The organism is Amycolatopsis sp. CA-126428, assembly GCF_002904335.1.
In the GTDB taxonomy this organism is placed as follows: Bacteria; Actinomycetota; Actinomycetes; order Mycobacteriales; family Pseudonocardiaceae; genus Amycolatopsis.
Genome location: NZ_PPHF01000048.1, coordinates 111256 through 166888 on the forward strand (window position 1 = coordinate 111256; position 55633 = coordinate 166888).

The window sequence follows — 55633 nt, forward strand, 5'->3', positions numbered from 1 at the left end:
AGGCGTACGCGAACGACCTCACCGACCCGCAGCTGATCGCCGTGACCGACAACGTCAACCAGGAGAAGGGCGACAAGTCGCCCGACGCGTGGAAGCCGCCGCTCGTCGGTTACTGGTGCACCTACGCGAAGATGTGGGTCGCGGTGAAGTACAAGTTCAAGCTGACGATCAACTCCGCCGAAAAGACCGCCCTGACGGACATGCTCAACCGCTGCTGACGCCGGTACGCTCGGGCGGTGCGGATCCTGTTCACGTGCCGCCCGGCGTACGGCCACCTCTTTCCCCTACTCCCCCTGGCGAACGCGGCGCGCGCGGCCGGGCACGAGGTCGTGTTCGGCACCGGCGAGGCGTTCGTGCCGAAAGTGCGTGAGCTCGGGTTCGTGACCCACCGCGCGGGCCTCGGCATCTCCGAGGCGGAAGCCGAAGCCAAGCGGCGGCACGGCGAGGACGCCGGGTTCGTGGACCTCGCCCTCACGACGTTCGGCGAGCTGCTGCCGCGCTCGCTGCTCGCCGACCTGACACCGCTGCTCCCGGACCTGCGGCCCGGGCTGGTGGTCTACGAGATGAGCGACGTCGGCGCCGGGGTCGCGGCCCGCCGCGCCGGCATCCCCGTCGTCTCGGTCGCGATCGCGCGGTCGATGCCGCCGGAGGTCCTGGCCATCGCCACCGAACGGCTGCGGCCGCTGTGGGGCACGCTGCCCGCGGACGCCCTGTTCGGTGACGCCTGCGTCGATAGCTGGCCCGACAGCCTCCGCGACCCGGGCACGGCGGCCGTGCCGAAGGTGTTCCGGATGCGCCCGACGCCGTACGACCCCGATGTCCCGCTGCCGCCACTGCCCGAAGACGGCTTCGTGTACCTGACCCTGGGCACGGTGGTCTTCGGCGCGACGCAGGTGCTGCGCCGGGCGATCCACGCGCTGGCCCGCCTGGGCGTGGACGTGCTCGTCGCGCTCGGACCGGGTGATCCGTCGGCACTGGGCCCGGTGCCGGAAAACGTGCGGGTCGCGGGGTTCGTGCCGCAGGCCGAGGTGCTGGCACACGCGGGCCTGGTGGTGCACCACGGCGGCACGGGCACGGTGCTGGGGTCGCTCGCCGCCGGCCTGCCGCAGCTGGTCCTGCCCCAGGGCGCCGACCAGTTCGCCAACGCGGACAGCCTCTCCGCGCTGGGTGCCGCGAAGTCCTTGGCGGGCGACGAGATCACGATGCCCGCCATCGAAGCCGCCGCCCGGGAACTCCTGGCCGACCCCGCCACACGGGCCGTCGCCCGCGGCATCGCGGCCGAGATCGCCGCAATGCCCGCACCCGAGGCGGTCCTGGACGAGCTGGTCACCTGGGCCTCGTGAGTGGTAAGGCGGGTTCTAACCCGCGTTACCACTCACGAGCGCCAGGATCTCCCGCGCCACCGCGTCGTTCTGGCGGAAGGACAACGCGTTCGTCCGCGGCCGTGTGAACGCCGCCGCCGAGCGGGCGCTCGTGTGCGGGCCCACCGCGAACCGGTGCGGGTGGGGGCGTCCGGTCCCGTCGAGCAACCGGGAGTCGGACACGCGCGTGTGGATGCGGCCCGACGGCAGCGAAGTGCCCGTCACCGGGTCCGCCACCGTCTCTTCCGCCAGTTCGCCCGCGTCGCGCAGCTGCCGGAGCAGGCCGTCGGCGGCACGGGTCACGCTCGGGCCCGGCAGCCGCGCTTCGATCAGCGTGCGGGCCTCGACCGTCTCCGGGTGGCTCGCCGACGACGCCACGAAGACGCCGCGCTCCGCCGTCACCCGCATTTCCGCGCCCGCGAAGGAAACGACCCCCGCTTCGTGCAGCGCCAGCAGCTCCTCGAGGCGGCGCGGCGGCGGACCGCTGGCGTAGTAGGAGAAGAACCCGTGGAACCAGCCGTCCATATCGGACACCTGTGAGGCCGCGCCCAGACGTCCTTTTTGGACCAGCGCGGGCAGCTGGCCGTACACCGACAGCAGCGCCATGAAGGCGCCGAGGTCGGCGCTGAACTCCTGGTCCGCCCGGCGCGCCAGGTCGGCCTCGACGTACTTGCGCAGCTCCTTGCCGAACTCCTCCGCCGTGCCGAAGGTCCGGTCCGCCATCGGCCGGTCCAGCCGGTCGAGGTCGAGGCGGTCGGCGTCGGCGGGCACCGCGCGCCCGATGAGCTCCCGCATGGCGGGCGAATCCCAGGCCAGGTCGGCGAAGGCGTCGGCGAACACGGCGAAGTCCATCCGGACGCGGCCGGGGTGCCCGGTGAACAGCTCGCTGTAGTAGCCCCAGGCCAGTTCCTTCGCGATCAGCGGCCAGACGTCCGCGCGGAAGTCGAGGGCGGCCCCGGCCAGCCCGTCCATGGCGTAGGCGTCGAAGAACCTGGGCAGCCGCAGCGGTTTCCCGCGCAGCCGGTAGCCGATCTTGGCGTGGTAGGGCACCCCGCGCCGCGAGCCGACGTGCAGCACCGGCTCGGCGCCGCTCGGGTCGTAGCGCAGGCCGCCGCACGGGAGGTCCTCGAACCGGCCGCCGCGGCCCTCGGTCAGCAGTAGCATCAGGTCGACGAACGCCAGCCCGAACCCGCGCACGAGCACGGTTTCGCCCGGTTCGACGCCCGCGTAGTCGACGTCGGCGGTGTAGCCGGCCGGGTAGTAGGACAGCCCGTGCCGCGCGGCGAACGCCACCAGCTCGCGCTCCCGCTCGTCCGGTTCCGCGTCGAGGTGGCCGACGGTGAAGACGACGGCGTCCGCCACGATCGCCGATCCGTCGGACAGGGTGACGGTGCGGCCGTCGACCCCGGTCGCGCGGGCCGCGTGCTCGAGGACGTCGACGTCTTCGGGCAGGTCCTCGACGACCTTCCGGTAGACCCAGGTCAGGTAGGCGCTCTGCAGGCGCCGGGTGGGGAAGTGGAAGGGGTCGAGCGCCGTCAGCTCGGCGACGACGTCGGGCGGCACGTCGGCGTCGAGGCCGCCGTCACGCACCTTCCGCGCCCACTCCAGCAGCGACGGCCCCGGCCGCACCGGGCCCGCCATCTTCACCGACTCGTCGGTGAACATCGTGACGTCCTCGGGCATGGAGTTCATCCGCAGCAGCGGTGACTGGTCGTAGCGCCAGACCCGGCCGGGCCCCGGCGGGAACGGGTCGATCAGGTGCACCTCGAGCCGCCGGCCGCCGAGCAGTTCCGCGGCGTTCGCGCCGAGCCGTTCGAGGACGCCGACCCCGCGGGGTCCGGCGCCCACGACGGCGAGGGTGAACGGCGGGAAGTCGGCCACGAATCCGAAGCTACGCCGGGGTTCCGGCGCCGGACGTCCGTCCCACAGGGCGGAATCGCGGCCCGGACCCATCCGCTCCCGGCCGCGGCTCCGAATACCCCGGCACACCGGTGAAAGGAGCGAACTTGTCCTTCGTCCACCCAGGCGCCCGGGCCTCGATCACCCGCCCCCCACCTGCGAATACTTGACCGATGAGCTCGGTTCGCCGCACCGCGTCCACACCGCGCAGGACGTGGTCGGCACCCTCCTCCGGGGGAACTGGGCGATCTTCGCCCACGAATGGGCCGACCCCGACGGGATCGACCCCGAGCACTGGCGGGACGTCGTCGAGGCCGCCGCGGAGGCGGCCGGGGTCGACGTCGAGTTCGTCGTCATCCCGCGCCGGTCCCTGACCGTCGTGTTCAACCGGGCGATACCCCCCACCTTCGAGCAGGTCCGCGCGTCCGTCGAGGTCATCGAACGCGCGCGGGGCCGCGGCTGACCTCCCGTTTCCCTCGCGGCCACCGCGCGCACGCGAGGTGGCTACTTTTGCCCCTGGCGACCGACCAAGGGGTACGGAATGATCCATTCGTGACTCCTGGGCGACCGGTCAGACACTGCGGGCTATCGTCTGACCCGTTCGGGAAAGCTCCGTGACACCTTGGATACCAGCGAAAGAACCTAGAGATTTACCAACAGTCACGGGACACTGGCTGGGGTAACTCACGTACCGTGACTGCCTCATGACCGCCTGGTCGTCTTGTCACCGGAGGCCACGGGACGGACGCGGTCTGTAGAAGAGGTCGGGAGAAAACGCATGGCAGCACCGCCGGATCGCGTCACGTTCCGCGAGGTGTTCGGGATCGCCGAGTTCCGGGCGCTGTGGTTCGGCGAGCTGCTCTCGATCGCCGGCGACCAGCTGGCCAGGGTCGCGCTGTCCATCCTCGTGTTCACCGGGACGAACTCCGCCACGCTCACCGGCCTGACCTACGCGCTGACGTACGCGCCTTCGCTGCTGGGCGGCATCTTCCTGACCGGCTTCGCCGACCGCTTCCCGCGCCGCAGCGTGATGGTGCTCGTCGACCTGCTGCGGGCCGTCCTGATCCTGCTGGTCGCCCTGCCCGGGATGCCGTTCTGGCTGATGTGCGTGCTGGTCGGCGGCGTCTCCCTGGTCAACCCGCCGTTCAAGGCGTCCCAGCTGGCGCTGCTGCCGCAGGTGCTCGAAGGCGACCGGTTCGTCGTCGGGATGGGCATCCGGAGCATGACCGTGCAGACCGCCCAGCTGCTCGGCTTCGCCGGCGGCGGCGCGCTGCTGCTCGCCCTCGACCCGCACGTGGCGCTGGTCGTCGACGCCGCCACGTTCGTGCTGTCGGCGTTCTTCGTGCGCTTCGGGGTCCGCGCCCGGCCGGCCGCGGCCTCCGGTGAGCAGCGCAAGTCCTTCTTCGCGACGCTCGGCGGCGGTGGCCGCACGGCGTTCGCGAGCTCGTCGCTGCGGACGCTGGTGCTGTTCACCTGGCTGATGGGGCTGCTACCGGTCTACGAGGGCATCGCCGCGCCGTACGTCACCGCGGCGGGCGGCGGCCCCGAATCGATCGGCCTGCTGCTCGCGGCCGACCCGATCGGCAGCGTCATCGCGACCTTCGCCTACACGCGCTGGGTGCCCGCGCGGCTGCGGCCGAAGCTGATCGGCCCGCTCTCGGCGCTGTGCGCCGTGCCGCTGGTGCTCTGCTTCCTGAACCCCGGCCCGATCTCGTCGATCGTCCTGTTCATCGTCTCCGGCGGCCTGGGCACGGTCTGCCTGCTGCAGGCGACCGCGTCACTGACCCTGGCGGTGCCCGACGAGCAGCGGGCGCAGGTGATGGGCCTGTCCAACACGGGCCTGACCACGATGATGGGCATCAGCCCGCTGATCGGCGGCGTGCTCGCGGATCAGCTGACCCCGCACGGGACGGTCGGGATCTTCGGCATCGCCGGGATCGTGCTCACCCTGCCGCTGGCGGTGCTGTGGAGCCGGGCGCTGTCGGGCGAGCCCGGACGATGGATCGACAAAGAAGCCGCACGCGCCGAACATGCATGACATGCCCCGCGCGTGGGCCCGACCTGCGCGACCTTGCGGTGCGCTGTGCGGTCACTGTTCTTTGCCGCGCATCGCTGGCCACCTCTCGTTCCGGTGTCAAAGAAAAAGTACACACCGAAAGCCCTTGTGGACAGCAGGCGAACGGTCTGAAACTGTCTGTGAGTACTTTGTCACCGTACATTTGCGCAAGGGTCTGGGGGAAAAATGGTCACATCGGGGGAACAGCGCGGCCAAGACTTGATTTCTCGGGCGCGGGGCTGGGCACTGTGGACCCGCCCCCGCGACTGGATCATCGCGACGCTGACCGCCATCACGGTCATGCTGAGCTGGACGGCCGTCTCGCTGTTGACCGTACCGGTCACCGTCGCCCAGCTGGGCACGTTTTCACTGCTCACGGCCCTGGCCGTGGCGCAGACCGAGGTCAGCAGGCGGCTGGAGCGGCAGCGCCGCATCCTCAGCAGCGGGCCCTACATCTCGATGACTTCGGTCTGGCTGCTGCCCGCCGGCCTGCTGCTGCCGGCCCAGCTGATCGCCGCACTCGGGGTCGTGCTCTACGTCTACCTCGCGTTCCGTAGTTGGTCCGGCACCCGTCCGGGTGAATTTCACCGCGTGGCCGCGAACGCCACGACGATGATCCTCTCGGCCTTCTCCGCGGGTGTCGTCGGTCACATGACCATCGGCAGCGGCGTCGCGACGGTGACGCTGGCCGCGCTGGCCTTCTTCACGGTCAACACCGCGCTGACCGGCCTCGGCCTGTACCTGGCCGACCCGAAGAACGCGACCCCGGTGTCGTGCCTCGGCAACATGGACGACAACCTGCTCGAGCTGTCCACCTTGTGCGTCGGCGCGCTGCTGGTGATGGTGCTCAACGAGGAGCCGCTGCTCTCGGTGCTGGTCATCCTGCCGCTCTACGTGCTGCAGCGGTCCGTGCTGATCAAGCGGCTGGAAGAGCTGGCCACGACCGACCAGAAGACGCAGCTGCTCAACGCCACCACCTGGCAGGACGGCGCGCAGCGCGAGATCTCGCGGGCGGAGCGGGAGAACGGCAGCTTCGGCGCCATGATGATCGACCTCGACCACTTCAAGCGGATCAACGACACCTACGGGCACCTCGCGGGGGACGACGTGCTCAAGGCGGTCGCCGCCGTGGTCCGGCAGGAGACCCGGGCGCACGACCTGGTCGGCCGGTTCGGCGGTGAAGAGTTCGTCGCGTTGCTGCCCTCGACGTCCAAAGAAGACGCGATCGTCACTGCGGAGCGGATCCGGCAACGGGTCAGCGAGCTGATCATCAGCACCACGACCAACGCGGGCGCCGCCGTCGACATCGAACGGCAGACGGCGTCGATCGGCGTCGCCGCGTACCCACTGGACGGCTCGTCCATCGAGGAAGTGATGGCGTCCGCCGACGCGGCCGTGTACGCGGCCAAACACGGCGGGCGCAACCGGGTGGTGGGGTCGGAGGCGGCGGCCTTGGCCGCGGCTTAGCGCCCTAACGCAACCGATCGATGACGTCGCTCGCCTTGGTCTGCAGGCGGGCGACGCCACCCACGGTGAACTCAGTGAGCAGGTCGATCAGGGCGTCCTGGTCCGGCGGCTCGCCGTCCCAGGTGGCCTGGACCAGTGACTCGGTCATCGCGAAGAAGAGCGTGACGAGCGCGCGGTCCGCCCGGCCCGAGTCGATGCCGTGGGCGGCCCACCGCTTGCGGCTGGCCTCGGCGTAGACGACGGCCAGCCGCTCCCTCAGCCGGGTGAGAGCGGGGTCGCCCGCCCGCTCGGCCGCGCGGAGCACGCCGTAGCCCTCGGGGTGGTCGGCGACGAAGGTGACCATGTTGGCGTAGTTGGCCCGCGCCCAGGCCCGCAGGCCGGGCTGCTCGTCGGCCACCGACGGCCCCGCGATGGCGGTGAAAGCCCTCTCTTCGGTGTCCGCCACGACCTCGGCGAACAGCGTCGCCCGGTCGCCGAACTGCTCGTAGACGGCTTGGCGCGAGACGCCGGCCTCACGCGCGATCTGCTCGATCGTCGCGCCCTGCATCCCGTGCTGCCCGACCACCCTCGCCGTCGCGTTCAGCACGCGGGCGCGCTGCTCCGAAACCGGGAGCTTGCGCGGCCGCCCACGCGGAGCCGGGCTTGACATGGTGGTCCACCTCACGTGATTCTTTTTCCGACACCTCTGTCTAAAAAGGTGTTTCCCCGCGCACCCGCCCTGCTCAACGAGGAGCAAGCATGCGTATCTTCCTCCGCCGCGCCCTCTCCGCGGCCGTCGCCACGATTTCCGTTCTCGCGCTGGCGACGCTGGGCCCGCCCCAGGCCTCCGCCGCGTCCTTCTACGATCCGCCGTCCCCCCTGCCCGCCGGCCGCAACGGTGACCTCATCCGGCACGAGACGTCGACGTTCTACATCGATCCGGTCCAGCTGATCAAGGCCGACGCGAACGTGCAGCGGATCATGTACCGCAGCACCGACACGCACGGCTCGCCGATCGCCGTCACCGGCACGGTGCTGACCCCGCGGTCGGCGTGGCACGGCACCGGGGTGCGCCCGATCGTTTCCTACGCCGTCGGCACCCAGGGCGAGGGCGACGACTGCGCGCCGTCGAAAGCGCTTGCCGCGGGCTTCGAGTACGAAGGGCCGTTCATCGCGGGGCTGCTGGCGCGGGGGTACGGGGTCGTCGTCACCGACTACGAAGGGCTGGGCACGCCCGGGGACCACACGTACGTCAACCGCGCGTCCGAGGGCCACGCCGTGCTCGACGCGATCCGCGCGGCGCAGCGGCTGCCGGAGGCCGGGCTCCCGGACGACGGCCCGGTCGCGATCGCGGGCTACTCCCAGGGCGGCGGCGCGTCGGCCGCGGCGGCGGAGCTGCAGCCGAGCTACGCACCCGAGCTGAACTTGAAGGGCGCGTACGCGGGGGCGGTGCCGGCGGACCTCGCCGAGGTCGCCAAGAACCTCGACGGCCACTACGCGGTCGGCTTCCTCGGCTTCGCGCTGGTGAGCATGAACTACGCCTACCCCGAGCTGAACATCCCGGCGCTGCTCAACGCGCGCGGGAAGCAGCTGTTCGAGCAGGTCCGCACCGAGTGCACGGTGGAAGCGATCGCCGCGCACGCCTTCACGCAGTCCTCGACGCTGACCACCGACGGCCGCTCGCTCACCGCGTACCTCGGCGAGGAGCCGTACGCCTCCCGCGTGGCCGAGCAGAAGATCGGGACGCTGAAGCCGACGGCGCCGGTGCTGATCGTGCACAGCGCGCTCGACGACATCGTCCCCTACGCGCAGGACCGCGACCTGGGCCGGACGTGGTGCGGCAAGGGCGTGCGGGTGCAGTTCAGCACGACGCTGATCCCGACGCACGTGCTCGGTGCGGTGCGGGCGTTCCCGGAGGCGTTCGCCTGGCTCGAAGGCCGCTTCGCCGGCCTCCCGGCGCCAGTCAACTGTGGCTGGTTCTGAGGTCTCCCGCAGCCGGTCGTGAGTGGTAAGGCGGGTTAGAACCCGCCTTACCACTCACGACCGGGGGGGTCACTTCAGGCCGGTGGCTTCCGCGGCGGCGGGGTCGGAGTCGGCGAGGAACGTCCGGCAGCGCTCGAACTCCTCGGTCTCGCCGATCTTCCCGGCGGCCTTGCCCAGGACGGCGAGGGCGCGGAGGAACCCCTGGTTGGGGCGGTGCGCCCAGGGCACCGGGCCGAAGCCCTTCCAGCCCGCGCGGCGCAACTGGTCGAGACCCCGGTGGTAGCCGGTGCGGGCGTACGCGTACGCGGCAACGGTCTCGCCCGCGTCGAAGGCCTTCTCGGCCAGCGAAGCCCAGGCCTCGCTGTAGTCGGGGTGTTCGGCCGCGACGGTGGCCGGGTCGGTCCCGGCGTCGAGCGCGGCCTGGGCGGCGGTGTGCTCGGGCAGCAGCGTCGGCTCGGGGCCGAGCAGGTTGTGCGTCATGGGGCCATTGTGCCCATGCCCCCGGATCAGAAGAACAAGCCCGCGAGAATCCCGCCGCCGGCCAGCACCAGCGCGGCGACGAGCACCGCCGCGACAACTCGTTTCGGCATCATGGCGCGACACCATGCCAAGCCGGGGCGGCCCGGAGCAAGTCCGCCACCCGTAGGGGTGAACCCCGGGCGCGAAGCGCCTCCGTTGAGGGTGGTGGCGGGGAAGAAGGTCGGGGGAACCCCGATTTTCGCGTCCTTTGCCACGGTCTTGGCCCACTCGTGACCATGACCGGCCATGATGTCCGGCATGGCCAAGGCAGTCGACGTCCCGGTGGACGTCATTCCGCGCAGTCCCGTCGGCAAGACGCGGCTGTTCTTCACGCGGCACTGGCACCGCGGTGCCCCCGGGCAGCCGACCCCGGACTGGGTGCTCCGGTTCTGCTACGGGATGTGGCTGGCGGCGTTCGCGTTCAAGCTGGTCGGCTCGTCGTGGGACATGTCGTGGCACTTCAGGTGGCTGCGCGACGACCTGGCGCCGCCGCACCTGATCAACACCGTGGGCACGGTGATCATCGTGGTGCTGGTGGCGATCCACAGCTACACGGGTCTCGGCGCCGACAAGACGTCGCTGCGGCTGATGCAGGCCGGCCTGCTGACGTTCCTGGTGGCGGCCCCGCTGGACGTCATCAACCACCGCGTCAACGGCCTCGACCTGACCGCGTGGAGCCCGTCGCACATGATGCTCTACCTGGGCACGGGCATCATGCAGGCCGGCGTCCTGCTCGGCTGGCTCCGGCTGTCCCCGCCGGGCCGCTTCCGGACCGGCGTGCTGCTCGCGCTGTGGGCGTTCTTCCTGGAGAACACGTTCTTCCCGAACGGCCAGCAGGAGTACGGCATCCTCGGCCTGCGCGCCTGGGAGCGCGGCGAGCCGGAGGCGGAGAAGTCGCTGCTGGACTTCGCGGCCAACCAGATCGGGCACCCGGTCGACCGGACGGCGGTGCTGCACTTCACGATGCCGATCCCGGAGTGGGTGTACCCGCTGTGGGGCATCGGCGTGATGGCGTTGATCCTGGTGCTGGCCCGGAAGACCTTGGGATTCCGCTGGGCGGCTACTTCGGTCGCGCTGGCGTACGTCGCTTATCGGTCGGTGATGTGGCCGCTGCTGCTGGGGCTGGGATTCCCGGTGTCGACGGTGCCGTTCTACCTGCTCTTCGTGGGTCTGGCGGTGGACCTGGCGTTCGCGATGAGCCACGGCGTCGTCCGCGCGGCCGCGGGGGCGTTGCTGGTGACGGCGTTCGGGTACGGCGCGTTCTGGCTGCAGTCGCAGTTCCGCCCGTGGGTGCTCGGGGACGCGCACACGGAGTCGGCCCCACCGGCGGCGTACTGGACGGCCGCGGTGGTGCTGGCCGGGGTGTTCGCCCTGTGGGCCGGCGCGGAACCGCTGACCCGGAGGTGGGCAGCGCGGCGCCCGGTCGCCGAATCGGCCTGAACACGACGAAGGGCCGCCACGAGAAGTGGCGGCCCTTTGTCGTGTCCGGAACTACTTGAGCTTCGTGCCCGTCGAGCCGAGCGCCTGGCAGGCCTCGACCACGCGCTGCGCCATCCCGGCCTCGGCGGCCTTCAGGTACGACCGCGGGTCGTAGACCTTCTTGTTGCCGACCTCGCCGTCGATCTTCAGGACGCCGTCGTAGTTCTTGAAGAAGTGGTCCACGATCGGGCGGGTGAACGCGTACTGCGTGTCCGTGTCGACGTTCATCTTCACCACGCCGTACGACACCGCCTCGCGGATCTCCTCCGGCAGCGAACCCGAGCCGCCGTGGAAGACCAGGTCGAACGGCTTCGAGCCCTCGGGCAGGCCCAGCTTCTTCGCCGCCGCCTCCTGGCCGCCCTTCAGGACGTCCGGGCGCAGCTTGACGTTGCCCGGCTTGTACACGCCGTGGACGTTGCCGAACGTCGCCGCCAGCAGGTAGCGGCCCTTCTCGCCGGCTCCCAGGACGTCGATCGTCTTCAGGAAGTCGCCCTCGGCGGTGTACAGCTTCTCGTTGATGTCGTGCGCGACGCCGTCTTCCTCGCCGCCGACGACGCCGATCTCGACCTCGAGGATGATCTTCGCCGCCGCGGCCTTGGCCAACAGCTCCGCGGCGATCTCGAGGTTCTCGTCGAGGTCGATCGCCGAGCCGTCCCACATGTGGGACTGGAACAGCGGGTTCTGGCCGTTCTTGACCCGCTCGGTCGAGATCTCGAGCAGCGGGCGGACGAAGCCGTCCAGCTTGTCCTTCGGGCAGTGGTCGGTGTGCAGCGCGACGTTGATGTCGTACTTCGCCGCGACGACCTGGGCGAACTCCGCCAGCGCGGTCGCGCCGGTCACCATGTCCTTGACCTTCTGGCCGGACGCGAACTCCGCACCGCCGGTGGAGAACTGGATGATGCCGTCGCTCTCCGCCTCGGCGAAGCCGCGGAGGGCGGCGTTCACGGTTTCGGACGAGGTCACGTTGATGGCCGGGTAGGCGAACTCGTTCGCCTTGGCCCGGTCGAGCATCTCCGCGTAGACCTCGGGGGTGGCGATGGGCATCGTTACTCCTCCTTGGCACAGGGTGGTCCCGACCGCATCGTACGAGGTGTACCGCCGCCGCACACCGGTCCCCGCACAGAAACTTCTCCGCACGTCGGATCGGTTCAGAAGGGAGTGCCCGGCCGCCGGGCGAGCCGGCGGCCGGACGGAGATCACAGCAGTTCGGAAGCCAGCGCGCGGTACGCGGGCCACGGGTCCTCGTTCAGGACCTGGATGTTCACGTGGTCCGCGCCGGCTTCGAAGTGCTCGCGCAGGCCCGCCGCGATCGTCTCTGCGTCACCGTGCAGGGCCAGCGCGTCGACCAGGCGGTCACTGCCCTCACCCGCGAGGTCGTCGTCGGTGAAGCCGAGTTTCCGCAGGTTGGCGACGTAGTTCGACAGCCCGAGGTAGAACTTGACGGTGTTGCGGCCGATCGCCCTGGCCTCGGCCGCGTCGGTCCCGAGGACCACCTTGTGCTCCGGTGCCAGCAGCTTGCCGTCACCGAGGATTTCCCGCGCCTCGCGCGTGTGCTGCGGCGTCACCAGGTACGGGTGCGCGCCCGCCGTGCGGTCGCCGGACAGCCGGACCACCTTCGGGCCCAGCGCGGCCAGCGCGCGGCCAGCCACCGGCACGCCCGCCGCGTCCAGGCCGTCCAGGTATTCGACGATCGCCGCGTAGGGCTTCTTGAACTCCTGCGTGTGCTCGGGGTGGCCTGCGCCGATGCCGAGCAGGAAGCGGTCCGGGTACTTCCCGGCGATGCGCTCGTACGCCTTCGCGATCGAGGCCGGTTCGTCCTGCCAGATGTTCACGATGCCGGTCGCGACGACCAGGGAGTCCGTCGCGCCGAGCAGGTCGTCGACGTATTCGAGATCCCCGCCGGGTGAACCGCCCAGCCAGATCGCGCCGTAGCCGAGCTTCTCCGCCTCCCCCGCGAAGTCCGCGTCGACGCTCGAGTAGTGCCGCCAGATTCCGAGCTTGCCCAGTTCGATAGCCATGGAACACTCCAACGCGTGAGACGCCGGTTTTCCTCCCGGAACCGGCAACTAATCTCGGAACCATGACCAAGCTCGGCAACACCGACCTCGACGTGTACGGACTCAACCTCGGGTGCAACGTCTTCGGCTGGACGGCCGACGAACCGCGGTCGTTCACCGTGCTGGACGCCTACACCGCGGCGGGCGGCAACTTCCTGGACAGCGCCGACCTCTACGGAGGCGGCGGTGGCTCCGAGACGATCATCGGCAACTGGCTGGCCGCCCGCGGCCGGCGGGCCGACGTCGTCGTGGCGACCAAGGTCGGGCTGTGGGACGCCCGGCCGGGCCTTTCGGCGAAGAACATCCAGGCCGCGGCGGAGGATTCGCTGCGCCGCCTGCAGACCGACCACATCGATCTCTACTACGCCCACCGCGACGACCCGGACACCCCGCTCGAAGAGACCTTGGCGGCGTTCGACGCCCTGGTCCGCTCGGGCAAGGTCCGCTACCTGGGCGCGTCCAACTACACCGCCGCGCGGCTCGCCGAAGCACTGTCCATTTCGGACGAAAACGGCTTCGCGCGGTTCGCCGTGCTGCAGCCGCACTACAACCTCGTCGAGCGGGACTACGAACGCGACCTCGCGCCGCTCGTCGAGCGCGAAGGCCTTGCGACCCTGCCCTACTTCGCCCTCGCGAAGGGCTTTCTCACCGGCAAGTACCGCACGAAGGACCAAACCGGGGACAGCCCGCGCGCCGCGCGCGCCATGTCCTATTTGGACGCCGATGGTGAACGCGTCCTCGCCGCACTGGACGAAGTCGCCCAGGCGCACGGGGTTTCGGTGGCCACGGTGTCGCTCGCGTGGCTGCGGCAGCAGCCGACGGTCGCCGCCCCGATCGCCAGCGCGCGGACGACCGAGCAGCTCACCGACCTCCTCGCCTCGGTCTCGCTCGAGCTGACCGACGCCGAGGTCGCCACCCTGAGCGCGGCCACCGCCTGAACATACTCATGGGTAGCTTACTGCGGGTAAGTTGAGGTACGGTGCCCTCCGAGAGCGACGTTCGACGTCCAGGAGGGCACCGTGGCCAACCCGTTTTCGCTGCTGAGCGGCACCAAGAAGGTCGACGGCAAGGTGGTGCTGATCACCGGCGCGGCCCGTGGCATCGGCGCCGGCCTCGCCGAACGGCTGGCCGCTCGCGGCGCCAAGGTCGCCCTCGTCGGCCTCGAAGCCGACGAGCAGAAGAAGGTCGCCGACCGGATCGGCCCGGACGCGCGGTCCTGGGAAGCCGACGTCACCAGCTGGGACGCGCTCGAGCGCGCGACGGCGAGCGTCGTCGAGCACTTCGGCGGGATCGACATCGTGATCGCGAACGCCGGCATCGCGACCGCGGGCTTCGTCCGCTCGGTCGACCGGGCCGCGTTCGAGAAGGTCATCGAGGTCGACCTGCTCGGCGTCTGGCGCACGTTCCGCGTCACGCTCCCGCACGTCATCGAGCGCAAGGGCTACCTGCTGGCGATTTCGTCGCTCGCCGCGATCACGCACGCGCCGGGGATGGCGAACTACTCCGCCGCCAAGGCCGGCGTCGAAGCGTTCTCCAACAGCCTCCGCGCCGAAGTCGCCCACCTGGGTGTCAAGGTCGGCGTCGCGCACCCGACGTGGATCCGCACCGACCTCGTCGAGAGCGCCGACGCGCACCCGGTGTTCGGCAAGCTCCGCGCGTCGATGCCCGGCCTGATCGGCAAGACGTACCCGCTGGACGTGGCCCTGGACGACCTCGAAGCGGGCATCCTCAAGCGCGCCCGGACCATCCACGTGCCGCGCTGGGTCGGCGGCCTCAAGCTGTTCCGCGCCTTCCTGCCGCCGGTCGTCGAGATCGGCTCCCGCAGCCGGGTACCGTCGGCGGACAAGGCCGCGCTGGCCGACATCGAGGCGCGCGGCGCGTTCGAGTCGGCGGTCACCGGCCACGGCGGGCGGGCCGCCACCAAGGGGTGAAGATGTCCCGTCGCGACCAGATCAGGATGACCGGGGACGAGGTGCGGGAGTTCCTCGCCGAGCAGAAGGTCATCAACGTCGCCAGCATCGGCCCGAACGGCCGGCCGCACCTCGCGCCGCTCTGGTACTTCCCGCACGAGGACGGCGTCGCGACCTGGACGTACGGCACGTCGCAGAAGGCGAAGAACCTCCGGCGGCTGCCGGAGGCGACCGTGCTGGTCGAGGACGGCGACAGCTACGAGAAGCTGCGTGGCGTCTCGTTCGAGGCCGACGTCGAGCTCGTCGAGGACATCGACGAGGTCACGCGGATGGGGACCGCGCTCATGCAGCGGTACTCGGGCGCCAAGCCCGAGGACCCCGCTTCGACCGAGATGAGCGCTTTCATCGCAGGTCAGGCTGCGAAACGCGTCGGGCTGGTCTTCCGGCCGACCAAGGTCGTCAGCTGGAACCACGGCAAGCTCGGCGGGACGTACTGATCAGTAGCCGGTACTTCCAAGTAACTGTTACCTGAGGTAACGTCATCTGCGCAGGATCCCCGACGCAGCGGAGGCCGACAGATGACCGAGCGGTTCAAGGTCGTGATCGTGGGCACCGGGTTTTCCGGGCTCGGCCAGGCGATCCAGCTCGAGAAGGCCGGTATCCGGGACTACGTGATCCTGGAGAAGGCCGCCGAGGTGGGCGGTACCTGGCGCGACAACTCCTACCCGGGGTGCGCGTGCGACGTGCAGTCGCACATGTACTCGTTCTCGTACGAGCAGAACCCGGGCTGGTCGCGGTCGTTCTCGCCGCAGCCGGAGATCTTCGACTACCTCAAGAGCGTCGCGGACAAGTACCGGCTGCGCGAGAAGATCCGCTTCGGCGTCGAGCTGACCGGCGCCCACTGGGACGAGCGGGAGCGCCGCTGGACGGCGACGACCAGGGACGGCCGCGAGTTCGTCGCGCAGTTCCTCGTCTCCGGCGTCGGCGGCCTGCACATCCCGCAGATCCCCGGCCTTCCCGGGATCGCGGACTTCAAGGGCCAGACCTGGCACTCCGCGCGCTGGAACCACGAGTACGACCTGCGCGGCAAGAAGGTCGCCGTCGTGGGCACGGGCGCCAGCGCCGTCCAGTTCGTCCCGAAGATCGCCCCCGACGTCGCCGAGCTGACGCTGTTCCAGCGGACGCCGCCGTGGATCATGCCCAAGCCCGACCACGCCATGCCGTCGTGGGCGCGGACGCTGTTCGAACGCGTCCCCGGCACCCAGCGGCTCTACCGCAACGCGCTGTACTGGCTGCTCGAGGCGCGGGCCATCGGCTTCAACGGCCACCCGGCGATCATGAAGGCCGGCGAGCTGATCGCGAAGCGGAACATCGCGAAGGGGATCAAGGACCGCGCGCTGCGCAAGAAGGTCACGCCGGACTACACGATGGGCTGCAAGCGCGTCCTGATCTCCAACGACTACTACCCGGCGCTGGCCCGGCCGAACGTCGACGTGAACACGGCCGGGATCAAGGAGGTCAAGGCGCACTCGATCGTCGACTCCGCCGGGGTCGAGCACGAGGTCGACGCGATCATCTACGGCACCGGCTTCAAGGTGACCGACGCACTGGAGTACCTCGACATCACCGGCGTCGACGGCCGCAACCTCGCCAAGGAGTGGGCGAGCGAGGGCATGCGGACGCACAAGGGCATCACCGTGTCCGGCTACCCGAACCTGTTCTTCCTGCTCGGCCCGAACACCGCGCTCGGCCACAACTCCGTCGTGTTCATGATCGAGTCGCAGGCGCGGTACGTCGTCGACGCCATCAAGCTCGCCGATTCGCGCGGTGCCGCCGCACTCGACGTCCGGCCGGGCGTGCAGGACGAGTTCCAGCGGGAGATCCAGGACAAGCTGGTCAAGGGCGTCTGGACGCAGGGCGGCTGCAAGAGCTGGTACCTCGACGCCCAGGGCGTGAACCGGACGATCTGGCCGGGCTTCACCTGGCGCTACTGGCTGGAGACCCGCAAGGTCGACCCGGCCGACTACGAACTGTCCGGCCGGGCGTCGTGACGTCCGGGGACGAACAGCTCGTCCTGCCCGCCCGGAACGTGCGGTTCGGCTAGGCGCTGCCGCTGATCCGCGACGAGCGGCTCCGGGCGGACGTCCTCGGCTTCGTCGGCCAGGAGGCGGTGCACACCGAGGCCCATGACGGCGCGGCGGCGCACCTCGAAGCGGCGGGCGTGCGCGTGCGGCCGTTCGTGGCGCAGATGGAGTGGCTGTTCCGGAAGCTGCTGGGTGACCGCGACCTGACCGGCCGCCGAAGAGTGGCTGGTCGAGCGGCTGGGGATCATCGCCGCGATCGAGCACTACACCGCGTTCCTCGGCCAGTGGGTGCTCGACGCGCGCCCACCCGGCTCGACGGCAGCGAGCGCACCGACCACCTGATGTCCACTTTGGTCGGCGTGGTGGGCGTTTACCGCCGGTTGTCCCGATTCAGCGGGAAACGGCGGCCGCCCGTGCGCACGGTGGACCGGAACCTTTCGCTGGCCGTCGAAACGATCCGGCCCGAAGCCGACGGCGTCGTCAGCCTGCGGCTCGCCAACGGCACCCCACTGCCGGCCTGGCGGCCCGGCGCGCACCTCGACCTGGTGCTGCCGTCCGGGCTGACCAGGCAATACTCGCTGTGCGGCGACCGCCCGGGGCCCGCGGACGACGTTCCCGCTCGTCGGCGCCGGGCCGTTCCTGTTCGTCGCCGGCCGCATCGGGATCACGCCGATCCTGCCGATGGTCCGCCGCTGCGTGGCTTGCGCCGTTCCGGCTGACTTTGCGCAGGTCAGGCCGGCGTCGACCGCGGCAGCGCCGTGCTCGACCTATGACGGCAGCCAGGCGCCGATCACCGGCTTGAACTCGCGGATGGACCGCTGCGCGATGGCCCCTTCCAGGAAGTACGGGTCCTGGTCGATCGTCTCCTTGAGGTGCGCCTCGTCGTCGGCCCGGTACAGCGTGACGCCGCCGGTGCCGTCGCCGAGCGGCCCGGCGACCGCGACGCGGCCCTCGTCGGCCAGCTTGCTCAGGAACTCCCGGTGGCGCGGCCGGACGTCCGGCATCTTCTCCTGGACGTAGGTGATTTCGACGAGGAACCAGGCCATGTGGATCTCCGGGGTCGGCGCGGGCGGGACACTGCCGACGCTACCCGTGTCACGGTTCTGTACCAGCATCCGATCTGTGGCACCGGCATCCGAACCCGATAGGCTGGGCGTGCGTCAGTACCTGTGTGAGCGCTGTGAATACCGTGAACCTGCTGACGCGGCACACCGTGCAAGCCGGGGTCGAGAACAGGCAGGGGTTCATGCTCGAGGGCAATGCGGAACGCAGCGTCGAGGCGACCCTCGGCCACCTGCGGGTCATGGACGGTCCGGCCCCGGCGCAGGCGCCGACACCGCTGACCCTCGAAGACCTCTACCGCCAGCACCGCATGCGGCTGGTCCGGCTGGCGATTCTGCTGGTGGACGAGCCCGCGACGGCGGAAGACGTGGTCCAGGAGGCCTTCACCGGCCTGCACCGCAACTGGGGCAGGCTCCGGGACGCCGCGGCCGCGGTCGGCTACCTGCGCACCGCGGTGGTCAACGGGTCGCGCAGCGTGCTGCGCCGCCGCAAGACGGCCCGCGAATACGTGCCCCCGCACGCGGTGAACGCGCGCTCCGCGGAGAGCCTCGCGATGCTCTCCAGCGAGCACCAGGCCGTGGTCAGCGCGCTGTCGAAGCTGCCGCCCCGCCAGCGCGAAGTGCTGGTGCTGCGGTACTACGGCGGGCTGAGCGAGGCCGAGATCTCTGAGGCCGCAGGTATCTCCAAGGGTACCGTTAAATCGACCGCCAGCCGGGCGCTCGAGGCACTCCAGAAGGCCATGCAAGCCCCACAGTGACCCGGGTGGACCATTCCGATCACTGAGTCGTATCACCATGCTTGGTCCAGACCAATATATGCTGGGGTGCGTGAGAGGCGCCGGAGATTTCGTGATCATGGGCGGCCGGGTCGCCGCCCCGGACCGTTTACTCGACGACGGCTGGGTGGCCGTGTCCGACGGGCGGATCGCCGGTGTGGGTTCCGGGACCCCGCCGTCCGGCGAACACGTGGACGTCGGCGGGGCGTTGGTCGTGCCCGGGTTCGTCGACACCCACTGCCACGGCGGGGGAGGTGGCTCGTTCACCTCCCTCGATCCCGAGGAACTCCTGACGGCGGTGCGAGCGCACCGCCGTCACGGCACCACGACCATGCTCGCCAGCCTGGTCTCGGACCCGGTGGACATCCTGCGTGAGCAGGTCGCGGCGCTGCGTGAGCTCGTCCAGGACGGCGAGGTCGCGGGCATCCACCTGGAGGGCCCGTTCATCTCGAAGGCCCGCTGCGGCGCGCACGACCCGGAGACGCTGCTCGAACCGGACACCGGCACGGTCGAGAAGCTCCTGCGCGCGGGCCAGGGCGCGATCCGGATGGTCACCATCGCCCCCGAGCTGCACGGCGGCGTGAAAGCCGTCCGCCAGCTGGCCGAGTCCGGCGTGATCGCCGCCATCGGGCACACCGACGGCGTCGAGGAGCAGCTGCTGCCGGCGATCGACGCGGGCGCCACGGTGGCGACCCACCTGTTCAACGGCATGCGGCCGCTGCACCACCGCGAGCCCGGCCCGGTCGGCGCGCTGCTGGACGACGAGCGCATCACGATCGAGCTGATCTGCGACCTGGTCCACCTGCATCCGACGGTGGTCCGCCTGGCGGCCAAGCACGCCGGCCGCAACCGGACGGTCCTCATCACGGACGCGATGTCGGCGACGGACGCGGCGGACGGCCGCTACACGCTGGGCCGCCTCGAGGTCGACGTCCACGACGGCGTCGCCACCCTCGCCGACAACGGTTCGCTGGCCGGCAGCACCCTGACGATGGACACCGCCTTCCGCAATCTGGTCCGGGGTGCGAAACTCGGCATCCTCGACGCGGTGCACGCGACGTCCCAGCGGCCCGCGGAGCTGCTCGGCATCGCGGACCGGACCGGGATGCTGTGCTCCGGTTACCAGGCCGACGTCGTGGTCCTCGACCAGGACCTGCGGCCGGCGAAGGTGTTGCGCCGGGGAGAATGGGTCGCCGAGGTGGGTACGGCTACCTTGAGCACGTAGGTGTTGCGAGCGGACGGGCGGAGATGAGCGAGCCGAAGGACCCCGAGCAGCTGCTGGCGGACGCCCTTCGCGCGCAAGCCGTCTTCGCACCGCAGGTGTCGCCGCCCCCCAAGGCGTCCGACACGTCTTCGTCGTCCCCGGCCGCTTCTTCGACGTCTTCAGGGTCTTCGGCGTCGGCAGTCCGCGGGGCCGAGCCGGCCACCGACGCGGTCCCGACCAGCGCGATCAACGAGCTGCCCTCGGCGTACGGGCTGCTCTCCGGGGCGAGCGCGGACTCGCTGGAGCGCGAGCGCGCGGCCCTGGAGGCCGAGGCGCCGACGACGTTCACCCCGCGTCCGCCGGAGCCGGCCCCGGTGCGGACGTCGGCGCAGCTGCCCGCGTACTGGATCTTGTTGCTGGCGGTGCTGCTGGGGCTCGCCGCGGGGTCCGTGGTCGGCCTGCTCACGCTGGTCTGACCGGGTCTCAGCCACGACTCAGGGTGACCCTGTACCGTTTTCCAGGTGATTCTCGCCCAGAGCACGGTCAACACGATGTCGCTGCTGCCCTCATGGCTGGACCCGCAGCACCTGCTGAGCGGGCTGACGACACCGGTCATCGCGGTGCTGTGCCTGATCATCTTCATCGAGAGCAGCATCTTCCCGGTCCTCCCGGGTGATTCGCTGCTGTTCACGGCGGGCCTGTTCATCGCGAACGGAACGCTGAACGCCCCGTTGTGGCTGGTCTGCGTCCTGGTGACGGCCTCGGCCCTGCTCGGCAACGTGGCCGGTTACTACATCGGCTACTTCGCCGGCCCGAAGCTGTTCAACCGGCCGGACTCGAAGTTCTTCAAGCGCGAGTACGTGGACAAGACGCACGAGTTCCTGGAGAAGCACGGCCCCAAGGCGGTCGTACTGGCCCGGTTCGTCCCGTTCGTCCGCACGTTCATCACGTGGATCGCGGGCATCGGCCGCATGGACCCGAAGCGCTACTTCACGTACACGGTCCTCGGCGGCATCCTGTGGGCCGCGGGCATCACGATCCTGGGTTCGCTGCTGGGCAACATCGGCTTCATCCGCGACAACGTCGACGCGATCTTCGTGCTGATCGTGCTCGTTTCGGTGGTGCCGATCGGGCTGGAGTACCTGAAGTCGCGGCGCGAGAAGAAGGCTTTGGCCGAGGCGGACCCCGAGGTCACGCAGCGGATCCCGCGCATCAAGGAGTGAGTGCCGGTTCGCTCGCCGGGCACCACGGCTCGCCGGGCACCGGAGCGAGGTCGCAGTTCGGCGCACGTGTGGCCGGCCAAAACTGTCGGACCCTCGCGGTAACGTGAAAACAGGGGTCCCCCGGGCGGGGACCCCTGCGGGAGCTACTCGAGCCCGAGCCCTCAGGTCATCGAGAACATCGAGCCCGGGTTGAACAGGTTCTCCGGGTCCAGCGCCCGCTTGATCTCCTGGTGCACCCGCAGCCCCACCGGCCCGATCTCCCGGGCCAGCCACTCGCGCTTGATCTTCCCCACCCCGTGCTCGCCGGTCACCGTGCCGCCCAGGGCCAGCCCGACCTCGAGGATCTCGTCGAACGCGCGCTGGGCCCGCTCGAACTCGTCCGGGTCGTCCGGCTGGTAGACGATCGTCGGGTGCATGTTGCCGTCGCCGGCGTGGCCGACCACCGCGATGCGCAGGCCCACCTCGGAACTGATCTTCTCGCAGCCGCGGATCAGCTCCGCGATCCGCGTCCGCGGCACGCAGACGTCGTCGGTCAGCCACAGCCCGTACGTCTCCAAGGCCGTGAGCACCACCCGGCGGGCGTGCAGGAGCATCCGGCCCTCCTCCAGGTCCTCCGTCGTGTACGCCAGGTCCGCGCCGCAGTCCAGGCAGATCTGCTCCAGCGCCGCCAGCTCGCGGCGGGCCACCTCACCGCCCGCGTCCGACTGGCCGATCAACAGCGCCTGGCAGTCCGACCCCGCGCCCAGGTCGGTCTTCAGGTACGCCTCCGACGCCTTGATCGAGGACGCGTCCATGATCTCCAGCAACGACGGCACGAGACCTTCGCGCACCACCCGGGCGACGGCCTCCCCCGCCGCCTCGGTGGTGCCGAAGCCCGCGACCAGCGTCGCGGGGGCCTGGGGCAGGGGCTTGAGCTGGACCGTGGCCTGGGTGATCACGCCGAGGGTGCCCTCGCTGCCCACGAACAGCCGCGCGAGGTCGTAGCCGGCGACGCCCTTCACCGTGCGGCGGCCGGTCTTCAGCAGCGATCCGTCGGCCAGGACGACCTCCAGGCCGAGCACCGAGTCCGTCGTCACGCCGTACTTCACGCAGCAGAGGCCGCCGGCGTTGGTGGACAGGTTGCCGCCGATCGTGCACCAGTCGTAGCTGGACGGGTCCGGCGGGTAGAACAGCCCGTGCTTCTCCACGGCGTTGCGGAAGTCCAGGTTGACCACGCCCGGCTGCACGACCGCGAGCCGGTTGCCCGCGTCGATCTCGACGATCTCGTTGAGCTTGGTCAGCGACAGCGTGACGCAGCCGTCGATCGCGTTCGCGGCGCCGGACAGGCCGCTGCCCGCGCCGCGCGGCACGATCGGCACCTTGGCCTCGGCGCACGCCTTCACGACGGCCTGCACCTCCGCCGCGTTCGCGGGCAGGACGACGGCGAGCGGCGTGCCCGAGGGCGCCAGCGGCATCATGTCGCGCGCATATGAAGCCGTGACGTCGGTATCGGTGAGCACGGCGCCCTTGCCGAGCAGGTCCCGGAGCCGGGTGACCAAAGCTTCGTTGCTCATGGCCTCATCGTAAGCCCGGACAGTCCGCAGTGCGGAAATCTTCTTTCGAAACCAGCCGAAACGGAGCAGCGGGTCAGCGGACCAGGCCCAGCAGCTTCTCGACGTGGACGGTCAGCAGCACCCGCTGGTCGGCGACCATGGCCGCGCGGTACTCGGCCCAGTCCGGGTGCTCGCCCGCCGCGCGCCGGTAGTAGTCGACCAGCGCTTCCACCGTGTCGTCATCGGGTGCGGCGGCCGGTGCCGTGAGCGAGGCGCGCCCCTCGACGACGACGTAGCTCCAGCCGTCCTCGCTCCCCACATGGAACGTCACCCGCGGGTCCCGGCGCATGTTCTTCGTCTTCGCCCGGGTCTCGGTGATCGACGCGATCACCGTCGCCGATGCCGGGTCGTGGAGGTAGGTGATGGTGGACAGCTGCGGCCGGCCGTCGCGGCGGATCGTGGCGAGGACGCCGTGGCGGTGGGCGGCGAGAAAGTCCTGCAACGCTGTGTCGTCGGTCATACCCTTCTCAACCCGCGGCGGGCGGCGTTGTTCCGGCGGCAACCCGGGAGAAATCTGCTTGCATACGACAACTAAAGTGTGTTCTGCCACATCACGAGGTACTCCGCTTGCATAACCGCTAGTGAAGGCACATCCTTGCCTGAGGCAACTAGTTGCAGCCGCCAACCAACGCCGTGAAGGATGACCATGGCACCGAACAACTCCGCCACCCGGCCCACGGCCGAGCTGGACCTCGCCGACCAGCTCGGGCACGAGCTCGTGCGCCTGGTCCGGCTGATCAACAAGGCGAAGTCGCAGGTCTCCAAGCAGGGTCCGGACGGCATCGAACGGGCGGCGTACGCGATCCTCTTCACCCTCATCCACGAGGGCCCGCAGCGCACCAGCAAGCTGGCCGAGTCGCTCCACTCCGAGATCTCCACGATCAGCCGGCAGTCGAGCTCGCTCGTACAACACGGGCTGGTCGAGCGCCAGGCCGACCCGGAAGACGGGCGTGCCTGCCTGCTCGCGCCGACGACCGAGGGCATGCGGGTGTTCGAAGAGAACCGCAAGAACCGCAACCAATGGCTGGCCGAGGTGCTCGGGGACTGGACCGACGGGGAGATCCAGACCCTGAACCGCCTGTTCGGCCGGCTCAACACAGGTATCGAGAACCACTCTCCACAGCTGGCCGACGCGCACGCGTCCGCCGGTGCACCGGCCAAGGGGGCCAACGCATGAGCACCACCGTCGAACAACAAGTCGTGGCGAAGGAACCACCACGGCTGAGCCACCGCCAGATCGTCACGATCCTGAGCGGCCTGATGTGCGGCATGTTCCTCGCCGCGCTCGACCAGACGATCGTCGGCACGTCGATCGTCAAGATCGCCAACGACCTGCACGGCTTCGACCTGCAGGCCTGGGCGACCACGGCGTACCTGATCACCTCGACGATCGTCACGCCGATCTACGGCAAGCTGTCGGACATCTACGGCCGCAAGCCGTTCTACCTGGCCGCGATCACGATCTTCGTCGCCGGTTCGCTGGCCTCGGCCTTCGCACAGTCGATGTACCAGCTGGCCGCGTTCCGCGCCGTGCAGGGCCTCGGCGCCGGCGGTCTGATGTCGCTGGCCATGACCATCCTCGGCGACATCGTGCCGCCCCGGGAACGGGCCAAGTACCAGGGCTACATCCTCGCGGTGTTCGGCCTGTCCACCGTGCTGGGCCCGGTGCTGGGCGGCTTCTTCGCCGGCATCGAGCACGCCGGCAGCATCTTCGGCTACGACATCCACGGCTGGCGCTGGGTCTTCTTGATCAACGTCCCGATCGGCATCCTCGCGCTGTTCGTCGTCGCCCGGGTGCTCAACGTGCCGCACATCCCGCAGAAGCACAAGATCGACTGGTGGGGCGCCCTCGCTCTGGTCGTCGCGGTCGTGCCGTTCCTGATCGTCGCCGAGCAGGGCCAGAAGTGGGGCTGGGGCGACGGCAAGTCGATCCTCTGCTACGTCGTCGGCGGCGTCGGCGTGATCGCGTTCATCGCGGTCGAACGGTGGATGAAGGACGCCGCGCTGATCCCGCTGCGGCTGTTCAAGAACTCGACGTTCACCGTGGCGATCATCGGCGGTGTCATCGTCGGTGTCGCGATGTTCGGTGCGATCACCATGATCCCGCAGTTCATGCAGGTCGTGCAGGGCTACACGCCGACCGAGTCCGGGCTGCTGATGCTGCCGCTGATGGCGGGCATCATGACCAGCTCGATCGTCTCCGGGCGGATCACCGGCAAGACCGGTCGCTACAAGGTCTTCCCGATCGTGGGCACCCTGATGATCGCCGCCGGTGCGTTCTTCTTCGCGCAGGTCGAATACGACTCGCCGGTGTGGCACCCGCTGGTCGCGGCCGCCATCATCGGCCTCGGCCTCGGCCAGTGCATGCAGACGCTGATCATCGCGGTGCAGAACGCGGGCCCGCGCAGTGACATGGGCGTCTCGACCGCGTCGGCGACGTTCTTCCGCCAGATCGGTGGTACCGCCGGTGTCGCGATCTTCCTGACCGTCCTGTTCAACACGCTGATGCCGAACATCACGAAGGCGTTCGGGGGGCAGCTGCCGGCCGGCGCCGGTGCGAGCGTCGGCAACCTGTCCGAGAACACCAGCGTGATCCAGTCCCTGCCGGAGGCGATCAAGACGCCGATCCTGATCGGCTTCACCGAGTCGATCACCACGGTGTTCTACATCGCCGGTGCGGTGGCCCTGCTGGCCACGGTGGTCCTCCTGTTCATGAAGGAGATCCCGCTGACCAACGCGGCCCCGGCCGCGGCGGCCATGGAGGGCGGCGAGGCGCTGCTCGAGGAGGACGACTTCGCGGACGCGCCGACCGAGATCGTCGAGCCGGTCAAGCCGGTCGACCGCGAGCCGGCTCTCGTGGGCGGCGGGAAGCACGCGCTGAGCACCAACGGGCACGGTGACTACCAGGCCGTTTCCGGCGCGCTGCCGATGCCGATCACGAACTCCGTCGCGGACTCCGAGGTCGACACCCCGGTCGGCGCGGGTGGCCTGCCGGTGACCGGCCACGTCCGGCGCCAGGACGGCAGCCACGTCTCCGGCGCGGCGCTGACCCTGATCGACCAGCGCGGCCGCCAGGTCGCGCGGGCCACCGGGGCCCCCGACGGCAGCTACTCGGTGCCCAGCCAGGGCCCGGGCGCGTACGTGCTCATCGTGTCGGCGCACGGCCACCAGCCGCAGGCCTCCAGCGTCGTGATCAGCAACGGGCCGGCGACGGTCGACGTCACGCTCACCGGGTCCGGCGAGCTGACCGGCACCGTGCGGGCGGCCGCGACCGGCCAGCCGCTGCCGAACGTGACGGTGACGCTGACCGACGGCCGCGGCGAGGTGAACGGCGCGTTCATCACGACCGCGGACGGCACCTACGCCTTCGTCGGGGTCGGCGCCGGGGCGTACACCCTGGTCGCCAGCGGCGCGGGCTACCGGCCCTTCGCGGTGACGCTGACCGTGCCCGACAGCGGCGTCCTGCGCCACGACGTCGAGCTCGCCAGCTCGGTGCTGCTCGCCGGCACCGCGCGGACCGAGGGCGACCGGGTGGTCCCGGACGCGCGGATCACCGTGCTCGACGCCGAAGGCAACGTGGCGGCGGTCGCGCGGACCGACGGCGAAGGCCGGTACGTGGTCAGCGACCTGCCCGCGGGCGCGTACACCGTGGTCGCGAGCGGCTACCCGCCGGCGACCAGCCAGGTGGAGCTGACCGGCGGCGAAGCGGACCACGACGTCCGGCTGAGCTACGACCAGGCCCTCGACGAGCTGGTCGACCGCTCATGACCGGCTTGCGCGCGACCTTCCGCACGGCCGAGGGCTGGGCGGTGGAGCACGCGGTGCTCACCGTCACCGACCCGGCCGGGCGGCAGGTCGCCCGGCAGGCGGCCGACGTCCGCGGGGAAGTCGTCACCGACGCGCTGGCGCCGGGTGTGTACACGGCCGTCGTCACGGGGGCCGGGTACACCCCGGTCGCCCGGACGGCCCAGATCGCCTCGGACGGCAGCGGCTCGCTCGGTGACGTCGTGCTGGCCCCGGTCGCCGAGGCGATCGAGCTGCCGCCCGCCGGGCCGTGGGTGATCGACCCGATGCACACGTCGGTGGTCGCGACCGCGCGGCACCTGGGCATCGCGAGCATCAAGGCGCGGTTCCCGGACGTCTCCGGCCGGATCGAGATCGGCCGCCCGGCCGAGCGGTCGTCGGTGCACGCCGAGATCAAGGCGGCGAGCATCGACACCGGCATCCGGATGCGGGACGACCACCTGCGCTCGCCGGACTTCCTCGACGTCGACGTGCACCCGGTGATCACCTTCACCAGCACGGGACTGCGCCAGCGCGGCGCGGACTCGTGGACGCTGCTGGGCGAGCTGACGCTGCACGGCGAGCGCCGCGAGGTCGAGCTCGAGCTGACCTACGGCGGCTGGGGCCCGGACCCGTGGGGCGGCGTGCGCGTCGCGTTCCACGCCGAGACGACGCTGCACCGGAACGACTTCGCGATCAACTACAGCGCGATGGTGCGGGCCGGTGTCGCGGCGGTCGGCACGACGGTGAAGATCGAGCTGGACGTCGAAGCGGTGCAGGGCGAAACCTTGCCGCAGTTCTGAAGCACGCTCCTCCGGAGGCCCTCTCACCGCTGGTGAGGGGGCCTTCACCGTTGGTGAGAGCTGAATCTTCGGGCAAGTTCGATTTGCCCGTTCGCCGTGGCCCGTTCACCCGGGCCACGTAGGCTCGCGGTGTGAACGTCGTGAGCATCGAGGCCGCGGGCGTCGGCGTGAGCTGGCTGGACACCGCCGGACCGCTGCTCGTCTGGGTGATCGTGCTGAGCTTCGTGCTGGTCGAGTGCGCGCTGATCGTCGGGCTGTTCCTGCCCGGCGACTCGCTCCTGTTCGGGGCGGGCGTGGTGCTCGCGCAGCACGGTTCGGACGCCAACGCGTGGTTCCTGTCGGGGGCCGCGCTGATCGTCGCTGTCCTCGGCAACCAGATCGGCTACTACATCGGCCGCAAGAGCGGGACGAAGCTGATCGCCCGCCGCGACGGCAAGGTGCTGAACCGCCACAACCTCGAGCGCGCGCAACGGTTCCTGGACCGGCGGGGGTTCTTCGCGATCGTGGCGGCCCGCTGGATCCCGTGGATCCGCACGCTGGCCCCGCTGATCGCGGGCGCCGCCCGGATGGACAAGCGCCGGTTCCTGGTGGCGACGACGCTGGGCGGGCTGCTCTGGGTGCCGACGCTGGTGCTGCTCGGCTACTACGGCGCCGGCCTGCTCGACGCGCTGCCGTGGCTGAAGACGGCGGCGCTGTGGGTCAGCATCGCGTTCTTCGTGTTCGGCACCGGGTACGGCGTGCTGCGCTACCGCCAGGAGATGCGCCGCCCGGTGGACGCGCCGGACGACAGCAACGCGCGCGCCTGAGCAGTCTTGCGGGGGTCCGGGTGGCGGAGCCCCCGGCCCGGGGCGAAGCCCCGGATGTCACAGTCGTCAGAGCTGCGGATCGGTCCAGATTTCGAGCTGGATGCCGTCGGGATCGCGGAACACGATCACGCGCGAGCCCTCGAAGGTGCGCGACGGCGCGACCGGCGTGTACGAGACGCCGAACTCCTGCAGCCGGCTCTCCCATTCGGCCAGCTCGGCGGCCGAGTGCACCCGGAAGGCGACGTGGTCCAGGCCGGTCCGGCGTTCGTCGAACCCGCGGCGCCCGGTGTCCGCGTGCTGCACCAGGACCACGGAGAACTCGTCCCCGGCGGACCGCAGCACGACCTTGCGCAGCCCCGTGTCCGGTTCTTCGCGCCGGGTGACCTCTTCGAGGTCGAGAACGCGCACGTACCACGGCACGCTGCGGTCCACGTCGGTCACGGTGAGCGCCAGGTGGTGCACGGACATGAGTTTGGCCATGGCTTCCGAAGCCGTCCTTTCCGGTGGCGGCTTCCCCAGAGTTGCACAGCGTTCGATCGCCGAAACCGAGGTGACCAAGTTCCCGGTCCGATCGTGATCTCGCCGTCTCCGGCCGTCTCAGCAGGCGGACGGGACCTACCGGCGGTCACACCCGTCTTACGGATGGTGACCGCCGGTGACACTCACTGGCTGAGCAGCCGCATCCGGTCCTCCTCGTGGATGCGCTTGGTCGTCACCCGGTCCGGGTAGCAGCGGGTGAACATGTTCGTGAAGTGCGTGCCGTAGTGGATGCCCTCGTCGCCGCCGGCCAGCGGGCGGACGGTGACGCCGAACGACGGCTCGTGGAAGTACGCCAGCGTGTACCGCTCCCGGTCCGCGAGCCGCACCTTGTGCGGCGTCGACAGGAGCCGGCCGCCGGTGAGGAACTGCATGATGTCGCCGGGGAAGACGGTGAACACCGCCGGTTCGGGTTCGACGAAGTGCCACGGCTCGTCGTCCTGGTACATCCCGGCCGTGCTTTCTTCCGGAAGCCAGTTGCGGCGACGCGGTTCCCCGGGCACCGGCGGCCGGATGAAGAGCCCGCCGACGTCGTCCTGCGCGGCGATCACGAGCAGGCCGTAGTCGGTGTGCGCGCCGATCCCGCGTTCGGTGGTCGTGGACCGGGCCGGGAACCGCAGCACTCGCATGTGGTGCCAGCCGTCCCGGGTGAGCCGGGTCAGCGTGTCGATCTCCACGCCCAGCCCGAGCGCGACGAGTTTCAGGAGCTTCTCGCCGATTTCGCCGACCTCGCGGAGGTGGGCCTTCATCGCCGTCCGGTAGCCCTCGTCCGGCCACGGCACCGGGCCGTGGCACGGCCAGCCTCCGGTGACGCGGGTGTCGGTGAGCGGGATGTCCGGGCACACCGTGAAGATCTCGGAATAGTCGGCCTCGCCCGCGGTCACTTCTTCACCGGAGGCGATGTAGCCGCTGTAGGTCAGGTCGCTGACGAGTTTTGCTTTCTCCGGCAGGGATCTCGCGAAGAACCGCCGGCTCGCGGCGAGTGCTTCGCCGGTGATGCGGTCCTGCTCGGCGGTGGCGGCGACCTGGAAGATCCCGTCGTCCTCCCAGGTCCGGACCAGTTGCTTACCCAGTATCCGATCGACTGTCGTCCCACCCACCGAAACGGGCAGCTCGAATGTTCGCATTGTTGTTCACCTTTCGCGCGGTTCCGGGAACGCTCACCACACGAAAGCCGGGAAATGCCGGTTCACAAGGATCAACGGCCGCCGCCGACCTCCAAAACCGCACCGGTCGTGAACGATGACGCCTCCGACAGCAGGAACACCACCGCCTCGGCGATTTCCGTCGGCCGACCGGGCCGGCCCAGCGGAATCTGCGGCGCGTACTTGGCCATCCGGTCCGGCAGGCCCGCGGCCGCGTGCAGGCCCGTGTCGATCATGCCGGGCCGGACGGCGTTGACCCGGATGCCGTCCGCCGCAACCTCCTGCGCCAGCCCGAAAGTAAGCGTGTCCACGGCGGCCTTCGATGCCGCGTAGTGCACCCACTCGCCGGCCGAGCCGGTGCGGGCCGCCGTCGAGGAGATGTTGACGATCGCGCCGCCGTCGCCACCGTGGCGGGCCGACATCCGGCGGACCGCCTCGCGGCAGCACAGGAACACTCCGGTCACGTTGACGTCGAGGGTGCGCCGGACGACGCCGACCGCGTAGTCCTCGAGCCGCCCCGGGGTGTTGCCGACGATCGCCGCGTTGTTGACCAGGCCGGTCACCGGGCCCAGCTCGGCCGCCGCGGCGAACAGCGCGCGGACGTCGTCCTCGTCGGAGACGTCCGCGCGGAACGGCAGCGCTTGCCGTCCCGCGGCACGCACCTGCTCGGCGACGGCTTCGGCGGGCGCCGGGTCGCCGGAGTAGTTCACGACGACGTCGTGGCCCCGCGCGGCGGCCAGCGCGCAGATCGCCGCGCCGATCCCGCGGCTGCCGCCGGTGACGACGAGGGTCAAATCGCGAAGTTCGCCAGCGGCAGGTTCTCCAGCACCAGGTCGGCGCGGTCGCGCGTCTGCGAGATGAGGTCGGCGTTGCGCTGGTCCGAGCCGAGCGCGCGCTGCCGGGCCTCCACCAGCGAACGGCCGTAGCGGCGGTGGCGCGACACGAGCCGTTCGATGCGCTCGGGCTCGTCCGGTGCGAGGAACCAGGCCTCGGTGAGCAGCGGGCGGATCGCGCTCCACGGGTCATCCGGGAGCAGCAGGTAGTTGCCCTCGGTGATGACGAGCTGGACCTCCGGCGGCACCGCGACGGCCCCGGCGATCGGTTCCTCGATCTCGCGGCGGAACTCCGGCGCGTACACCGTTTCGCGGCCTTCGGCCAGGCGGCGGATCAGGTGGTAGTAGCCCGCGGCGTCGAACGTGTCCGGGGCGCCCTTGCGCTCGGTGCGGCCGAGCCGGCGCAGCTCGACCTGCGCGAGGTGGAAGCCGTCCATGCCGACCACCGCCGCGCGCGAACCGAGCGCGTTGGCCAGCGCCCAGGCGAGCGTGGTCTTGCCGGACGCGGGCGAGCCGATGATGCCGAGCACGTTGCGCTGCCCGCGCACGGTCAGCCCCTCGGCCCTGGCCAGCAGGTCGTCGAACGCCGTCATGTCCTGTTCCTTCCTGCGATCGCGGTCGTCCACGACCGCGGTCCCACATGCCGCACCCGTTCGGCGGCCACCTCGTTGGCGAAGCGGATCCGGTCCGTCACCGTCCGTTCGCGCGTCACGGCCACGGCGAGCGCGCCGTGCCAGACGTCGCCCGCCCCTAGTGTGTCCCGCGCTTCGGCCGCGGGAACAGGCACCTCACCCGAGCCGCCGTCCGCTGTGGACCAGCGCACCGGGCCGGCGCCCGCGGTGGTGATGACGGTGGGGACGCCGCGTTCGTGCAGGCCGGGCTCCGGCGCGGTGAAGTGCGCGGAGCACGCGGCCACGTCGACCAGCGGGAGGAGCTCGTCGAGGACGGGTTTCCAGCTGCCGGCGTCGAGCACGACCGGGACGTCCCCGGCCGCCCGGGCGACGGACAGCGCGAGGCCCGGGTGGTGGCCGTCGACGAGCACCACGTCCGCGTCGACCGTGCCGCTCCAGGTCGCTTCGGAGCCCGCCGCGTTGCGGGAGACGACCGTCCGCTCGCCGTCGCGGTCGCGGACGGCGACCGCGCTGACCGGCGGCGGCTCGGGGTTTTCGGGGGCCAGGTCGACGACCCGGACGCCGTGGGCTTCGAGGTCGGCGCGGGCGAGCGCCGCCAGCGGGTGCGCACCGAGGACGGTCAGCAGGGTCGCCTCGGCACCGAGCGCGGCCGCCGTCACCGCGGCGTTCGTCGCGGGTCCCCCGGCCGCGACGTCCACCCGCAGTGACTGCACCTTTTCGCCCGGCGCCGGAAGCTCGTCGACCCGCTGGACGACGTCCACCGTGCACAAGCCCGCCAGCAGCACTCTCATTTCAAGCCGGCCACATGCGTCGCCGCGGCGGCCTCTTCCACTTCGCCGTTCTCGTTGAGCCGCAGGGCACCCGTGAGCAGGCCGACGACCTGGTTCATCGAGTGCGTCTTCGGCGAGACGACCGCGACGCGCTTGCCGAGGCGGTGCACGTGGATGCGGTCGGCGATGTCGAACACGTGCGGCATGTTGTGGCTGATCAGCACGACCGGCAGCCCGCGGTCGCGGATCCGGCCGATCAGGTCGAGCACCTTGCCGGATTCGGCGACGCCGAGAGCGGCGGTGGGCTCGTCCATGATCACGGCCTTGGTGCCGAACGCGGCCGCGCGGGCCACGGCGACGCCCTGGCGCTGGCCACCGGAGAGCGTCTCGACGGGCTGGCTGATCGACTTGATGTTGATGCCCAGCTCGTCGAGGATCCGCTGCGCCTCCGACCGCATGGTCGCGGTGTCGAGCTTGCGGAACAGCCCGAGCGGCCCCTTGAGCCGCTTTTCCCGGCCCAGGAACATGTTCGACGCGATGTCGAGCGCGGGCGCGACGGCGAGATCCTGGTACACCGTCTCGATCCCGTAGTGGCGAGCGTCCAAAGGGGACTTGAAGTGGACGGTCCTGCCGTCCACTTTGATCTCGCCCTCGTCGGGGATCACCGCGCCGGACAGGGCTTTGATGAGCGACGACTTCCCGGCGCCGTTGTCGCCGACCACGGCGAGCACCTCGCCGGGCAGGAGGTCGAAGTCGGCGCCGTCGATGGCGGTCACCCGGCCGTAGCGCTTGACCAGTCCGCGAGCCTGGAGGATGGGTTCACTCATGACTGCTGCTGCCTCCTCGCGATGCGGTCCACCACGACGGCGGCGATGAGCAGGGCGCCGGTGGCGAGGTCCTGGTAGTTGCCGTCGACGTTCATCTGCGTCAGCCCCGACCGCAGCACCGCCACGACCAGCGCGCCCATCAGCGTGCCGAGCACCGAGCCGCGGCCGCCGAACAGGCTCGTCCCGCCGAGGACGACGGCGGTGATCGAGTCGAGGTTGCCGAGCTGGAACTGGTTCGGGTCGGCGTTCGGCGTCCGGCCGAGCGCCTGCCAGGCGGCGATGCCGAAGGTCAGCCCGGCGACGATGTACACCGAAAGCACCGTGCGGTTGACCTTGATGCCGGACAGCCGCGCGGACTCCGGCGCGTTGCCGACCGCGTAGACGTGCTTGCCCCACGCCGTTTTCGTGAGCGCGTACCAGACGCCGAGGTACATCAGCAGCGCCAGCGTCATGCCGTAGGTGATCGGGATGCCGCCGAAGAGGTAGCGCTTGGTGCCCAGCCACTGCAGCACCCCGTCGGTCACCGGCACGGCCTGGCCGCCGGCGATCAGCTTCGACACCGCGGTCAGCATGGTGAACGTGCCGAGCGTGATGATGAACGCCGGCAGCTTGATCCGCGTCGCGAGGCCGCCGATGAAGATGCCGACGATGATCGTCAGCACCACTCCGGCGAGCAGCGCGACGAAGCCGTTCGTGCCGGCCGCGGCGAGCTTCGCCATGATCAGCGTCGCGACGACCATCGAGGCCGCGTTGGACAGGTCGATGCCCGCGATGAGGATGACGAGCGTCTGGCCCAGCGCGAGCGTCCCGACGACCAGCGACTGCTGGACCACCGTGGACAGGTTGTCGAGGTCGAAGAACGTGTCCGTGGCCAGCGAGAACACCACGATGGCGACGATCAGCGCGAGCGCCGGGCCGACCGCAGGGGCGCGGAGGAGGAAGTCACCGAGTGATTCACGGTCCTTGGTGTCCCTTGTAGACACCGCGGTCGCTGTTGTCGCGTTTGTAGATGTCACCGTGCGCCTCCCCAGCAGTTCTGCAGGCCCCAGGCCGAGTCGTGGCTCTCGATGCCGGGCAGGGGCTTGTCGGTGATCACGGCGGACCCGGTGTTCACGAACCCGGACGGCTTCTTCCCGGTCCTGGCGTACTCGACGGCGGCGAGCACGCCCTGCTCGGCCATCTTCTTCGGGAACTGCATGACGGTGGCGGCGAACTGGCCGTCCTTGACGTTCTGGACGCCTTCACAGCCGCCGTCGATCGAGCCCATCACGATCTGCCCGGTGAGCCCGCGCCCCTTCAACGCCGCGTACGCGCCGCGGCCCATCGGCTCGTTCATCGAGTAGACGGCGTTGATGTCGGTGCTGCGCTGCAGCAGGTTCTCCATGCCCTGCTGGGCGAGGCTCTGGTCGCCGTTGGCCGCCGTGTGGCCCTTGATCTCCGGCGAGCCGTCGGTCAGCCCGATGCCCTTGAGGAAACCGCCGTGGCGCTGGGTGTCGACCGAGCTGCCCGCGGTCCCGTCGACCATCAGCAGCTTGGCCGGGACGCCCTTGAGCGAGGCCTTGACGTAGGCGCCCTGCTGCTCGCCGGCCGCGAAGTTGTCGGTGGCGAAGGTGGCGTCGACCGCGTCCGGCGGTTCGGTGGCGGTGTCGAGAGCGATCACCAGGACACCGGCGTCGCGGGCATCCTTGATCGCCTTCAGCACGCCGGTGGACGAGCTGGGCGTGATCAGGATCGTGTTCGCGCCCTGCTGGCGGAGGTTCTCGATGGCGCGGACCTGGCCGTCGTTGTCGCCGTCGAACTGGCCGGCGAGCGCGCTGAAGTCGGCGCCGTTGGCCTGCGCGGCCGCTCTGGCGGAGTTGCGGAGTTCCACGAAGTAGGGGTTGGTGTCGGTCTTGGTGACCAGGCCGACCTTCGCCTTGCCGCTCCCGCCCGTGTTGGTGTTGCCACCCCAGTGGCGCTCGACCGTGCACCCGGTCGTCGCGGCGAGGACGGCGGCCAGCGTGAGCGCGGTGAGACTTCGGTGTCTCATGATTCCCAGCCTTTGTTCGTGTCGAGGCTTGCCGATGGTCGGGAAGGTAGACAGACTGCTCCCTGCGCGCAAGCGTTTGCGCAAACGCTTGCCGGAAAGGATGGGCATGCCCCAGTCGAAGTCTTCGCGGCCGACCCAGCGGGACATCGCCGAGCTCGCGGGCGTGTCGATCACGACCGTCTCGCACGTGGTGAACGGGACGCGCGCGGTCGCCGAGGACACCAAGGCGGCGGTGCTGCGGGCGATCGAGACGACCGGCTACACCGGCGACGCCATCGCGCGTTCGCTGGTCACGGGCGGCACGCGGTCGATCGGGATGGCGATCTCCCTGGTGGCCAACCCGTACTTCGCGACGCTGATGCAGGCGATCGAGCGGGAGGCGTCGGCGCACGGGTACACCGTCCTGCTGGCCGACACCCACGACGCGGCGGACACGGAGCGTGACACCGTGCGGGCGCTGCGCTCCCGGCGCGTCGACGGCCTGCTCATCACCCCGGCACCCGGCGACGGGCCGGTGATCGGCGAGCTGGTGTCCCTGGACGTGCCGACCGTGCTCATCGACCGGCTGGCCACCCGCACCGACGTCGACCAGGTCGGCTCGGAGAACATCCAGGCGACGTCGGCGCTGACCGCGCACCTGGCGACGCTCGGGCACCGGCGGATCGGGATGATCAGCGGCGTGCCCGGGCTGTCGACGAGCGAGGAGCGGGTGCTGGGCTACCGGCTGGGCCTCGGCCGGTCCGGGCTCACCTGGTCGTCCGACCTCGTGGCCTGCGGAAACTCCTCACGTGAGGGCGGCGCGCTGGCGTTGAGCACGCTGCTGGCGCTGCCCGAGCCGCCGACGGCGCTGGTCGTCGGGAACGACAGCATGATGGTCGGGGTGCTGCACGAGGCCCGGCGGCGCGGGCTGCGGATCGGGCGCGACCTGCCGGTGGTGGTCTACGACGAGGTCGAGTGGGCGGACCTGGTCGACCCGCCGCTGACGACGATGGCGCAGCCGATCGAGGAGATCGGCCGGCAGGCGGTGCGGCTGCTGCTGGCCCGCATCAACGACCCGGCGCGCAAGGCCGAAACGGTCCGGCTGGCACCCACGCTGCGTCACCGCGAGTCGTGCGGCTGCCCAGCGGTTCACTCACTTCAGTGAATCTGGGTTCCTGATATCCCCGCGCGGCCGTTCAGCCGATACCTTTCCGCTGAGCGTCTGCGAGGGCTTATGACCGCACTTTCGCCGGACCTCCGGTTGTGGGACCCCCCGGTCACCTACCGGATCGGCGTCGCGATGGGGGTGCACGCGCACCCGTACTCCGGCGAGCTCCTGCGCGCCATCAGGGCGGCCGCGGCGCAGGCGGGCTGCGACGTCGTACTGGCGGACACCGAGGACACCGTGGGCGAAGAAGCGGCGGTGGTGCGCGCGCTACGCGCGGACCTCGTGGACGGCGTGCTGCTGGTTCCCTCGGCCGGCGACGAAGCGGTGATCAACGGCCTGGTGCGGATGGGCGTGCCGACCGTCCTGCTGGATCGCGTGGCCGCCCGCAACGACGTCGACCAGGTGGGCACGGAGAACGTGCACGCGGTGGCGTCCCTGGTCCGTCACCTGACCGAGCGGCGGCACCGCAAGATCGGCTTGATCTCGGGCGAGGAGAGCCTCGAGGTCAGCCGCGAGCGCGTCCGCGGTTACCGCCTCGGGCTGGAGCAGGCGGGCCTGCGCTTCAACCGCGAGCTGGTGGAGAGCGGGTTCTCGAACTCAGGCGGCGCCACCCGCGCGACGGCCAAGCTCCTCGACGGCTGGCCATCCCCGACGGCCCTGGTGGTGGCGGACGAGTCGATGCTGGTGGGCGTCCAGTACGAGGCCCACCGCCGCGGCATCCGCATCGGCTCGGAGCTGGCGGTGGTGGGGTACGGCGACATGGACTGGGCCCGCCACGTGAGCCCGGCGGTGACCACGCTGGTCCAGCCGGTCGCGGACCTGGGCCGCCGGGCGGTCCAGCTGCTGATGTCCCGCATGGCCGACCCGGACCGGCCCCCGGAATCGGTCTGGCTGACCCCGAGCTTCCTCCACGGCGCTTCCTGCGGCTGCTGAGGTCGTGAGTGGTAAGGCGGGTTCTAACCCGCCTTACCACTCACGACAGCGTTGCCGCCGCTTCGAGGAGCATCCAGCCGCCCACCTGGACCGACATGTCCCGCTCCGGGGCGTCTTCGGGCAATGGCCACGGTGCCGGGCGGTCCCAGTACGCGCTGAACAGCGGACCCTCCGGCGTGGCCGCGGCCCCCGACCAGCAGCCCTCCGCCGACGTCAGCACCAGCGAGCGAGCCACCGAAGCCTCCGGGCCCGGCAGGGCACGAGCCGCCAAGGCCAGGTAGCGGGCCAGGATCGCCGCGAACAACCCGCCGTCGCCGCCTCCCTGGCCGCGGAGCACGCCGCCGGGCGCGAGGTGCTCGGCCACCGCCCGCACCGTCCGGGCCGCATTGTCCATTTCGGACAACTCCAGGCACGCACCGAGGTAGACCCCTTGGCAGTACGTGTAAATGTGCTTCACCAGCTCGCCCGTGTCCGCGCGGATCCCGTCCCAGACCAGACCGGACGCCGGATCGACCAAAGTGGACGTCAGCCAGGACGTCATCTCGCGGGCGCGCGAAAGGTTCCCCGTCCGGGCGTGGAAGATCGCCGCCGGTCCGTTGGCCGGGGCGTTCTTGAAGTCGTCGCCGCGGCGCCACCAGATGCCGCCGCCCGCCGCCGGCGTCCAGCCCGACAGGAGCTGGGTGTCGATCGCCGCCACCGCCGGGCCGACGTCGATGCCCAACGACGAAACCCGTTGCAGCGCAAGGCCGAGCCACGCGATGTCGTCGTAGTAGTCGTTGGTCCAGCGGCCGAAGTTGCGCAGCCGCACCGACCGCACGAACGCGCGGATCAAGGTGAGCCGCGCGGGAGAAGGCGCGCGCACCTGGGCGTCGACCAGGGTGTCCAGCAGGTGCGCCTGCCACCAGTAGTTCCAGTGCCAGTGCAACCGCTGATCGGCAGAAGCCGGCCAGCGGCTGCGGCCCAGGACCGTGCCGGGCAGCGCCCACACCCGGCGCAGGTGCCGCGAAGTCACCGCGTGTTCCGCGGCCGAGACGTCCATGACGCAATCGTGCCTTGCCGATCGACATACCGCTCGGTATGTTCGGTGGTCATGACGACGGCCCACCTCACCTGCCCGCTGTGCGAAGCCACCTGCGGCCTGGAGGTGACGCTCGACGCGAACCAGCGGGTCACGCGGGTCCAAGGGGACGAACAGGATGTCTTCTCGAAGGGATACATCTGCCCCAAGGGCGCGTCGCTCGGCGCGCTGCACCACGACCCCGACCGGCTGACGGCCCCGCTGCTCAAGCGCGACGGCGAGTTCGTCGAGGTCAGCTGGCAGGAGGCCTACGACGAGATCGCCCGCCGGCTCCCGCCGATCATCGAGGAGCACGGCCGGGACGCCGTCGCGGTGTACGCGGGCAACCCCGGCGTGCACAACATCGCGCTGACGCTCTACGGCCGCGTGCTCTACAAAGCCCTGGGCACCAAGAACTTCTACAGCGCCACCTCGGTCGACCAGCTGCCGAAGCACTACTCGTCCGGCACGATGTTCGGCGACCCGCTCGCCATCCCGGTGCCCGACCTCGACCGGACGCGGCACCTGCTCATCCTCGGCGCCAACCCGCTCGTCTCCAACGGCAGCCTGATGACCGCGCCGGACATCCGCGGGCGGCTGCGCGGGATCCGCGACCGCGGCGGCAAGATCGTCGTCGTCGACCCGCGCCGCACGCGCACCGCCCAATTCGCCGACGAACACCACGCCATCCGGCCCGGCACCGACGCGCTGCTGCTGTTCGCGCTGGTCAACGTCCTGTTCGCGGAGGACCTCGTCGCCCCGGGACGGCTGGCGGAACACCTCAACGGCCTCGACGACGTCCGGGAACTGGCCCAGCCGTTCACGCCGGAGGCCGTCGCCCCGCGCACCGGCATCGACGCGGCCGAGATCCGACGGCTCGCGCGAGAGCTGGCGGAGGCCGAAAACGCCGTGGTCTACGGCCGGATCGGCACCACGACCCAGGCGTTCGGCACCATCGCGAGCTGGCTGGTCGACGTCCTCAACGTGCTCACCGGTCACCTCGACGCCCCGGGCGGCGCGATGTTCCCGCTGGCCGCGTGCCAGCCCACCGGGAACCGGCGGCCGTTCGCCGTCGCGCGCTGGCGCAGCCGCGTGCGCGGGCTTCCGGAGGTCGTCGGCGAGCTGCCGGTCGCGACGCTCGCCGACGAGATCGAAACCCCGGGCGAGGGCCAAGTCCGCGCGCTGATCACGGTCAGCGGCAACCCCTGCCTGAGCACGCCGAACGCCGGGCGGCTGGCCGCCGCGCTGGACAGCCTCGACTTCATGATCTCCGTCGACGTCTACCTCAACGAGACGTCCCGCCACGCCGACGTCATCCTGCCCGGCCCGTCACCTCTCGAACGCCCGCACTTCGACCTGGCCTTCTACCAGCTGTCCATCCGCAACGTCGCCAACTGGACGCCGGCGACGCTGCCGTCCGCGGTCCCGCAGGAGTGGGAGACGATGCTGCGGCTCACCGGCATCGTCGCCGGTCAGGGCCCGGAGGCCGACGTCACGGCGCTCGACGACTTCGTCGCGGGGGAGACCGCGCGCCGCAACGGGCTCGACGTCGCCGTCGCCGGGGAGCGCACCGGGCCCGCGCGGCTGGTCGACCTGCTGCTGCGCGCCGGCCCTTACGACGTCACGCTGGCCGACCTCGAAGCCGCGCCGCACGGGATGGACTTCGGGCCGCTGCAGCCGCGGATCCCCGAGATCCTGTGCACCGCCTCGGGCCGGATCGAACTCGCGCCCGAGCCGGTCGTCGCCGACGTCCCGCGGTTGCGGGAAGAACTCGCGAAGACCGCGGAAACCGGTCTCGTGCTGATCGGGCGGCGGCACCTGAGCTCGAACAACTCGTGGATGCACAACCTGGCCCCGCTGGTCCGCGGCGGCAACCGGTGCACCATCCAGGTCCACCCCGCCGACGCGACGCGCCTGGGCCTCACCGACGGCGGCCTCGCGTCGGTGACGTCCCGCGCCGGAAAACTGCAGGTCCCGGTCGAGGTGACCGACGAGATCCGCCCCGGCGTCGTCAGCATCCCGCACGGCTGGGGCCACGACGTCGACGGCTCGCGGGCGCGGGTGGCGCGCGCGAACCCCGGCGTCAACTCGAATCTGGTCGCCGACGAGACGTTGCTGGACGTTCCGTCCGGAACGTCGGTGTTGAACGGAATCCCGGTCGAGGTCACCCCCGTCTGACCCTTGACGTCCCGGGGGCCATCGAGGATTCTCGACCCGGCATGTTTACGTGAACATCGGACTTCGCATGGCCCGCCTTCGTCACTGCCTGCTTGTCCTCCTGCTTGTTTCCCTGATCGCGCCCCCGCAGAGCGCGTCCGCCGCCACCAACGCGTTCCGCGGCGTCAACTGGGCGGACGCCCGCGACAACTACGTGGACGGCTGGGTGATCCCGACCGGCCTCACCGCCGGGGACAGCTACGACAGCGTCCGCGGCAAGGCGGACGGCATCATCACCGGCTTCCAGCAGAAGCTGGGCGCGAACACCGTGCGGCTGCCGATCAACCCGCAAAGCGTCAATTCGGACTGGTGGGGGCGGTACAAGGGCGCCGCGGACTCGGCCCTGTCCCACGGCATGAAGGTCGTCTTCGGCTACTGGGAAGCGAACAAAGACGGCTTCGTCGACGACACGAGCGCGTGGAACACCATGTGGGACAAGGTCACCGCCGACTACGGCGGCAACGGCAACGTGTACTTCGAGCCGATGAACGAGCCGTTCGGCTACAGCCTGAGCGCCTGGGTCTCGCTCTGCTCGACGTGGCTGTCCCGGCACGCGAACATCCCGCGCGGCCGGGTGCTGATCAGCGGTACCGGCTACAACGACAACGTGACCGGCGTCGGCGCGGCGAGCGCGCTGGACGGCACGCTGCTGTCGCTGCACTTCTACGGCTTCTGGGCTTCGGACACCACCCGTTCGGCGTGGACGACGAACCTCAGCAACCGGCTCGGGTCGTACTCGTCCCGCACGATCATCGACGAGGCCGGTGCCCCGATGACGACGGGCCTGAACTACTCCGCCGGCCACCAGGACGGCAACAACTTCACCGCGTACTTCGCCGCCACCACGGACCTGGCGCGGTCCCGGCAGATGGGTGTCGTCTACTGGCCCGGCCTGCGGTCCGGGGACACGTACTCGATCACGCGGCAGAGCGGCAGCGGCCTCGAGACCAACAACGCGACGGGTGTGACGCAGCTGCGCTGGGGGTGGGGCCTGTAGGCGCCACGGACCTAGCCGAGGTGGACGGGGCGCACGTGGGCTTCCTGGGCGTCGTCGTGGCGGTGGCGCCAGCGGTGGTAGACGCCGACGTAGGAGTAGGCGACCACCGCGATCGCGCCGATGCCGATGGCCGGCAGCCACGACTGCGGGAACACCGTGCCGTACAGGTAGTAGGCGTTGAACCCGCCGGGCAGGTCGCCGAGGCCCTGCTGGTGCCGGAAGTAGTTTTCCAGCGCGGTGAACGGGCACGCCACCGGAGCCACGTTGACCAGGATGCCCCAGGCCAGCCCCAGCAGGTGGACGAAGATCAGCTTCGGCCAGCGCCACGCCACGAATCCGCCGAAACCGATGAGCAGCAGCGCCAGAATATGCACCGCGACGGTCACGTCAGCCAGGAACTTCGCCATCGCACCCCCTCCACCGATCCCCCTACCAGCGACTTTACTCCGCCGAGCAAGGTCGTCCGCCCTGGAGAGTGCCCAGCCGGGTGATGTTTAACCCAGCGGAGCAGCCCGTTCACCTGCGCGGTGACGGAGGGGTTACGCCCGGTGGAAATTCCGGCGGCTGCTTCGCCGGGTACTGCGCCGGCTCCTCGTGCGGGTACTGGTCCGGCGCGCCGTCCGGTTTCTTCCGGTTCGGATCGGCGGGATGCTGCGGTTCCGGCGGCTCCTCCGTGGCCCGACGGTACGCCCGGACCGTGGCCGCGGCAGCCGGATTTCACCGAAGGCGATCACCCGGCACCGCGGGTCTCGTGAACGCCGCGCCGTCGAGGTCGGTGACCACCAGGCGCAGCCGCGCGTTCTCCCACTGCGTGCCCGCCAGCACCGGGCGCACGGCTCGCACCGCCTCGTCCAGCAGCGGCGGGATCGGCAGCCGGGTCGCGATCAGCCGGATCCGGACCACCTCCGGGCTCAGGTCCACCGCCGTGTCCGCCCGGCCCATCGGCAGCGAGGGGGTCGCCGGGCGCAAGCCGGCCACCTCCGCGAGCGCGCCGACGATCCGCTCGACGGCTTCGCCGGTGGTCACCGGGCCGCCGGCTCGATGTCCATGATGGACACTGTCACCTCGGCGACGACCAGGCCGGTCGGCTCGGCCACGGACCGCGTCACCGCGCGCTGGACCGCCCGGCCCACCGCCGCCGCCTGGTCGGCCGCCGCCGTGACGAGGTCGATCTGGACGCTCACCCGGCCGTCGGTGGTGCGGACCCGGACGCCGTCCGTGGGCGCCGGTTCGAGGCCCTGCCAGCGCTGCCGGGCCGCGCGCGTCCACGCCGTCACCAGGCCGCGCAGGCCCGGTTCGAGGCGCACCACCCCCGGCGTGGTGATCGCCGCCCGCGCCGCCACGCCGGCGATCACCGGATCGGCGATGACGTAATCAGCGCTGCCGGCGCTCATTCCCCTGGCTCCCCGGCCGCGTCTTCCTCGACAGCGTCTTCCTCAAAAAGGTCGTCGACGAGCAGGTCGAGCTTCGCCAGCGTCAGGCCCACGCGGGCCGCGGCCGCCGCGGTCACCCGCTCCCGGACCTTCGCCAGCGCCGCACCACCGGTGGCGTTCCGCAGGCTCACCGCGAGGGTGAGTTCCACCTCGACCCCGCCGGGGCCGGGCCGCAGGCGGCACCGGCGCGCCCGGACGCCGTCGACGGTGTCCGCCGCGTACCGCAGCACCGACGCCACCGCCTGCTCGCTGACCTCGACGAACCCGGGTTCGGGGGTCGGCAGGCGCACCATCGAGCCGCGCCGCACCTCGGCGCGCACCGCCGACATGATCCGCCCGAACAGGTCCGGCGACGGCGCGTCCTCGGTGGCCGCCAGCTCGGAAGTGGCCTCGCGCAAGGCCAGCAGGCTCTCGCGCGCGGCCCGGCAGTGCGGGCAGGTCAGTTCGTGCTCGTCGGCCAAACCGGCGCCGACCGCGTCGAGCCGCTCCCACACCTGCTCGACATCGCGCTCGCAGGGCAGCTCGTAGTCCGTCATCGCCATGGCCGCATCACCTCCGCCAGCTGGGCTCGGGCGCGTGCGATCCGGCCGCGGACCGCGGTCGCGTTCGCGCCGACGATTTCGCCGATCTCTTCGTAGGACCGGCCGTGCACTTCGCGCAGCAGCCAGCACGCCCGCTGCTCGGGAGTCAGCTGGTCCAGCGCCGCGGTCAACGCCGCGAGCTGGCCGCTCACCTGGGCGGCCCGCTCCGGCTGGAGGTCGGCCCGCGGCGACTCGGCGGTGTCGAGGTCGACGTCGGCCTGGGGCTTGCGCGCGCGGATCGCGTTGAGGCAGCGGTTCGTGGTGGCCCGGTAGAGCCAGCCGACGAACGCGGCGTCCTCGCTGAGCTGGCCGAGCTTGCGCCAGGCGTTGAGGAACACCTCCTGCACGACGTCTTCGGCGTCGCCGCGGTGGGCGAGCATCTTGACGGCGAGCCGGAACATCGGGCCCTGGTAGCGGAGCACGAGCTGCTCGTAGGCCCGGACGTCCCCGTCCCGCGCCCGGCCGACGAGAGTCACGTCGTCGAGCGGCGTAGTCGTCGTCACGGCACCTCCTCAGGGGGAGGACACCGGCGGGCGGAAAACGTCACGCACCGATTGTGGGTGACGGTGGACACCGGGGCGAATCCACGGATCCGCCCCGGTGGGCGGCTCAGTCCAGGCCCAGGTCGTCCTTCCCGAGGACGTACCGGTACTCCAGGCCTTCCTTCTCGATGGCCTCGCGCGCGCCGGTGTCGCGGTCGACGACCGTCACGACGCCGACGACGTTCGCGCCCGCTTCGCGCAGGGCCTCGACCGCCGTCAGCACGCTGCCGCCCGTCGTGGACGTGTCCTCCACCGCCAGCACGCGCTGGCCGCGGACCTCCATGCCCTCGATCCGGCGCTGCATGCCGTGTTCCTTGACCGCCTTGCGGACGACGAACGCGTCCAGCACGACCCCGTCGGACGCCGCCGAGTGCAGCATCGCCAGCGCGACCGGGTCGGCGCCGAGCGTCAGGCCGCCGGCCGCCACGTAGTCCCAGTCCGCCGTGAGCTGACGCAGGAGCTTGCCGATCAGCGGCGCGGCCGCGTGGTGCAGCGTCGCCCGCCGGAGGTCGATGTAGTAGTCGGCTTCCTTGCCGGACGCCAGGGTCACTTTTCCGTGCACTACGGAAAGATCGGTGACCAGCCTGGCCAGTTCGAGTTTCGCCGCTTGATCCAACCCGGGGTTCGCCACGGCCGTGAGTCTTACACACGGCCGGGTTCACTCACCGATGGATGTGGCGTCGACCGCACGCCCGCGCGTCGCCGCCCAGGCCGGGACCAGGATCGCCACGAGCGAGAGCACCACCGCGATCGCGAGCACCGCCAGGTAGATCGTCACCGGGCCCGACGGCAGCAGCGACCCGGACACCACCAGGCAGAACGGCACGATCGCGCCCGCCGCGACGAGGGTGCCGAGCAGCACCGCGATGGTCGCGATCAAGCCGCCTTCGACACCGGCCATGCGCAGCACCTGGCCGCGGGTGAAGCCGCTCAGCCGCTGCACCCCGAACTCGCGACGCCGCCGCGCGGTCGCCGTCACCAGCGTGTTCACCACGGAGATCACCGTGTACGCGAGGATCATCCCGACGAGCAGGTAGTTGACCCAGGCGCCGACCTCGTTGCCCTTGGCGTGCGCCGCGATCAGCGCGCCGCGGTCACCCACGGCCACCGGCAGCCCGGCGGTCGCTTCGCGCAGCCGCGAAGTCAGGGTCGCCGGGTCGACGCCGGGAGCGGCGCGGACCAGCAGCTGCGGGGCGAGCCCGAGCGTCGTGTGCGGGGCCAGCAGTTCCGCGGGCAGCACGAGCCGTTCGAACCCGGGGCGCTGGTCGGTGACGGCGGTGACCCGCACGTCCACCGGCGTGCCGTCGCCGAGCCGCAGCGACAGCGTGTCGCCGACGTGGTGGCCGGACGTCGAAGGCACCTCGACGGTGTTCCCGGTCAGCTCGCTCACACCCAGCGCGGGCCGGCCGTCGTCGTGCTGGTCCGCGTCGAACGGCTTCTCGACGAACACCGTGCTGGTGACGTACTCGGAGGCCCCGGCGACGCCCGGCACCGCACGCACCCGGCCGAGCACCGCGGGGTCGAGCCCGCCCGGCGCGGCGACGACGGCGTCCGCGCGCAGGTCCTCGGTGTAGGCCTGGTTCGAGACGGCTTCCTGGGTGGTCTGCAGGTAGATGTTGGCGGTCGCGATGCCGACCGCGAGCATGATCGGGGTGACCGCACCGGCTGCCCGCACCGCGCCGACGCGGGTGTTGCGCAGCGCGACCCGGCCGTTGACGCCGGTCAGCGCCTCCACCGGCCAGCGCAGCAGCGTGGCCATCAGCTTCGTCACGCCGGGGCTGATCGCCGCGAGCCCGAACGCCCACAGCATCACCGCCGGGCCGGCCGTGCTGGCCGCGACCGGGCCGGTCATCACCGCGACCGTGACGATGCCGAGCGCCGTCCCGCCCGCGAAGCACAGGATCGCGACGATCAGCCGGATCGGCGTCAGCCAGCGCCGCTCCACGGCGGCTTCGGCGAGCGCCTCGGTCGGGCGGATCCGCGACGCACGCCGTCCCGCCACGAAGGAAGCACCCACGACCGCCAGCAGCGACGCACCCGCGGCGACCACGGCCGGGACCCAGCCCTGCTCGTACCGCAGCACGTCCGGGACGACGTGGTGGCCGGCGAGCTCGCCGAACAGCCACTCCCCGAGCACCGGGCCGAGCACCACCGCGACGCCGACCGCGAGCACGCCGACGACGAGCGCCTCGCCGAGCACCATCCGCCGCAGCTGGCGCGGGGTCGTGCCGACCGCGCGCAGCAGCGCGAGTTCGCGCTGGCGCTGCTGCGTCGACAGCGTCAGCGTGCCTGCCACGACGAACACCATGACCAGCGCCGACAGCCCGCCCGAGACGGCGGCCAACACGATCAGGTTCTCGCCGCTCTTGCCGGTCTCGGGGAACTCGAAGGCGCCGCGGTCGACGCCGGTCGCCACGACACCGGCGTCCCCGACGGCCGCGGTCACGGCGGCGACGTCACCCCCGAAGACGCCGATGGTGTCGAAGCGGCCCGGGTGCCCGGAGAGCCGTTCGGCGTCCGAAGCAGCGAAGAAGACCGCCGCGTCCTGCATGGCCTGCGGCGCCTGGGCGATCCCGGAAATCCGGTACCGGCCGGCGCTGCCGTGCGCGGCCACCGGCAGCGTGTCCCCGACGGCGAGCCCGAGCCCGGCGTCGACGACGACTTCGCCCGGCTTCGGCGCCTGGCCGCTGAGGGCGTACGGCGTCAGCACGGCGGAGTCCCATGCGTGGCCGAGGGCGCTCGCGGCGCCGATCTGCGCCGGGAAGCTGATCTCGCCGACGACGTCCGTGACGCCGGGAACCGCGCGCAGGCGGCCGGCCAGGCCCGCGTCGAGCCGGACGCGCTCGGGCAGGGTCGCGTTCTCGAACTTGTGCTTGTCCTCGGGCTCGAGGGCCGCCGGGTCCTCCTTCGGCAGCTTGAGCGTCTGCTGCCCGCCGACGACGATCGGCGCCGCGGCCAGCCGCTGCACCGGCGTCTCGGACCGGATGCCGGTCTCCATCAGGCCACCGCACGCCGAGACGACCAGCGCGCCGAAGAACACGGCGACGAACGTCGCCAGGAAGCCGCCTTTGCGCAGGCGGAGGGTTCGCAGGGCCAGCTTGAACATCAGGCGCGCACCGCCAGCCGGTCCCAGGCCCCGAGGTGGGTCATCCGCTCGGCGACGGCTTCGGCGGTCGGCCGGGCCAGCCGGCCGGCGATCCGGCCGTCGGCCAGGAACACGACGTCGTCGGCGTAGGACGCGGCGACCGGGTCGTGCGTCACCATGATCACCGTCTGGCCCGAAGACCGGACGGAATCGCGCAGCAGGCCGAGCACCTCGGACGCCGTCCGGGTGTCGAGCGCGCCGGTCGGCTCGTCGGCGAACAGCACGGCCGGGTCGGTGACCAGGGCCCGCGCGATCGCGACGCGCTGCGCTTGCCCGCCGGAGAGCTGCCCGGGCAGGTGCTTGCGGCGCCCGTCGAGCCCGACGTGCGCGAGGATCCGTTCCACCAGCCGCTTGTCCGGGCGCTTGCCGGCCAGCTGCAGCGGCAGCACCACGTTCTGCTCGACCGTCAGCGCCGGGAGCAGGTTGAACGCCTGGAAGACGAAGCCGACGCGGTCGCGCCGCAGCTTCGTCAGGTAGGTCTCGTTCTTGCCGTCGAGGTCCTGGCCGTCGAGCACGACCCGGCCGGACGTGGGCCGGTCGAGGCCGGCCGCGCAGTGCAGGAAGGTGCTCTTGCCCGAGCCGGACGGGCCCATCACCGCGGTGAACCCGCCGCGCGGGAACGCGATCGAAACCCCGTCCAGCGCGACCACGCCGTCGCCGTACTCCTTGCGCACAGCCTCCAGCCGGACCGCGTCGGCTGCCTCGTGCCACCCAGTTGTCATGGGCAAAACGCTATTGAGCCCGCCGCCGGACCACCCTGGTGCTGACGCGCGTCTCGAAGGTGGGGACAGCCCTACTCAGGTGCGGCCCTTGCCGCCGAAGCCGCCGCTGATCCGGCGCAGCACCGCGCGCGGCAGCAGGCCGCCGATCGCGACAACGGCTTTGTACTGCAGGCTCGGCACGGAGATCACCTTGCCGCGGCGCAGGTCCGCGAGCGCCTCGCCGACCACCTGTTCGACACCCAGCCAGGCGATTTTCGGGCCGGATTTGCCGATGCCGGCCCGTTCGTGGAACTCGGTCGCCGTGAAACCGGGGCACAGCGCCATCATCCGGACGCCCTTCGGCAGCGAAGCGGCGATGCCCTCGGTGAAGGACGTGACCCAGTTCTTGCTGGCCGTGTACGTCGAGCCGCGACCGCTGAAGAAGCCCGCCACGCTGCTGACCTGGATGATTTCGCCGTGACCGCGCTCGATCATGCCGGGCAGCACGGCCCGGGTGAGCCGCAGGACGGCGGTGACGTTGACGTCGAGCTGGCGCTGCAGCGCGTCCGGCGGGATGGTCCAGAAGTCGCCGTTCAGCCCGAAACCGGCGTTGTTCACCAGGAGGTCGATGGGAGCACCGGCGAGCCGCTCCTCGACCGCCGTCCGACCCTCCACTTCGGACAGATCGGCGGGCAGCACCTCCACCGCGACACCGTGCTTTTCCCGCAGCTCAGCGGCGTAGGACGCCAGCCGCGCGGCGTCACGGGCGACGAGCACCGAGTCGTATTTTTCGGCGGCGAGCGTGCGCGCGAACTGCGCCCCGATGCCCGCCGTAGCGCCGGTTATGAGAGCGGTGGTGGTCATGTGGGTGAACATACCCGCTGGTCACGGGTGGACGTGCGTTCGATTCGGCGGGGAAGTATCGTCCGCCGCATGGGTAAGCACAGCAGGCGCAAAAGCGGCTATCTGCCCAAGGTCGCCGCGGGCGCGGCGCCCGTCGCGCTGCTTTTCGCGGCCCCGGCCACGGCACTCGCCACCCAGACCGACATCACGCTGCCGCTCGACCGGATCTCCCTCCCGGTCGACCACCGCCACGACGGCACGCTCGACCGCGACATCTCGACCGCGACCGAGAACGAGACGTCGTCCACCCGCGAGGCCGTGACGGCGACCCGCCACGACTTCGTCGCCAAGGAGGTGGCGGGCGCCCTGCTGATCGACAACCTCTCGGAGTCGGCGGCCATCCGCCGCGAGGGCTGGCAGAACGCGACGGCCTCCTCGGAGAGCGAGAGCGAATCGCTGGTCCGCTCCGGCCAGCACGCCCTGCGGCTGGGCCGGACCTCGGCGACCACGGCGAACAGCCAGCGGCTCGGTCAGGGCGCGTCACGCGACCTGACCATCGCCCCCGGCCTGGCGGGCTCGGCCGAGCGCCGCCTCGGCATCGGCGAGGGCACCAGCCACGGCGTCTGGCTCCCGGAGGGCATCGACGTCCTGAGCCAGAACGCGGAGCAACTCGACACGGGCTGGCGCGGCACCTTCGCCGGCAACCTCCACGGCGCGCTCTCGGCCAGGAGGTCGTCGGGCCAGGCGATCGACCTGGGCGCGCTGGGCGCGGTGGGCGCCACGTCCGAGCAGTACGCGACCGGCCAGATCGCGGGCGTCCTGGACGTGGGCCAGAAGCACGAGGCGGGCGGCCAGCTGGGCCCGGCATGGGGCCTGGCGAAGACGAGCCAGTCGTTCGACGAGGCCGGCCCGGCCGGCTCGATCCGCGGCGACCTCGGCGTGGACCACGTGATCCACGCCGAAGGCACCACGACGTCGGTGCGCGGCACGCTCGACCGGTCGGCGTCGCTCAGCGCGCTCGACCAGCCGGTGCTGGGCTTCTAGCCCTCCGGTTTCGTGACGGGCAAATCGTTGACCAGCGGGTATCGCCCGGTTTTTCGAAGCATTTATCCACTTCCCCGCTGATCGACTAACCTGGTCGGGCAATGCGGCCCGACGGGCACCGAGGAATCTCGTTGCTGCCCCCACCCGCGCATCGATGACGCGTGCCTGGTGGGGGAGAATGTCGCTGCGCAAGAGTGCCGGAGAAATGCTCGCCGATCTGCGAGCCAACGGCTTGGACGACCTGATCGCTCGACTCGGCCGCAATCACTCCGGCGAAGCCGATCAGAGCACCCCCGATCGCTGGGCGGATCTGCTCCGGGAGTTCCTCACCGAGTTGGAAGACGCCCAGCTGAGTCACGTCGACGTGATCTTGCACCACCGGCTACCTCACAGCTCGAAGTACATCGACCTCGTCCTGTCCGGACTCGACCCGCACACCAAAGAGTCGAGCCACGTGCTGGTCAACCTGGCTTCCGCGGGTGACACCGTGAGGGCGACCGACGAGTTGTTCGTCCGCGACGGTACTTATGTCCTTTCCCCGGGTAAACAGGTCCGCCAATACCTCGACTACTTGGCCGCGGCTACGCCGGAGCTGGCCAAGCGGCCGCGTTCTCTCCACGGCATGGCTTATGTCGAGGATCAGGCCGCCGGCACGTCCGTCCCCGATCACGAAGCAGCCGGACTCCCCCAGGTCTTCACCACCGCGGCGGGCCCCGGACTGCACTACCACCTTCGCTCCCGGCTGGATGCCTCCTCCTCGACAGCGGAGACCCGGCGAGCCGGCGACCAGTTCCTCGCCTTCCGCCAAGAGCGGTCCTTCCTCTTCAAGACCGAAGAAGACAAGGCGGGGAAGCTACACCGGCTGCTGCGTGACAGTTTCGTCCTGCTGGACGAGCAGGAAGTGGCGTATGAGCGGGTCCGGACCGCAGTGCACAACGCCCGCGCCGGCGGCCGGCCGACCGCTTTGATCATCATCGGGGGCCCCGGCTCGGGAAAGAGCGCGGTGGCGCTCAACCTGAAGCGCGATCTCGACGCCGAGGGCTTCCGGGTGGAACACGCCACCGGCTCGAGGTCGTTCACCAGCACGTTGCGGACGTTCACCGGAAGTCGTTCGCAACGCCCGCAGGGCGGATTTCGGTACTTCAACAATTACATGGACGCCGACCCCGCGGAACTCGACGCGTTGATCTGCGACGAAGCGCACCGGATCCGCGAGAAGAGCTACACGCGGTTCGCGAGCAAAGAGGTACGAGGCCGGGCCGGCCGGCAGATCGACGAGCTGCTCGCGGCGGCGAAGGTGCCGGTGTTCCTCCTCGACGACCAGCAACGGGTCCGCCCGGACGAGCTCGGCTCGCGGGCCGCGATCGAGGCCGCGGCCCGCGCGAAGGGCTTCGCGGTCGAAGTCATCCGGCTCGACGGCCAGTTCCGCTGCGGCGGATCGGATGCCTTCGACGCCTGGGTCGCGCGGCTGGTCGGGCTGAGTCCTCTGCCTCCGGTGAAGTGGAGCAGCATCGTCGGCCCCGACGACGAATTCGTCGTCGCCGACGCGCCGGACCCGACCCGGCTGGAAGCGTGGTTGCTGGACAAGCAACGGCAGCAAGACGGCACCACCGCGCGGATCGCCGCCGGGTTCTGCTGGCCGTGGAGTGAGCCGGCCGGCGCCAAAGCCGACCGCCACCTGGTGGACGACGTGACGATCGGCGACTGGAAACGTCCGTGGAACGCCAAGCCGGACGGCAAGGTCTCGTTGCCGAAGGGAATACCCGCCTCGCACTACTGGGCGACCGACCCCCGGGGCTTCGGCCAGGTCGGCTGCATCTACACCGCGCAGGGCTTCGAATACGACTGGGCAGGCGTGATCTTCGGGCCGGACTTCGTGCGGCGAGGTGACGCGTGGGTTGCCGACAAGAAGGGGTCCGCGGACACGTCGGTCCGGAAGGCTCCCGACGAGCAGTTCCACGTGTTGACCGCACAGGCCTACAAAGTGCTGCTGACCCGCGGGATGCGCGGCGCCTGTGTCTACTCGGTGGATCCGGAAACGCAGCGCTTCCTGGAAGAGATGACCGCATAGACCCATCGGCGAGGGTGCTCGCCGCCGCACCGCGAGGAGACACATGGCCGACTCTGCGCAACTGCTCAGGGCCTGCATGGAGGTGATCCGTGACGCCGGCCCCCTCTCGCCGGAGAAGCTGTTCGCAGGCGTCACCGCCCAGCTGAGCAGCGCGCCGGACGAGCCTGACGAACCGGCGAGCCGGCGCGAACAGCTCGACCGCTGCACCGCGGAAGCCGCGACGATCGGGTGGCTCGAGAGGATCAACGGGTGGTGCCTGACCGTACCCGGCGAACTCGCCCTGGACACCTTCCCGGGTGACCAGCTGTTCGAGGAGTTCAAGCAGCGGACGAGTGAAGTCCGCAAGCAACGAGAGCTCGCTCATTCCCGCCTTTCCGGCACCGCAGCGGTGATCGCGCGGCTGGTGGACGTCGTGACTCCGGGATCGTGGAGCTCCTTCGAAGGTCTCCGGCGGGCGGCCGGCACGTCTGACGAGGACGTCACGCGCTACCTTCTGACAGCCGGCCCGGCGGGTGCGCACCGCATCCTTTACGAGGACGGATCGATCCCCGGCAGAAACCGGCTCCACGCCCGCTTTCACCACGTCGATCTGCGGGACAAGCTGGCGCTCGAAGGAGTCGAGTTCGACGCGGACGACCGCGCGTCCCAGCGGCAGCGACTCGACGTCACCGCTCTTCGCAAACGCCTGCGCTGGGGTGAGGAGGCGGCGGATTCGGTTCCCCGACGGGCTTGGCTGATCCGCGCCACGACGACGTCCGAGTCGAGCCTGGTCGGCCACTGGATCGCCGAGGGGTTCGTTTCGACGGCAGCCGACGGGCTGCGCACCCTGCCCCTGCCGGTCTCGCCCGACCTGCTGCGAGAGGTGATCGACGAAGACTTCCGGCACGAGTCCTACAACGCCAGGAACGTTCGGTTCGAGGAACTGAACGGCTTCCTGAACAGGATGAGGACCGGTGACTACGTCCTCACGTTGAGCGGCAGTTCCGCCTATTTCGGCCGGATCGCCTCCAGCCCCGGTTTCCTGGCCGATGACCGCCTGGCTCCGCTCCGGCGGTTCGCCCAATGGGAGCGGCTCACCCCGGCACCCTCACTGGACCAGCTGCCACGCTCGCTCCAGGCCCAGCTGCGCAGCACATCGTCCATCGTGGACCTCACCGAACACCTCGGTGAGATCGAGCAGGTGCTGCGTGACTTCAACGCCGAGACGGCCGAGCTGTCCACCGAACCTCGCCGGGTGCTCGCCTTTCCCGAGATCGCCGACGACGCGGCCGAGGACTTGCTGATCGAGCCCGGCTGGCTGCGGCTGCAGGCCGAATTGCTCTGGGAGTACAAGCAGCTGATCTTCCACGGCCCGCCAGGAACCGGGAAGACATATCTGGCACAGAAGCTGGCCCGGCTTCTGGCCGACGTGAACGCGGTCAAACTGGTCCAGTTCCACCCGTCGTACACCTACGAGGACTTCTTCGAGGGGTTCCGGCCGACCCAGAACAAGGACGGCAAGGTCGAGTTCGGCCTGCACCCCGGTCCGTTCCGGACTCTCGTCGATGCGGCACGCAAGAAGCCCGGCGAACCGCACATCCTGATCATCGACGAAATCAACCGGGCGAACCTCGCCAAGGTCTTCGGCGAGCTGTATTTCCTGCTCGAGTACCGCGACGAGCCGATCAACCTGCTGTATTCGACCGATACGGCCTTCACGCTGCCGGAGAACATCTTCGTCATCGGCACGATGAACACGACCGACCGGTCGATCGCCACGGTCGACGCGGCGATCCGGCGGCGGTTCGTGTTCACCGAACTCCACCCGGACGTGCCACCGACCGCCGGACTGCTGAGGCGGTGGCTGGACCGGCTGGTCGCGGCGGAGCCCGGCTCGACGTTCAACAACGACGCGCCGAAGGTGCTCGACGCGCTCAACGAGCAAGTCGGTCGCCGCGACCTGGCGCTGGGGCCGTCCTTCCTCATGCAACCGGCCATCTACCGGCGCCCCGACGGGCTGGACCGGGCGTGGGCGGCCTCGATCCTGCCGTTGCTCGCGGAGCACCACTACGCGGCCGGTCCCGGTGCGCTCGAGGAATACCGGCTCGACGTGATCAGGCGGAGCGTCAGCGGAAACGGGACATGACGGATCCGCTGGAGCTCCTGGAAACCGGCCGGTGCACCAGCCGGCTGACCGAGCCGCAGTCGCGCGCGCTGGAAGCCAGCAAGTTCGTCACCCTGACCCCACCGCGGCCGGGCGGCGACGAATGGACGATCGCGGGCAACCGCGGCTGGGTGGGGGTCTTCTGGGCCGCCGACCTGCAGGTCCGGCTGGTTCCGAAGCTCGGCATCGCCCGGCTGCTGTTCCTCGCCGGCCACGGCGTCCGTGCGTCCGACCAGTGGTACGACGAGCCGGCCGCGATGCGGACCGACGAGGGCGTCGTCCCGGCCGTCGCGAACATGCTCTGGCGGCAGGCGCGACGGGCGCTCGACACAAACCTGTTGTCGGGGTACGTCCCGGCGACGGAGACGTCCACGACGATCCGCGGCAAGGTCCGGCTGACCGATCAGCTTCGCCGGAACTACGACCGCGAGTTCCCGTTCGAGATCGGCTACGACGATTTCAGTGTCGACATCCCGGAGAACCGGATCCTGCTGGCCGCGACGACGCTGCTCTTGGAGACCAAAGGGCTCGACGCCACGTCGGCCGACCGGCTGAACGCCGTCCGGCGGACGCTGAACGGCGTGTCACCCCTGGTCCGGAACGCGCCGTTACCGCCGTGGCACCCCACCCCGCGGAACGCGCACTACCACTCCGTCCTCCGGCTCTCCGAGCTGTTGCTCGAGGCGTCTTCACCCGAGCACGGCCAAGGTGGCTTCGCGACCAATGGATTCATCTTCAACGTCGAAAAGGTGTTCGAAAGCTTCGTGACCGAAGCCGTCGACACGGCGTTGAAGGACCGGATACCCGGCCGGGGCTTCCCGCAGTACCCGTGGCACCTCGACGAGGGACGCGAGCTGAAGATGAACCCGGACCTCGTCTGGCAGATCGACGGCCGCCCGGCGGTCGTGGTCGACGCCAAGTACAAGCAGAAGCAGCCGGCCGACGACTTCTACCAGCTGCTGGCCTACTGCGCGGCGCTCGACGTCGGCCACGGCCACTTGGTCTACGCGAGCGGCAAGCCGGGCGAGGTCCGGCACCGGGCACGCGGTGGGCGGTACGAGCTCTACGCACACACGCTGGACCTGACGTGCCCACGCGCCGAACTGCTGGCCCAGATCGACCGGATCGCGGACCGGATCGCCGAGCTCAGCGGTGCGGCCGGCGTGCGCTGAGCGTCAGTCCTGCGTCGGCTTGGGTTCCGCGTCCGCGGGCGGCTGCTGGACCGGCGTCCCCGCCGCCGGGGTGCCCGGGGCCGGCGTGCTCGCGACCGGGGTGCCCGAAGCGGAAGTGCCCGAAGCCGAGGTGCTCGCGACCGGCGCACTAGACGCTGTCGCCTCGGACGGGACCGGCGCGCTCGCCTGGTGGCGGCCCGCGTCGTAGTCCTCGTCGAACGGGTCGACGATGTCCGCGATCTCGCCCAGGTCGCGCAGCAGGCGCTCGAGGCGGGACGGGCCGGCCGTCGGGACCACGCTGGCCAGCACCCACTCGTTCTCCAGCCAGGCCACGCCGACGTCGCCGCCCAGCTGGTCCGCCGCGTCGACGAGCTCCTGCGTGATCACCACGCGAGCGCCGTCCGCGTCGTCCGCGAAGGCGTACCGGGCTCCGATCGGGCCGAGCATCTCGGGCATGTCCGCGCGCTGGAACGGGACGCTGGACAGCCACATCTCGATCGGGATGCGGTGCTTCTTGTTGCAGCGCACCGCGACCACCACCGCGGGGATCTGACCTTCGGTTTCGATGTCGAAGATGAACACCGGGCGGCGGCCGTCGGAGGTGAAGGTCGAACCCGCCACCACGTTCACGGCCGCGTCCGCGCCGAAGTAGCCGATCGCGCCGTTGGACCACTGCTGCGGCAGCCGCTCGTCCTCCTCGACGAACTGCCAGCCGCGCAACTGCGCCCAGCGCATTCGCTCGCGGTTGCGCGAGCCCTCCTTCGCCCGGTCGGCGGCGAGCAGCCCCAGCCC

General features: G+C 70.6%; 55 protein-coding genes and 3 pseudogenes (2 of these 58 running past the window's edge). 29 read left to right on the forward strand and 29 right to left on the reverse strand.

The window, feature by feature from the left end; genetic code table 11:
• A protein-coding gene (locus C2L58_RS13730) for an HNH endonuclease family protein (RefSeq protein ID WP_199191255.1) crosses the window boundary here: on the forward strand, window positions 1-218 show its 3' portion. The gene continues 421 nt to the left of window position 1, outside the view; the window shows 218 of its 639 coding nt (coding positions 422-639); its start codon lies beyond the left edge, outside the window; it ends in the stop codon at window positions 216-218.
• Window positions 219-236: 18 nt separating this feature from the next.
• Window positions 237-1343, forward strand: a complete 1107-nt coding sequence (locus C2L58_RS13735; protein ID WP_103337958.1) for a glycosyltransferase — start codon at window positions 237-239, stop codon at window positions 1341-1343.
• Between the two features lie 15 nt (window positions 1344-1358).
• Here C2L58_RS13735 and C2L58_RS13740 read toward each other — a convergent pair whose 3' ends face one another.
• The gene (locus C2L58_RS13740) at window positions 1359-3242 is read right to left on the reverse strand and encodes an FAD/NAD(P)-binding protein (protein WP_103337959.1); all 1884 of its coding nucleotides are present in this window, start codon (window positions 3240-3242) and stop codon (window positions 1359-1361) included.
• Window positions 3243-3426: 184 nt separating this feature from the next.
• Here C2L58_RS13740 and C2L58_RS13745 point away from each other — a divergent pair, with 184 nt between their 5' ends.
• The 3 genes from C2L58_RS13745 to C2L58_RS13755 all read left to right on the forward strand — a co-directional run bounded on the left by C2L58_RS13745 (window position 3427) and on the right by C2L58_RS13755 (window position 6783).
• Complete coding sequence (locus tag C2L58_RS13745; protein ID WP_103337960.1) at window positions 3427-3723, forward strand: hypothetical protein; 297 nt, start codon at window positions 3427-3429, stop codon at window positions 3721-3723.
• Between the two features lie 315 nt (window positions 3724-4038).
• Window positions 4039-5298 (forward strand): MFS transporter, encoded by a 1260-nt coding sequence (locus C2L58_RS13750; protein ID WP_103337961.1) that lies wholly within the window; start codon window positions 4039-4041, stop codon window positions 5296-5298.
• Between the two features lie 321 nt (window positions 5299-5619).
• A complete protein-coding gene (locus C2L58_RS13755) occupies window positions 5620-6783 on the forward strand; it encodes a GGDEF domain-containing protein (protein WP_103338085.1) in 1164 nt (387 codons plus the stop codon).
• A gap of 4 nt (window positions 6784-6787) precedes the next feature.
• Here C2L58_RS13755 and C2L58_RS13760 read toward each other — a convergent pair whose 3' ends face one another.
• The gene (locus tag C2L58_RS13760; protein WP_103337962.1) at window positions 6788-7432 is read right to left on the reverse strand and encodes a TetR/AcrR family transcriptional regulator; all 645 of its coding nucleotides are present in this window, start codon (window positions 7430-7432) and stop codon (window positions 6788-6790) included.
• An 89-nt stretch (window positions 7433-7521) separates the two neighbouring features.
• Between C2L58_RS13760 and C2L58_RS13765 the strand changes: the two genes are divergently transcribed.
• On the forward strand, window positions 7522-8745 hold the full coding sequence (locus C2L58_RS13765) for a lipase family protein (protein ID WP_103337963.1): 1224 nt from the start codon (window positions 7522-7524) through the stop codon (window positions 8743-8745).
• Window positions 8746-8814: 69 nt separating this feature from the next.
• On the opposite strand, the gene C2L58_RS13770 is transcribed toward C2L58_RS13765, so the two are convergent.
• Together C2L58_RS13770 and C2L58_RS48585 are read right to left on the reverse strand one after the other, a co-directional pair.
• On the reverse strand, window positions 8815-9225 hold the full coding sequence (locus C2L58_RS13770; protein ID WP_013230816.1) for a DUF3151 domain-containing protein: 411 nt from the start codon (window positions 9223-9225) through the stop codon (window positions 8815-8817).
• 26 nt (window positions 9226-9251) lie between these two features.
• The gene (locus C2L58_RS48585; protein ID WP_146073582.1) at window positions 9252-9524 is read right to left on the reverse strand and encodes a hypothetical protein; all 273 of its coding nucleotides are present in this window, start codon (window positions 9522-9524) and stop codon (window positions 9252-9254) included.
• On the opposite strand from C2L58_RS48585, the gene C2L58_RS13775 reads away from it, so the two are divergent.
• Window positions 9523-10704 carry a hypothetical protein gene (locus C2L58_RS13775; RefSeq protein ID WP_199191256.1) on the forward strand — a complete coding sequence of 394 codons (1182 nt, stop codon included), beginning with the start codon at window positions 9523-9525 and terminating at the stop codon, window positions 10702-10704. The two genes, C2L58_RS48585 and C2L58_RS13775, sit on opposite strands and share 2 nt — an antisense overlap.
• A 51-nt stretch (window positions 10705-10755) precedes the next feature.
• Here the strand turns inward: C2L58_RS13775 and fbaA are convergent, their stop codons facing one another.
• On the reverse strand, window positions 10756-11787 hold the full coding sequence (gene fbaA / locus C2L58_RS13780; protein ID WP_103337965.1) for a class II fructose-bisphosphate aldolase: 1032 nt from the start codon (window positions 11785-11787) through the stop codon (window positions 10756-10758).
• 152 nt (window positions 11788-11939) lie between these two features.
• Window positions 11940-12761, reverse strand: coding sequence for an LLM class F420-dependent oxidoreductase (locus C2L58_RS13785; protein WP_103337966.1), 822 nt, complete (start codon window positions 12759-12761; stop codon window positions 11940-11942).
• Between the two features lie 62 nt (window positions 12762-12823).
• Between C2L58_RS13785 and C2L58_RS13790 the strand changes: the two genes are divergently transcribed.
• The 4 genes from C2L58_RS13790 (at window position 12824) to C2L58_RS13805 (ending at window position 16761) form a co-directional block, all read left to right on the forward strand.
• The gene (locus C2L58_RS13790) at window positions 12824-13738 is read left to right on the forward strand and encodes an aldo/keto reductase (RefSeq protein WP_103337967.1); all 915 of its coding nucleotides are present in this window, start codon (window positions 12824-12826) and stop codon (window positions 13736-13738) included.
• 81 nt (window positions 13739-13819) lie between these two features.
• On the forward strand, window positions 13820-14731 hold the full coding sequence (locus tag C2L58_RS13795) for an SDR family oxidoreductase (protein ID WP_103337968.1): 912 nt from the start codon (window positions 13820-13822) through the stop codon (window positions 14729-14731).
• A gap of 2 nt (window positions 14732-14733) precedes the next feature.
• The gene (locus tag C2L58_RS13800) at window positions 14734-15207 is read left to right on the forward strand and encodes a pyridoxamine 5'-phosphate oxidase family protein (protein WP_103337969.1); all 474 of its coding nucleotides are present in this window, start codon (window positions 14734-14736) and stop codon (window positions 15205-15207) included.
• 81 nt (window positions 15208-15288) lie between these two features.
• Window positions 15289-16761, forward strand: a complete 1473-nt coding sequence (locus tag C2L58_RS13805; RefSeq protein WP_103337970.1) for a flavin-containing monooxygenase — start codon at window positions 15289-15291, stop codon at window positions 16759-16761.
• On the opposite strand, the gene C2L58_RS50390 is transcribed toward C2L58_RS13805, so the two are convergent.
• Complete coding sequence (locus C2L58_RS50390) at window positions 16734-16886, reverse strand: hypothetical protein (RefSeq protein ID WP_233225707.1); 153 nt, start codon at window positions 16884-16886, stop codon at window positions 16734-16736. The two genes, C2L58_RS13805 and C2L58_RS50390, sit on opposite strands and share 28 nt — an antisense overlap.
• Between C2L58_RS50390 and C2L58_RS13810 the strand changes: the two are divergent.
• Window positions 16815-17094, forward strand: a pseudogene (locus tag C2L58_RS13810) (metal-dependent hydrolase); the annotation flags it as partial. The gene C2L58_RS50390 and the pseudogene C2L58_RS13810 overlap by 72 nt on opposite strands.
• Before the next feature lie 41 nt (window positions 17095-17135).
• Window positions 17136-17496, forward strand: a pseudogene (locus C2L58_RS13815) (ferredoxin reductase); the annotation flags it as partial.
• A gap of 65 nt (window positions 17497-17561) precedes the next feature.
• On the opposite strand, the gene C2L58_RS13820 reads toward C2L58_RS13815, so the two are convergent.
• Window positions 17562-17840, reverse strand: coding sequence for a YciI family protein (locus C2L58_RS13820; protein ID WP_103337971.1), 279 nt, complete (start codon window positions 17838-17840; stop codon window positions 17562-17564).
• A gap of 200 nt (window positions 17841-18040) precedes the next feature.
• Between C2L58_RS13820 and C2L58_RS13825 the strand changes: the two genes are divergently transcribed.
• The 4 genes from C2L58_RS13825 (at window position 18041) to C2L58_RS13840 (ending at window position 21058) form a co-directional block, all read left to right on the forward strand.
• Window positions 18041-18613, forward strand: a complete 573-nt coding sequence (locus tag C2L58_RS13825) for an RNA polymerase sigma factor (RefSeq protein ID WP_199191266.1) — start codon at window positions 18041-18043, stop codon at window positions 18611-18613.
• A gap of 91 nt (window positions 18614-18704) precedes the next feature.
• A complete protein-coding gene (gene nagA, locus C2L58_RS13830; RefSeq protein ID WP_103337973.1) occupies window positions 18705-19856 on the forward strand; it encodes an N-acetylglucosamine-6-phosphate deacetylase in 1152 nt (383 codons plus the stop codon).
• Between the two features lie 23 nt (window positions 19857-19879).
• Window positions 19880-20311, forward strand: a complete 432-nt coding sequence (locus C2L58_RS13835; RefSeq protein ID WP_103337974.1) for a hypothetical protein — start codon at window positions 19880-19882, stop codon at window positions 20309-20311.
• Between the two features lie 45 nt (window positions 20312-20356).
• On the forward strand, window positions 20357-21058 hold the full coding sequence (locus tag C2L58_RS13840) for a DedA family protein (RefSeq protein WP_103337975.1): 702 nt from the start codon (window positions 20357-20359) through the stop codon (window positions 21056-21058).
• 161 nt (window positions 21059-21219) lie between these two features.
• Here the strand turns inward: C2L58_RS13840 and C2L58_RS13845 are convergent, their stop codons facing one another.
• Both C2L58_RS13845 and C2L58_RS13850 read right to left on the reverse strand, forming a co-directional pair.
• Window positions 21220-22611, reverse strand: a complete 1392-nt coding sequence (locus tag C2L58_RS13845) for an FAD-binding oxidoreductase (protein ID WP_199191257.1) — start codon at window positions 22609-22611, stop codon at window positions 21220-21222.
• A 73-nt stretch (window positions 22612-22684) separates the two neighbouring features.
• Window positions 22685-23110 (reverse strand): PPOX class F420-dependent oxidoreductase, encoded by a 426-nt coding sequence (locus tag C2L58_RS13850; RefSeq protein WP_103337977.1) that lies wholly within the window; start codon window positions 23108-23110, stop codon window positions 22685-22687.
• A gap of 186 nt (window positions 23111-23296) precedes the next feature.
• Here C2L58_RS13850 and C2L58_RS13855 point away from each other — a divergent pair, with 186 nt between their 5' ends.
• The 4 genes from C2L58_RS13855 (at window position 23297) to C2L58_RS13870 (ending at window position 28042) form a co-directional block, all read left to right on the forward strand.
• On the forward strand, window positions 23297-23827 hold the full coding sequence (locus tag C2L58_RS13855; RefSeq protein WP_103337978.1) for a MarR family winged helix-turn-helix transcriptional regulator: 531 nt from the start codon (window positions 23297-23299) through the stop codon (window positions 23825-23827).
• A complete protein-coding gene (locus C2L58_RS13860) occupies window positions 23824-26418 on the forward strand; it encodes an MFS transporter (protein WP_103337979.1) in 2595 nt (864 codons plus the stop codon). The genes C2L58_RS13855 and C2L58_RS13860 overlap by 4 nt, the downstream gene beginning before the upstream one ends.
• The gene (locus C2L58_RS13865; RefSeq protein ID WP_103337980.1) at window positions 26415-27236 is read left to right on the forward strand and encodes a YceI family protein; all 822 of its coding nucleotides are present in this window, start codon (window positions 26415-26417) and stop codon (window positions 27234-27236) included. The genes C2L58_RS13860 and C2L58_RS13865 overlap by 4 nt, the downstream gene beginning before the upstream one ends.
• Before the next feature lie 131 nt (window positions 27237-27367).
• Window positions 27368-28042, forward strand: a complete 675-nt coding sequence (locus C2L58_RS13870) for a DedA family protein (RefSeq protein WP_103337981.1) — start codon at window positions 27368-27370, stop codon at window positions 28040-28042.
• 66 nt (window positions 28043-28108) lie between these two features.
• On the opposite strand, the gene C2L58_RS13875 is transcribed toward C2L58_RS13870, so the two are convergent.
• From C2L58_RS13875 to C2L58_RS13910, 8 genes are all read right to left on the reverse strand, one after another.
• Entirely contained in the window at window positions 28109-28522 is a 414-nt protein-coding gene (locus tag C2L58_RS13875) for a VOC family protein (protein WP_013230839.1), read from the reverse strand.
• Between the two features lie 182 nt (window positions 28523-28704).
• Window positions 28705-29706 carry an isopenicillin N synthase family dioxygenase gene (locus C2L58_RS13880; protein WP_103337982.1) on the reverse strand — a complete coding sequence of 334 codons (1002 nt, stop codon included), beginning with the start codon at window positions 29704-29706 and terminating at the stop codon, window positions 28705-28707.
• Between the two features lie 71 nt (window positions 29707-29777).
• A complete protein-coding gene (locus tag C2L58_RS13885) occupies window positions 29778-30518 on the reverse strand; it encodes an SDR family oxidoreductase (protein ID WP_103337983.1) in 741 nt (246 codons plus the stop codon).
• On the reverse strand, window positions 30515-31150 hold the full coding sequence (locus C2L58_RS13890) for a nucleoside/nucleotide kinase family protein (protein WP_013230842.1): 636 nt from the start codon (window positions 31148-31150) through the stop codon (window positions 30515-30517). Before C2L58_RS13890 ends, C2L58_RS13885 begins: the two co-directional genes overlap by 4 nt.
• Window positions 31147-31980, reverse strand: a complete 834-nt coding sequence (locus C2L58_RS13895; protein WP_199191258.1) for a PfkB family carbohydrate kinase — start codon at window positions 31978-31980, stop codon at window positions 31147-31149. The genes C2L58_RS13890 and C2L58_RS13895 overlap by 4 nt, the downstream gene beginning before the upstream one ends.
• The gene (locus tag C2L58_RS13900) at window positions 31977-32786 is read right to left on the reverse strand and encodes an ATP-binding cassette domain-containing protein (RefSeq protein WP_103337985.1); all 810 of its coding nucleotides are present in this window, start codon (window positions 32784-32786) and stop codon (window positions 31977-31979) included. The genes C2L58_RS13895 and C2L58_RS13900 overlap by 4 nt, the downstream gene beginning before the upstream one ends.
• The gene (locus tag C2L58_RS13905; protein ID WP_103337986.1) at window positions 32783-33769 is read right to left on the reverse strand and encodes an ABC transporter permease; all 987 of its coding nucleotides are present in this window, start codon (window positions 33767-33769) and stop codon (window positions 32783-32785) included. Before C2L58_RS13905 ends, C2L58_RS13900 begins: the two co-directional genes overlap by 4 nt.
• 29 nt (window positions 33770-33798) lie before the next feature.
• Complete coding sequence (locus C2L58_RS13910) at window positions 33799-34815, reverse strand: substrate-binding domain-containing protein (RefSeq protein WP_103337987.1); 1017 nt, start codon at window positions 34813-34815, stop codon at window positions 33799-33801.
• A gap of 106 nt (window positions 34816-34921) precedes the next feature.
• Here C2L58_RS13910 and C2L58_RS13915 point away from each other — a divergent pair, with 106 nt between their 5' ends.
• On the forward strand, window positions 34922-35959 hold the full coding sequence (locus C2L58_RS13915; RefSeq protein ID WP_103337988.1) for a LacI family DNA-binding transcriptional regulator: 1038 nt from the start codon (window positions 34922-34924) through the stop codon (window positions 35957-35959).
• Window positions 35960-36028: 69 nt separating this feature from the next.
• Window positions 36029-36895 (forward strand): LacI family DNA-binding transcriptional regulator, encoded by an 867-nt coding sequence (locus C2L58_RS13920; protein WP_103337989.1) that lies wholly within the window; start codon window positions 36029-36031, stop codon window positions 36893-36895.
• 40 nt (window positions 36896-36935) lie between these two features.
• Here C2L58_RS13920 and C2L58_RS13925 read toward each other — a convergent pair whose 3' ends face one another.
• Complete coding sequence (locus C2L58_RS13925) at window positions 36936-37934, reverse strand: glycoside hydrolase family 76 protein (RefSeq protein ID WP_103337990.1); 999 nt, start codon at window positions 37932-37934, stop codon at window positions 36936-36938.
• A gap of 51 nt (window positions 37935-37985) precedes the next feature.
• Here C2L58_RS13925 and C2L58_RS13930 point away from each other — a divergent pair, with 51 nt between their 5' ends.
• Together C2L58_RS13930 and C2L58_RS13935 are read left to right on the forward strand one after the other, a co-directional pair.
• Window positions 37986-40130, forward strand: coding sequence for a molybdopterin-dependent oxidoreductase (locus tag C2L58_RS13930; RefSeq protein WP_199191259.1), 2145 nt, complete (start codon window positions 37986-37988; stop codon window positions 40128-40130).
• A 67-nt stretch (window positions 40131-40197) separates the two neighbouring features.
• Window positions 40198-41166, forward strand: coding sequence for a cellulase family glycosylhydrolase (locus tag C2L58_RS13935; RefSeq protein ID WP_103337992.1), 969 nt, complete (start codon window positions 40198-40200; stop codon window positions 41164-41166).
• 11 nt (window positions 41167-41177) lie between these two features.
• Here the strand turns inward: C2L58_RS13935 and C2L58_RS13940 are convergent, their stop codons facing one another.
• From C2L58_RS13940 to C2L58_RS13980, 9 genes are all read right to left on the reverse strand, one after another.
• Window positions 41178-41573, reverse strand: coding sequence for a DUF2784 domain-containing protein (locus C2L58_RS13940; protein ID WP_103337993.1), 396 nt, complete (start codon window positions 41571-41573; stop codon window positions 41178-41180).
• 310 nt (window positions 41574-41883) lie between these two features.
• Entirely contained in the window at window positions 41884-42192 is a 309-nt protein-coding gene (locus tag C2L58_RS13945) for a hypothetical protein (protein WP_103337994.1), read from the reverse strand.
• Window positions 42189-42560, reverse strand: coding sequence for an Asp23/Gls24 family envelope stress response protein (locus C2L58_RS13950; RefSeq protein WP_103337995.1), 372 nt, complete (start codon window positions 42558-42560; stop codon window positions 42189-42191). The genes C2L58_RS13945 and C2L58_RS13950 overlap by 4 nt, the downstream gene beginning before the upstream one ends.
• The gene (locus tag C2L58_RS13955) at window positions 42557-43141 is read right to left on the reverse strand and encodes a hypothetical protein (RefSeq protein ID WP_103337996.1); all 585 of its coding nucleotides are present in this window, start codon (window positions 43139-43141) and stop codon (window positions 42557-42559) included. The genes C2L58_RS13950 and C2L58_RS13955 overlap by 4 nt, the downstream gene beginning before the upstream one ends.
• A complete protein-coding gene (locus tag C2L58_RS13960) occupies window positions 43132-43683 on the reverse strand; it encodes an RNA polymerase sigma factor (RefSeq protein WP_103337997.1) in 552 nt (183 codons plus the stop codon). Before C2L58_RS13960 ends, C2L58_RS13955 begins: the two co-directional genes overlap by 10 nt.
• Window positions 43684-43789: 106 nt before the next feature.
• Window positions 43790-44353: an orotate phosphoribosyltransferase gene (gene pyrE / locus C2L58_RS13965; RefSeq protein ID WP_013230857.1), complete on the reverse strand. Its 564-nt coding sequence runs from the start codon at window positions 44351-44353 to the stop codon at window positions 43790-43792.
• A 27-nt stretch (window positions 44354-44380) separates the two neighbouring features.
• On the reverse strand, window positions 44381-46828 hold the full coding sequence (locus C2L58_RS13970; RefSeq protein ID WP_103337998.1) for an FtsX-like permease family protein: 2448 nt from the start codon (window positions 46826-46828) through the stop codon (window positions 44381-44383).
• Window positions 46828-47589 (reverse strand): ABC transporter ATP-binding protein, encoded by a 762-nt coding sequence (locus tag C2L58_RS13975; RefSeq protein ID WP_199191260.1) that lies wholly within the window; start codon window positions 47587-47589, stop codon window positions 46828-46830. The genes C2L58_RS13970 and C2L58_RS13975 overlap by 1 nt, the downstream gene beginning before the upstream one ends.
• 75 nt (window positions 47590-47664) lie before the next feature.
• Window positions 47665-48432, reverse strand: a complete 768-nt coding sequence (locus C2L58_RS13980; RefSeq protein ID WP_199191261.1) for an SDR family NAD(P)-dependent oxidoreductase — start codon at window positions 48430-48432, stop codon at window positions 47665-47667.
• A gap of 69 nt (window positions 48433-48501) precedes the next feature.
• Here C2L58_RS13980 and C2L58_RS13985 point away from each other — a divergent pair, with 69 nt between their 5' ends.
• The 4 genes from C2L58_RS13985 (at window position 48502) to C2L58_RS14000 (ending at window position 54841) form a co-directional block, all read left to right on the forward strand.
• Window positions 48502-49455: a hypothetical protein gene (locus C2L58_RS13985; protein ID WP_103338001.1), complete on the forward strand. Its 954-nt coding sequence runs from the start codon at window positions 48502-48504 to the stop codon at window positions 49453-49455.
• A gap of 178 nt (window positions 49456-49633) precedes the next feature.
• Window positions 49634-51526: a DNA/RNA helicase domain-containing protein gene (locus C2L58_RS13990; protein WP_103338002.1), complete on the forward strand. Its 1893-nt coding sequence runs from the start codon at window positions 49634-49636 to the stop codon at window positions 51524-51526.
• A 43-nt stretch (window positions 51527-51569) separates the two neighbouring features.
• Window positions 51570-53651: an McrB family protein gene (locus C2L58_RS13995; RefSeq protein ID WP_103338003.1), complete on the forward strand. Its 2082-nt coding sequence runs from the start codon at window positions 51570-51572 to the stop codon at window positions 53649-53651.
• Entirely contained in the window at window positions 53648-54841 is a 1194-nt protein-coding gene (locus tag C2L58_RS14000) for an McrC family protein (RefSeq protein WP_103338004.1), read from the forward strand. Before C2L58_RS13995 ends, C2L58_RS14000 begins: the two co-directional genes overlap by 4 nt.
• Before the next feature lie 174 nt (window positions 54842-55015).
• Here C2L58_RS14000 and C2L58_RS14005 read toward each other — a convergent pair.
• Window positions 55016-55633 (reverse strand): annotated as a pseudogene (locus C2L58_RS14005) (hypothetical protein); its annotated part runs 54 nt beyond the window's last position; the annotation flags it as partial.

Excerpts from the sequence above, each read along its gene's own strand:
- C2L58_RS13750 (WP_103337961.1), top strand. The coding sequence starts at position 4,039 with ATGGCAGCACCGCCGGATCGCGTCACGTTCCGCGAGGTGTTCGGGATC.
- C2L58_RS13760 (WP_103337962.1), bottom strand. The coding sequence starts at position 7,432 with ATGTCAAGCCCGGCTCCGCGTGGGCGGCCGCGCAAGCTCCCGGTTTCG.
- C2L58_RS13765 (WP_103337963.1), top strand. The coding sequence starts at position 7,522 with ATGCGTATCTTCCTCCGCCGCGCCCTCTCCGCGGCCGTCGCCACGATT.
- C2L58_RS13770 (WP_013230816.1), bottom strand. The coding sequence starts at position 9,225 with ATGACGCACAACCTGCTCGGCCCCGAGCCGACGCTGCTGCCCGAGCAC.
- C2L58_RS13775 (WP_199191256.1), top strand. The coding sequence starts at position 9,523 with ATGGCCAAGGCAGTCGACGTCCCGGTGGACGTCATTCCGCGCAGTCCC.
- C2L58_RS48585 (WP_146073582.1), bottom strand. The coding sequence starts at position 9,524 with ATGCCGGACATCATGGCCGGTCATGGTCACGAGTGGGCCAAGACCGTG.
- fbaA (WP_103337965.1), bottom strand. The coding sequence starts at position 11,787 with ATGCCCATCGCCACCCCCGAGGTCTACGCGGAGATGCTCGACCGGGCC.
- C2L58_RS13785 (WP_103337966.1), bottom strand. The coding sequence starts at position 12,761 with ATGGCTATCGAACTGGGCAAGCTCGGAATCTGGCGGCACTACTCGAGC.
- C2L58_RS13790 (WP_103337967.1), top strand. The coding sequence starts at position 12,824 with ATGACCAAGCTCGGCAACACCGACCTCGACGTGTACGGACTCAACCTC.
- C2L58_RS13800 (WP_103337969.1), top strand. The coding sequence starts at position 14,734 with ATGTCCCGTCGCGACCAGATCAGGATGACCGGGGACGAGGTGCGGGAG.
- C2L58_RS13805 (WP_103337970.1), top strand. The coding sequence starts at position 15,289 with ATGACCGAGCGGTTCAAGGTCGTGATCGTGGGCACCGGGTTTTCCGGG.
- C2L58_RS13820 (WP_103337971.1), bottom strand. The coding sequence starts at position 17,840 with ATGGCCTGGTTCCTCGTCGAAATCACCTACGTCCAGGAGAAGATGCCG.
- C2L58_RS13825 (WP_199191266.1), top strand. The coding sequence starts at position 18,041 with ATGCTCGAGGGCAATGCGGAACGCAGCGTCGAGGCGACCCTCGGCCAC.
- C2L58_RS13835 (WP_103337974.1), top strand. The coding sequence starts at position 19,880 with ATGAGCGAGCCGAAGGACCCCGAGCAGCTGCTGGCGGACGCCCTTCGC.
- C2L58_RS13845 (WP_199191257.1), bottom strand. The coding sequence starts at position 22,611 with ATGAGCAACGAAGCTTTGGTCACCCGGCTCCGGGACCTGCTCGGCAAG.
- C2L58_RS13850 (WP_103337977.1), bottom strand. The coding sequence starts at position 23,110 with ATGACCGACGACACAGCGTTGCAGGACTTTCTCGCCGCCCACCGCCAC.
- C2L58_RS13855 (WP_103337978.1), top strand. The coding sequence starts at position 23,297 with ATGGCACCGAACAACTCCGCCACCCGGCCCACGGCCGAGCTGGACCTC.
- C2L58_RS13860 (WP_103337979.1), top strand. The coding sequence starts at position 23,824 with ATGAGCACCACCGTCGAACAACAAGTCGTGGCGAAGGAACCACCACGG.
- C2L58_RS13865 (WP_103337980.1), top strand. The coding sequence starts at position 26,415 with ATGACCGGCTTGCGCGCGACCTTCCGCACGGCCGAGGGCTGGGCGGTG.
- C2L58_RS13875 (WP_013230839.1), bottom strand. The coding sequence starts at position 28,522 with ATGGCCAAACTCATGTCCGTGCACCACCTGGCGCTCACCGTGACCGAC.
- C2L58_RS13880 (WP_103337982.1), bottom strand. The coding sequence starts at position 29,706 with ATGCGAACATTCGAGCTGCCCGTTTCGGTGGGTGGGACGACAGTCGAT.
- C2L58_RS13890 (WP_013230842.1), bottom strand. The coding sequence starts at position 31,150 with ATGACGGCGTTCGACGACCTGCTGGCCAGGGCCGAGGGGCTGACCGTG.
- C2L58_RS13895 (WP_199191258.1), bottom strand. The coding sequence starts at position 31,980 with ATGAGAGTGCTGCTGGCGGGCTTGTGCACGGTGGACGTCGTCCAGCGG.
- C2L58_RS13900 (WP_103337985.1), bottom strand. The coding sequence starts at position 32,786 with ATGAGTGAACCCATCCTCCAGGCTCGCGGACTGGTCAAGCGCTACGGC.
- C2L58_RS13910 (WP_103337987.1), bottom strand. The coding sequence starts at position 34,815 with ATGAGACACCGAAGTCTCACCGCGCTCACGCTGGCCGCCGTCCTCGCC.
- C2L58_RS13915 (WP_103337988.1), top strand. The coding sequence starts at position 34,922 with ATGCCCCAGTCGAAGTCTTCGCGGCCGACCCAGCGGGACATCGCCGAG.
- C2L58_RS13920 (WP_103337989.1), top strand. The coding sequence starts at position 36,029 with ATGACCGCACTTTCGCCGGACCTCCGGTTGTGGGACCCCCCGGTCACC.
- C2L58_RS13925 (WP_103337990.1), bottom strand. The coding sequence starts at position 37,934 with ATGGACGTCTCGGCCGCGGAACACGCGGTGACTTCGCGGCACCTGCGC.
- C2L58_RS13930 (WP_199191259.1), top strand. The coding sequence starts at position 37,986 with ATGACGACGGCCCACCTCACCTGCCCGCTGTGCGAAGCCACCTGCGGC.
- C2L58_RS13935 (WP_103337992.1), top strand. The coding sequence starts at position 40,198 with ATGGCCCGCCTTCGTCACTGCCTGCTTGTCCTCCTGCTTGTTTCCCTG.
- C2L58_RS13940 (WP_103337993.1), bottom strand. The coding sequence starts at position 41,573 with ATGGCGAAGTTCCTGGCTGACGTGACCGTCGCGGTGCATATTCTGGCG.
- C2L58_RS13950 (WP_103337995.1), bottom strand. The coding sequence starts at position 42,560 with ATGAGCGCCGGCAGCGCTGATTACGTCATCGCCGATCCGGTGATCGCC.
- C2L58_RS13955 (WP_103337996.1), bottom strand. The coding sequence starts at position 43,141 with ATGGCGATGACGGACTACGAGCTGCCCTGCGAGCGCGATGTCGAGCAG.
- C2L58_RS13970 (WP_103337998.1), bottom strand. The coding sequence starts at position 46,828 with ATGTTCAAGCTGGCCCTGCGAACCCTCCGCCTGCGCAAAGGCGGCTTC.
- C2L58_RS13975 (WP_199191260.1), bottom strand. The coding sequence starts at position 47,589 with ATGACAACTGGGTGGCACGAGGCAGCCGACGCGGTCCGGCTGGAGGCT.
- C2L58_RS13980 (WP_199191261.1), bottom strand. The coding sequence starts at position 48,432 with ATGACCACCACCGCTCTCATAACCGGCGCTACGGCGGGCATCGGGGCG.
- C2L58_RS13985 (WP_103338001.1), top strand. The coding sequence starts at position 48,502 with ATGGGTAAGCACAGCAGGCGCAAAAGCGGCTATCTGCCCAAGGTCGCC.
- C2L58_RS13990 (WP_103338002.1), top strand. The coding sequence starts at position 49,634 with ATGTCGCTGCGCAAGAGTGCCGGAGAAATGCTCGCCGATCTGCGAGCC.
- C2L58_RS13995 (WP_103338003.1), top strand. The coding sequence starts at position 51,570 with ATGGCCGACTCTGCGCAACTGCTCAGGGCCTGCATGGAGGTGATCCGT.
- C2L58_RS14000 (WP_103338004.1), top strand. The coding sequence starts at position 53,648 with ATGACGGATCCGCTGGAGCTCCTGGAAACCGGCCGGTGCACCAGCCGG.